Consider the following 56,302-nt stretch of genomic DNA (forward strand, 5'->3'; position numbering starts at 1 on the left):
CGGATGCCGGTGCGGTTCATCTTGTCGGCGTAGGTCGGGCCGATGCCGCGCCCGGTGGTGCCGATCTTGCGCTTGCCCAGGAAGCGCTCCCCCACCTTGTCCAGCACCGTGTTGTACGGCGGGATGACGTGGGCGTTGGCGCTCACCCGCAGCTTGCTCGTGTCGACCCCGCGGGACTCGAGTGCCTCGATCTCCTCGAACAGCACGGCGAGGTCGACCACCACGCCGTTGCCGATGATCGGGGTGACGCCGGGGGTGAGGATGCCGCTGGGCAGCAGGTGCAGCGCGTACTTCTCGTCGCCGATGACCACGGTGTGGCCGGCGTTGTTGCCCCCGTTGAACTTGACCACCTGGTCGACGCGGTCGCCGAGCTGGTCGGTGGCCTTGCCCTTGCCCTCGTCGCCCCACTGGGCGCCCACGATCACGATCGCCGGCATGCCGGCTCCCTTCACCCTGTGCTGGTTCGAGTCCCCGGACGGTGCTTCCCGCCGGCGTACCGGCCGGCCTCGCCGCTGGCGCTGCCGCACGGGGGCCGGTACCGGGGGAGTCTACCGGCCCCACCCCGACGGAGGGGATCCTCAGGCGGTCGGCACCACCAGCACCGCCCACGCCAGCAGCGGCGCCACGACGACGATGGTCATGCCCCACCGCATGAGCCTGCCGAAGACGCCCTCGCGGTCCTCCGGCTCGGAGTTCGCCACCACCAGCGCACCGTTGGTGGAGAAGGGGCTGCAGTCCACCACCGAGCTGGAGATGGCCAGCGCCGTGATGAGGCCGATGGCCGACACCTGGTCGGTGAGCAGGAAGGGCACGGCCAGCGGGATGAGCGCACCGATGATGCCGGTGGTCGAGGCGAAGGCCGAGACGACCGCGCCGATCAGGCAGATGAGCAGAGCGGCCAGCAGCGGGTTGCCCACGTTGGCCACGCCCTCGCCCAGCCAGTCGACGACGCCCTGGTTCTGCAGGAGCGTCACGTAGGTGACGATGCCGCCGATGAGCAGCACGGTGCCCCAGCTGATCTGCTCCACCGCGCCCTTGGCGGACTCGGGGAAGACCAGGGTCAGCGCGACGGCGATCGTCAGGGCCGTGAACCCGACGTCGAGGTCGAAGCCCAGGGCACCGATCATCAGGGCAGCCATGCCCACGAGGGTCAGGATGCGCTGCGGGTCGAGTCGGGTGGCGGCCTCGACCTCGGCGCGCTCCGTCGAGCGGCGCGCCTCGACCGCCGAGTGCGGGGTCCCACGGGGGTCGTCGTGCCAGGAGGCGGGCTCGCCGCCCTCACCGATGCCGGCGATGGCCAGCGGCTCCCGCCCGCGGGCCAGCAGCGCACGGCCACCGAACGCGACGTACGCCAGCGCGGCGATCGCGGCCGAGGCGAGGAAGGTGGCGACGAACAGGACCACCTGGTTGCCGGGGATGTCGTTGCTCTCCACCACGCCGTTGGTGATGGAGCCGAAGATGCCGATGGGCGAGAAGCTGCCGGCCGTGGCGCCCTGCACCACCATCATGCCCATCATCATCGGGCTGATGCCGTAGCGGAGCGCGAAGCCCATGGCCACCGGCGCCACGATCGCGACGGCCGCGGGGCTGACCGCGCCCATGGCGGTGACCAGCGCACAGACGAGGAACATCGCCCACGGCACCAGCGCCACGCGGCCGCCGACGGCCCGGACGGCCGAGTGGACGATCCAGTCCACCGTGCCGTTGTTCTTGGCCAGGGCGAACAGGTAGGTGACGCCCACGAGGATGACGAACAGGTCGGCGGGGAAGCCCGAGAGCACCTCGTCGACGTCCACCCCGTAGACCGTCAGGCCGACGATGAACGAGGCGACGAGCGCCAGGGCGCCCATGTTGACGCCCCTGATCGTCGCGATGAGGAACACGACGGCGAGGACCGCCAGCGCGATCAGCTCGTGCGACATGAGGCCTCCTGCAGGTGTGTGATCCAGGTCATGATCTGCGCGAGTCTGCCAGTGGACTGGCCACCTGACAACCAGTCCACCGGCGCCGGGAAGTGACTAGGGTGCCGACCATGGCCGGCCCGCACCCCCACTCCCCGCCCCCTCTGCGCCGAGAGCGCCTGCACGACAGGCTGGCCAGCCACATCACGGACTTCATCGAGGCCCAGGGCCTGTCGGCCGGCGACCGACTGCCCTCGGAGCGTCAGCTGGCCGCCGACCTGGGCGTCAGCCGCGCGACCCTCTCCCGTGCGCTGGCCGCGTTGGAGAGCCGCGGCCGCATCGAGGTGCGACACGGCATCGGGGCGCTCGTGCGGGACCCCGGCGGCGCCCCCGACACGGCCACGCTCGCCACCACCCTGACCAGCAGCGCGCCGGACGAGGTCGTCACCGCGCGCGAGGCGGTGCTCTCCGGGCTGGCCCGGGCCGCGGCCACCCACCCGAGCGACTCCCTGCGCGCCGCGATGCTGGCCGGGGACGGCACGCGGCGGACGTTCACGGACACCTGGCGCTGCCTGCACCACCTCGCGGCGTCCGAGCTGCTGGCCGACCTCGACGCGCTGCTGGCCGCCAGCGCCCCGGACCCGGTGGACGGGCCGGGCACCGAGGCGGCGCTGGAGCCCCTCGCGCGCGCCGTGGTCCGCGGCGACCCCGTCGAGGCCGCGACGGCCTGCATCGGCCTGCTGGGGGCCGCGGATCAGCCGGCCGATCCCGCCTGAGGGCGCGCGGCCAGTCGGTGGACGACCTCGGCCACCACGGACCGCGCCAGATCGGCCTCGTCCAGCCCCTGCTCGGGGATCACACCGTGCACGATGCCGGCCCGCGCCATCGCCCCGGCACCCACCTGCTGCGAGCGCGCCAGGTCGGCGGCGTGGTCGACGTCCCCGTGCACGATGAGGCTGGCGCCCTCCGGCGGCAGGGGCGAGAGCCAGGCGTTCTCCAGCGCCAGCACCTCGTCGGCCGCGAGCAGGGCGAGCGCCCCACCGCCACACCCCTGCCCGAGGATCACCGCGACCGAGGGGACGGTCAACGTGGCCAGCCGCCCGATGCAGCGCGCGATCTCCCCACCCATGGCGCGTTCCTCGGCCTCCTGCGAGAGCTCGGCGCCGGGGGTGTCGATGACGGTGACCACCGGCAGGCGCAGCTCCTCGGCCAGCCGCATGGCCCGGCGAGCCTGACGCAGGGCCGCCGGCCCCATCGGGGAGGCCTCGGACTGCCGGGTGCGGTCCTGGCCGATGAGCACGCACGAGGTGCCGTCCAGTCGGGTGAGGGCGACCAGGACCGAGTCGTCGAGCTCACCGGTCTCGGTGCCGCGCAGGGTGATGGTGCCCTCGGCCCCGTGCTGCAGCAGGTCCCGCACCCCGATGCGCTCCGGCACCCGGGTGCGCTCGACGGCCTCCCAGCCGTCCTGCGGCGGGTGCGCGGGGCCCTGCGGCCGGGGCAGCCTCGGCGCCGCCGGGGGCTCGGCCAGCACCGGCAGGGCGAGGGAGACCAGGTGGCGCAGGTCCTCGGTGCGCACGACCCGGTCGATCACCCCCAGGCGAGCGAGGTTCTCCGAGACCTGCACCCCCTCGGGGAAGGGCTCACCGCGCAGCCCCTCGTAGACCGCCGGACCGAGGAAGCCGACGAGGGCACCGGGCTCGGCGACGGTGACGTGCCCGAGGGAGCCCCAGGAGGCGAACACCCCGCCGGTGGTCGGGTGGCGCAGGTGCACCAGGTAGGGCAGCCCCTGCGCCCGGTGCTCCATGATCGCCCGGGAGATCGACACCATCTCGACGAAGGCGGGGGTCCCCTCCTGCATGCGGGTGCCGCCGGAGGCGGTGCTGGCCAGCAGCGGGAGACCCTCGGCGGTGGCGCGCCGCACCGCGGAGGTGATGCGGCGGGCCGCCACCCGACCGATCGAGCCGCCGAGGAAGCGGAACTCGCTGACCATCACCGCCACGGGTCGCCCCTCCACGGTGCCGCGGCCGGTCAGCACGGACTCGTCCGTGCCGGCCTTCTCCCGGGCACGGCGCAGCGAGTCGGCGTAGGCGGCATCGACCTCACCGTGGTCGACCGGCTCGTCCCAGCTCTCGAAGGAGCCGGCGTCGAGCACCATCTCCAGGAGCTCGGTGGCTCCCACGCGGCGGGCCGGGGAGACGTTCGCGGACGGGTCGGGCGACATGGGGGACTCCGTGCTCTCGAGGGCGGGGCCCCATCGTGGCCCAGTGGCCAGTCCACTGGCAAGGGTGCGAGCATGGCCTGACGTTTCCCAGCCCGAGGAGGACCATGACGCTCACCAACGCGCTCGTCGTGGTGGGCGCCGGCATCCTGGCGGGCGGTCTGACGTCCACCGTCGGCGTGGCCTCGTTGGTCAGCTTCCCCACCCTGCTGGCCCTCGGGCTGCCCCCGGTGACCGCGAACATGACCAACGCGGTCGGCCTGGTGCCCTCGGGCCTCGGCAGCGGGCTGGGCTTCCGCGAGGAGATCCGCCGCCACCCCCGGCTCAACCTGCTGGTGCTCGGCCTCACCGGGGTGGCCGGCATCATCGGCGCGGCCCTCCTGCTGGCCCTTCCCCCGGGCGTCTTCGAGGCAGTCACTCCATGGCTCATCCTGTTCACCTGCGCCCTGGTGGCCGTGCAGCCGCGGCTCTCGGCCTGGCTCAAGCGCCGGCGGCAGGAGCAGGGCGTGGACCGGCACCGCACGAGGCTCTCGCCGGTGGGCGTCGTCCTGACACTGCTCATCGGGCTCTACGGCGGGTACTTCGGCGCCGGCGCGGGCGTCATGATGCTGGCGCTGCTGGCCCTCTCGCTGGACCTCGAGCTCAAGGACCTCAACGCCACCCGCAGCCTCTCCATGCTGGCCTCGAAGCTGACCGCCGCCGCGGTGTTCATGGTCGTGGCCGACATCGACTGGGCCGTGGCCGGTCTCCTGGCCGCGGGCTCGCTGGTGGGCGGTTACTTGGGGGCCCGCATCGCGCGGCGCCTACCGGACGCGGTGCTGCGCGTGGCCGTGGTCCTCGGGGGCACCGTGGCGGCCGTGAACATGATGGCGACCTGACGACCGGCCACGAGGGCCTGACCGCTCAGCGGTCGACGTCCTCCTCATCAGCCGCGCGGCGCAGGCGCACGAGGGCCTCGTCGTCCGCGCGGCGCTCGGACCGGGTGCGCCAGACGTAGACGACCGCCATGCCGCACAGCGCCCCGACCACCGTCTCCAGCGCGCGGGCGCTGAGCAGCTCCGAGCCGTCCGTGGGCATGGCCAGCTGGCTCATGAGCAGCGCCAGCGGGGTGACGAAGAGCAGGGCCACCGAGTAGTTGCGGCCGATGAACATCTCGGCTAGCCACTGGAAGAGCACCACGAAGACCACCAGGTGCCAGGTCTGCAGGTGCATCGAGAGCACGAAGGCGGTGACGCCCACCCCACCCAGTGTGCCGACCATGCGGTGGAGCCCCCGCTGCAGACGGGCCCGGTGCGTCGGCGCGGCGATCGGCGCGGCCGCGGCGACCTGCGCCCAGTAGGTGTGGCTGGCACCCACCACCGAGCCGGCGACGCCCGCGACGGCGGTCGCCACCAGGAAGCGCCCGCCGTGGCCGGCGAGCTGCTGGCGCGGCAGGGTCGCCGCGGGGCGCGTCGGGCCGGCGTCCCCCAGGGGCCCCTCCCCCAGGTACCGCCACACCAGGCCCAGCAGCACCGACAGGCAGATGGACGACAGCGTCACCAGGAGGGCCGTGCCCAGGGGCGCCACGGCATCGGGCCCGAGGCTGCCGATGGCTCCGGAGGCGAAGATGAAGAACAGGGAGCCGGCCGGCGTGAGTCGCCAGGCGGCGGCCAGGACGGCCCCGACGGAGGCGACCAGGGCCGTCGCGCCGAGCACGACCGGCTGCGGGGCCGCCAGCGTGGAGAGCAGGGCCCCCAGCATCACGGCCACCAGGAGGATGACCCCGGCCCGGAGCTGGACCGACAGACGCTGGCGCGTGGGCAGGTGCCGCCCGTAGATGCTGGTGAAGGCCCCGAAGCAGGCGTAGATCGTCAGGTCCTCGCGCCCCATCGCCACGAGCACCACCAGGGGGACGGCCACCGACAGCGCGATGCGCACTGCGGGGACGTGGTCACGCTGTCCGGGAGCGACGTGGAGCATCTCGCGGACGGCATGGGGCACGTGGGGACCTCTCGTCGGGTGGGGCGGGGACGGCTTGATGGTAGTGAGCGGACGCACCGGAGGCGCCCCGCAGGTGCGGGACGCCTCCGGTGCAGTGCTCAGCCGGGCTCAGACCGCCGGGCGCTCGATGCCGAGCTCGGTGGCCGCCGTGGCCGAGGAGTCGACCAAGAAGGAGGCGCAGCGGCGCTCCTCGTCGGTCTCGCCGATCTCCCCGGCGGCCTTGCTCAGCGTCGCGAGGCAGCGCAGGAAGCCGCGGTTGGGGGCGTGCTCCCACGGCACCGGCCCCTGCCCCTTCCACCCGCTGCGGCGCAGAGCGTCCAGGCCCCGGTGGTAGCCGGTGCGGGCGAAGGCGTACGCCTCCACCGTCAGCCCGTCCTCCAGGGCGGCCTCGGCGAGCTCGGCCCATGCCGCGGAGGAGGTGGGGCGGGCCGCCGCGACCGTGCGCGCGTCCTGACCCTGCTCCAGGGCAGCGGTGGCCGGGTCCTCCGGCAGCTCGGTGACGGGGATGCCCAGCAGGTTCTCGCCGGCCATCAGCGGTGCGTCCCGGCCGAACGCAGGTTCTCGCAGGCCAGCGCCACGCGCTCGGCCATCGACTGCTCGGCCACCTTGCCCCAGGCGCGCGGGTCGTACTGCTTCTTGTTGCCCACCTCGCCGTCGATCTTCAGCACGCCGGAGTAGTTCTCCAGCATGTAGCCGGCCACCGGGCGGGTGAAGGCGTACTGGGTGTCGGTGTCCACGTTCATCTTCACGACGCCGTAGTCGACGGCGTCGGAGATCTCCTGCTCGGTGGAACCGGAGCCGCCGTGGAAGACCAGGTCGAAGGGCTTGTCGGCCACCGAGGAGTGCTTGCTCGGGCCGAACTTCTCGACCACGGCGCTCTGGGCCTGCTCGAGGATCTCCGGGCGCAGCTTGACGTTGCCGGGCTTGTACACACCGTGGACGTTGCCGAAGGTCAGGGCGGCCATGTAGCGGCCCTTCTCGCCCATGCCCAGGGCCTCGACGGTGGCGATGGCATCCTCGGCGGAGGTGTACAGCTGGTCGTTGATCTCATTGGCGACGCCGTCCTCCTCGCCGCCGACCACGCCGATCTCGACCTCGAGGATGATGTCCAGCGCCTTGCAGCGCTCCAGCAGCTCCTGCGCGATCTGCAGGTTCTCGTCCAGCGGCACCGCCGAGCCGTCCCACATGTGCGACTGGAACAGCGGGGTGCCGTGGGCCTTGTACTCCTCCTCGGAGGCGTCCAGCAGCGGGCGCACGAAGCCGTCCAACTTGTCCTTCGGGCAGTGGTCGGTGTGCAGCGCGATGTTCACGTCGTAGTTCTTGGCGACCTCCCGGGCGAAGGTCGCGAACGCGCGCGCACCGGTGACCATGTCCTTGATGGTGGGGCCGGAGAAGTACTCCGAGCCGCCGGTGGACACCTGGATGATGCCGTCGGAACCGGCCTCGGCGAATCCGCGGATGGCGGCGTTCAGCGTCTGCGACGAGGTGACGTTGATGGCCGGGTAGGCGAACTTCTCCGCCTTGGCCCGGTCGAGCATGTCGCGGTAGACCTCGGGGGTTGCGATGGGCATGTGGTTCTCCTCGTCGAGTGCTTCCGGGCGGACCGTCGGCACCGGCGAGCCGTCACGGGGTCCCGATGCCTTGCGCCGGCCATCCTGTCAGACCGGTCGCCGAGGACGAGTCCGGTCGGCGCCTTGCGGACGACCCCACGCAACCGGTTGCCCACCCAGCCGTGGGGCACCTCGGACAAGGCCGGGCCGCGGGGCACTCAGGCCGGCAGGCCGTGCACGTGCTGCCGCACCCACGCGTGCATCGCGACGGCCGCCGCCGCCCCGGCGTTGATGGACCGCGTGGAACCGAACTGCTCGATGTGGAGCACCACCTCGCAGTGCTCCTGCACCTCCGGCGTCAGCCCGGGGCCCTCCTGTCCGAGGACCATGACGCACTCGCCCGGCAGCCCGTACCCCTCCAGCGGCACCGACCCGGGCACGTTGTCGATGCCCACCAGCGGCAGCCCCGTGCCCCCGTCACGTCGTGGTGCTGCCGCCGCCCAGGCCGCCAGCGCCGCGGCATCGGCGTGGTGGTGCTCGTGCTGGTAGCGGTCGGTCACCATGGCGCCTCGCCGGTTCCACCGCCTCCGCCCCACGATGTGGAAGGCGGCCACGTTGAACGCGTTGGCGGTGCGAATAACCGAGCCGATGTTGAAGTCGTGCCCCCAGTTCTCCACCGCCACGTGCAGTCCCGTGCGGCGCGTGTCCAGGTCCGCCACGATCGCCTCGTGCCGCCAGTAGCGGTAGGCGTCCACCACGTTGCGGCGGTCGCCCTCGCGCAGCAGCTCGGGGTCCAGGTGGGCCGGCAGCGCACCGGTGCGGTCGACCGGCCACTCCCCCTCCCAGGGGCCCACGCCGACCTCGCGGGTGGGCTCGGCAGCGGAGGGACGGGCAGGGAGGTCTGGCACCCCCTCAGCCTGCCACCGCCGCGCGCGCGGGTGCGGGAGCGGCCTCCTCCTGGGCCATCCGCCGGGCGATGCCGGGCAGGCGCCAGCCCGTCAGCACGATGGCCAGCAGGGAGGCCGCGCCGAGCAGCAGGAACGCGAGACGCGGGTCGACCACACCACCGATCACCGCGCCCAGCGAGAGCGCGCACACCGTGCCGAGCTTGAGCAGGCCGCTGAAGGCCGCCATCACGGCACCGCGGCGCTTGTCGGGGGTGCTGGTGACCACGACGGTGATCGCGCTGGCCACGACGAGTGCCTGCATGACCCCCAGGGCCACCTGGCCGGCGACGTAGAACCAGAAGTGCGGGGCGACGGCGATGCCCAGCAGCGCCAGCCCACCGATCACGAGCCCGGCCACCAGCGACCACACCCGCTGCGACGGCGCGACGATGCGGGCGGTGACCCACGCCCCGAACACGCCACCCACCGCGGCGAACGCCTCGCTCATGCCGTACTGGGCCTCGGTGGCCTCGAGCGGGCCGCGCACGAGGAAGACCTCGATGACGTTGGACGCGCCCTGGAAGATCATGAAGCAGAACATCACCAGCACGACGGCCGCGGCGGCCGGCACGCTGCGCACCGCAGCCACGCTCCGCGAGACCTGGCCGAACGGCGTGCGGCGCCAGAAGCGCGACCACGCGGAGCTCTCGGCCGCCTGCCGGCGCGCCTCCTCGCGCGCGCCCCGCAGCAGCTCGTCCCCCGGCCCACCGCGTCGGGTGGCCACCAACAGGGAGGGCACCATCACCAGGGCGGCCAGGGCAGCGGTCAGCAGGAGTGCCGCGGTGCTCGAGATCCACCCGACGATCACCCCGCCGACGGCTGCTCCGAGCGGCCCCGCGATGCTCGTGACGCCCTGCTGCCAGGAGGCGACGGCACCGACCCGCCCGTCCCCCACGATGCGGGGGACGAGGGCCTCCCAGACCGGTGCGTTGAAAGTGACCCCGGTCTGGAAGACGAACGCGAGCACCACCACCAGCGGCACCACCAGCGCCCGGGGCGACCAGGCCACGGCCGCAGCCACCCCCAGCGCCCCGAGGGTCTGCACGAGCACCCCGACGGTCAGGGTGCGGCGGGAGTCGTACTGGTCGGCCACCTCACCGGCGGTCCCCATGAAGAACAGGGCCGGCAGGGCGACGGCCAGCATCACGGCGGCCATGGCGTAGGAGCCGAGCCCTGCGGACTGCACCCACAGCATCAGCACGACCATGAGCATGCGGGAGGAGGCGGTCACGAGCCCACGACCACCGATCACCCACGGGACGTCCGGTACCCGCCAGACGGGGTCCGGCTCCGTCGGCGGCTCGGCGAAGTGGGCTGTGGCTGGCACGTGCCGACCATATGTCGCCTCACGTGCCGAATTAGCGGTTCTGCATAACGATTCGGTTCGGATGCACCGATCCGGTGCCCCTGGCGGCCTGGTTCACCCTTGGCGAAGGGGCGCGGACCGGTCAGGCCAGGCCGATCTGCCCGAGCCCCAGGGCCGCCCGGTACTCCACCCCGGCTCCCTCGATGACCTCGCGGGCACCGCTGGACCGGTCGACGATGACGGCCACGGCGACCACCTCGGCCCCGGCCTCGCGGACCGCCTCCACGGCGGTGAGCGGGGAGTTGCCGGTCGTGGAGGTGTCCTCGACGACAAGCACCCGCCGCCCTTCGATGGAGGGACCCTCGATGCGCTGCTGCAGGCCGTGGGCCTTGCCCGCCTTGCGCACCACGAACGCGTCCAGGTCGCGACCGGCACGTGCCGCGGCGTGCAGCATGGCCGTCGCCACGGGGTCGGCGCCCATGGTCAACCCACCCACGGCGTCGAACTCCAGGTCGGCGGTGAGGTCGAGCATCACCTGGCCCACCACCGGGGCGGCGGTGCCGCTGAGGGTCACCCGGCGCAGGTCGACGTAGTAGTCGGCCTCCTTGCCGGAGGAGAGGGTCACCCGACCGTGCACGACCGCCTCGGAGGCGATGGTGTCGGCGAGCTGCTGCTGGAGGGACTGGGCGCTGGTCATGCGTCGGAGGGTACCGAGTTCGCGGGCCCCGACCCGGGTGCGGCAGGGCGCCCGACGGCGACGGCCTCCCCGGTGGAGGAGACGACACGGCGGGAGGAGCGCTGGTCGCGCTCGTGCTCGTCGAACCGGGCGGAGAGGGCGGCCACCAGCCGGTGCGGCAGCCGCGGCAGCACCAGCGCGGCGGCCTTGTAGGCGAGCCCCGGCACGCAGTGGACCTCGCCCGAGCCGATGGCGGCGAGGGACTCCCGCACCACCTGCTCCGGGCGGAGCCAGAGCCGGTCCGGGAACGCCGCGAAGTGCTCCCCCATGCGGTCGTGGAACTCGGTGTGCGTCAGCCCCGGCAGGAGCGCCTGCACGTGCACGTCGGTGTCGCGCAGCTCGTGCGCGAGGCCCTCGGTGAAGCTGCGCACCCAGGCCTTGGCCGCGCCGTAGGTGCCGTAGGGCAGCCAGCTGGCGATGGAGGAGACGTTGACGACGGCGCCGTGGCCGCGCTCCCGCATGCTCTGGACGGCGGCCTGGCTGAGCACCATGACCGCACGCACCATCACCGCCAGCGCATCCTCCTCGTCCTCGATCTCGGACTCCAGGAAGGCCGTGCCCAGCCCGTAGCCGGCGTTGTTCACCAGCAGCTCGACGGGGTCCTCCTGCTGCTGCAGGCGACGCACCACGAGCTCCATCTGCTGGCGCTGCGAGAGGTCGGCGACGAGCACCTCGGTCGGCACGCCGAAGTGCGTGCCCAGGTGCACCGCGAGCGCCTCCAGACGTGCCCGGTCGCGCGCCACCAGCACGAGGCCGTGCCCCTTGGCGGCCAGCTGGTGGGCGAACTCCTTGCCGATCCCCGACGAGGCGCCGGTGACCAGCGCCATCGGGTGCGACCCGGGGGCGGGTGTGGTCTCCATGGAGGACACTCTGTCAGGACCGGGGCGCCGGTCGCCGCCTCGTCCCGCGCCGCGCCACCACGCGCAGGGCACCGCACGCCACGACCAGGCACGCGAGGAGGCCGGCGACCACGAAGGTGCCCCGGGGCCCGAGCGCCGCCCCCGCGACGCCGCCTCGCCCCAGCCGTACTCGGTGGCCGTGGCCCCGAGCTCCTGCCGGGCCAGGAGGACCTCGACCACGGGGAGGACGCCGGAGGAGTCCAGCAGCGCCGAGCCCAGCAGGGCCCCGGACGGTGTGGCCACCACCCGGAGGCCCTGGTGCCACGCCATGGCCTCCCCGATCCGGTCGTCCCCCACCACCTGTGCCAGCAGGGCCGGCCAGGCCGCGGCCACCGCGCCGCGGTGACGTGCGGCACAGACCGGCACCGGGCTCTCCTACAGTGGCCCCGTGCGCATCGCTACCTGGAACGTGAACTCCCTCCGAGCCCGGATAGACCGGGTCGCGGACTTCCTCGAACGTCACGACGTGGACGTCCTGGCCATCCAGGAGACCAAGGTCAAGGACGAGAAGTTCCCCCGCGAGCGCTTCGACGAGATCGGGTACGAGATCGCGTTCCACGGCATCAACCAGTGGAACGGCGTGGCCATCGCCTCCCGCGTGGGGCTGGAGGACGTGACCATCACCTTCCCGGAGCAGCCGACCTGGGGCGACGACGAGCCGGTGGTGGAGGCCCGTGCGCTTGGCGCCACGGTGGGCGGTGGCACCCGCCCCGACGGCACCGAGGTGCCCCGCATCCGGCTCTGGAGCCTCTACGTGCCCAACGGGCGCGAGATCGACCACCCGCACATGGACTACAAGCTGCGCTGGCTGCACACGCTCGCCGGCCACGCCGCGCAATGGGCCGCCGAGGAGACTCCGCTGGTGCTCATGGGCGACTTCAACGTGGCGCCGCTGGACACCGACGTCTGGGACATCGCGGAGTTCGAAGGCCGCACCCACGTGACGGAGCCCGAGCGGGAAGCGTTCGAGGCCGTGCTGGGCGCCGGGCTGGCGGACGTGGTGCGTCCCCACACCGAGACGGACACGTACACCTACTGGGACTACCAGCAGCTGCGCTTCCCCAAGCGCCAGGGCATGCGCATCGACTTCGCCCTCGGGTCGCCGTCCTTCGCCGAGCAGGTGACCGGTGCGTTCGTGGACCGTGAGGAGCGCAAGGGCAAGGGCGCCAGCGACCACGCGCCGGTCGTGGTCGACCTCGCCTCCAAGGAGCACTCGGAGCCCCCCGCATGACCCGACACACGGTGGCCGTGGTGGGGGCCGGTCTCGGCGGGGTGGCCGTGGTGGACGCCCTCGCGCGAGCAGGCGTCGAGGACGTGGTGGTCGTCGACGACCGGGGCGCGGTCGGGGGGCGCTGGCTGGACCGGAAGGACCCGGGCGCCCGCAGCCGCGGGTCGGTCAGCGAGGCCAGCCTGCCGCACCGGCCCCGCACACCCGCGGAGTCCGCCCCCTTCGCCCCCGAGACGCTCGCCTACCTGCAGCGCGTCGGCGCCTGGGCCGGTGTGGGGCGCAACCTCGTGCACGGCCGGGTGACCGCGGCCGCCCAGGACACCGACGGCACGTGGACGCTGGCGCTGGCCGACGGGCAGGAGCTGCAGGCACGGTTCCTCGTGCTGGCCACCGGCCTGGAGGGTGATCCGGCGATCCCCGAGATCCGCGGGCTGGACACCTTCGAGGGGCCGCTCCTCCACACCCACGTCTGGCAGACGGGCCCGGAGCTCGCCGGTCGACGGGTGGCGGTCATCGCCGGCACGGGCACCGGCCACCTGGCCGCCCTCGAGCACGTGCACACGGCCGCGGCCCTGGCCGAGGAGGGGGCGCACGTCACCGTCTTCGCGCAGGAGCAGCCGTGGATCCTGCCCGAGCGCCCGCGGACCGATGCCGCGGACCTGTGGAGGAGCAACCCCCGTGTGGACGCCGCCGGTGAGTGGCTGCACGAGGCCAGTCGCGTGGTCCGCGGAGGCCTGCCCGGCCCCGCCCGCCTGCCCTGGGCCGTCGCCGAGCAGGTGCACGACTCGACCCCGATGCCCTGGCAGCACGCGGCCCACGACTCGGCGGCCCTGACCCAGCAGTGGCTCGGGCCGGAGGCGGCCGAGCACCACCACGCCTCCACCCGCCTGTGCGGCGGCACCGTCCGCTGCGAGGCGTGGTTCCGGGAGGTCACCGCCGGCCGCCTGGAGCTGCTGCGCACCGGCATCCACCGCATCGGCCCTGACGCGGTCGTGGACGTCCAGGGCACCCGGCACCGCACGGACGCGGTCGTGCTGGCCACCGGTGCCGAGCCGACCGTCATCGGCGCCGGCATCGAGGGGCTCGACCCGTGCACCGGCGGGCTGCTCGCGGACTGGTCCCCGCTGGTGGGGACGATCGGCCGCATCGGCAACCTCATGGTCACCGGTGGCCCCCTCTCCGACTTGCCCGTCGGCGGGGACGCCGCGGTCCACGCGGCCCGGGCAGGGCTCATCGCCCGGCTCGTGACGGTGGCCCTCGCGGATGACGGGCGGACCATCCGGGCCACCCCGGAGGCAGTCGGTCGCTGGGAGCGCCACCTCACCCGCCTGCAGCGACGGGCCGGACTGCTCGCCGACCCGCAGGCCGTCATGTGGCCCGGACTGCGCCGGGACCTCGTGCGCCGGCTGCGGGGCGAACCGGGCGACTTCGTGCGCTGCTGAAGGGACCGTGGCCGGAGTCGACGTCCCCCGGCCACGGCGACAGGTGGAACGATCGCCCCCGTGCGTTCCCTCCTCCGCATCCTCACGTCCACCCGCGAGCTCACGCCGTACTACATCGGCATCGTCGTCAGCTCCCTGCTCATCACGCTGATGACGCTGCTGGCCCCCTTCATCATCAAGACCGCGACCGACCGCGTCGTGGCGGTGGTGCAGGCCGGCGGGCACACCTCGGCGGACGTGCGCGCCATCGTGCTGCTGGCCCTCGCCCTGCTGGCCGCGGACCTGGCCAACACGCTCATCTCCAACCTGGGCGGCTACTGGGGCGACATGACGGCGGTGCGGATGCGGCGCATCCTGTCCACCCGCTACTACGAGAAGCTGCTCTCGCTGCCGCAGCGGTACTTCGACCGCGAGCTCACCGGCACGATCATCAACCGGCTCTCGCGCAACATCTCCGAGACCACCCAGTTCCTGAACGGGTTCGCCAACAACTTCCTGCCCATGCTGCTCACGACCGCGGCGGTGCTGGTGGTCTCCGCCTGGTACTCGTGGTGGCTGGCCGTCCTGCTGCTCACCGTGTTCCCGCTGTACGTGTGGCTCACGGCGCTCACGTCCAAGCGCTGGCAGCGGCTGGAGGGAGAGAAGAACGAGCAGTTCGACATCGCCGGTGGTCGCTTCGCCGAGGTCGTCGGGCAGATCCGGGTGGTGAAGTCCTTCGGGCGGGAGCGCAGCGAGCTCACGGACTTCGACGAGCACTACGGCCGCACGGTGACCACCACCCACGCCCAGTCGCGCTACTGGCACGGCATGGACGCCCTGCGCCGCGGTGCGCTGAACGTCATCTTCTTCGGCATCTACACGATCGTCTTCGTGCAGACGGTGCGCGGGCACTTCAGCGTCGGCGAGATGGTGCTGCTCATCCAGCTGGTGAACCTCGCCCGGCAGCCGGTCATGATGATGAGCTATCTCATCGACTCCGCGCAGCGCGCGATCGCCGGCAGCCGGGACTACTGGAAGGTCATGGCCGAGACGCCCGAGGCCGAGGAGCTGCCGCAGCCGGCGGCAGGGGCGGCACCTCGAGGAGACGGCCCGGACCGGACGGCGGGCGCGGCACCCAGCCACGGCGCCACCGACACGGCAGCGGCCGGCAGCACCCGCCCGGACTCCCCCGCGATCGAGTTCGTCGAGGCCCGGTTCGGGTACGAGGACGACCCGGACGTGCTGCACGACATCACGCTCTCCGTCGCCCGCGGCGAGCGCGTCGCGTTCGTCGGGGAGTCCGGCGGCGGCAAGACGACGCTCGTCTCGCTCCTGCTGGGGCTCTACCGCCTGCGTTCCGGGTCACTGCACGTGCTCGGCCAGGACGCCTCGACCCTGCCGATGGAGGAGCTGCGTCGCTCCTTCGGGGTCGTGTTCCAGGACGCCTCGCTGTTCAGCGGCACCATCGCGGAGAACATCGCGTACGGCCGACCCGACGCGACGCGCAAGGAGATCGAGACCGCGGCCCGCCGCGCCAACGCCCACACCTTCGTGGCGCGCTTCGACGACGGGTACGACACGGTCATCGGCGAGCGGGGCATGAAGCTCTCCGGCGGGCAGCGACAGCGCATCGCCATCGCCCGGGCGCTGCTCAAGGACGCACCGGTGCTGGTGCTCGACGAGGCGACCAGCGCGCTGGACACCCGCAGCGAGCGACAGGTGCAGGCCGGCCTCGAGGAGCTGATGGCCGGGCGGACCTCGCTGATCATCGCCCACCGCCTCTCGACGGTGAGCAGCGTGGACCGGATCGTGACCCTGCGCGACGGCCGGATCGACGAGGTCGGCACCCCGGACGAGCTCGCCCGCTCCGGCGGTCTGTACGCCGAGCTGCTGGCGATGCAGCACTCGACCTCCGCGGCCGACCGCCGGCGGCTGCGGCAGTACGACCTCACGGGCTGAGCCCCCCCCCCGCCCAGGCCCGGCTGCGTTGCGCGAGAGGAGACCTCAGACTGGAGACATGACCGAGCAGACGAACACGACCCGCACCACCCGCGTCGACCCCGTCACTCGTTTCCCGCGCATCACCCCCACCCAGCAGGACCAGGACTTCCCCGGCCTCGACGTCCACCTCGACCCGACCCCGGATCTGGGGCAGGACTCCTACCGGGGGTCCGGGCGGCTGGCCGGCATGCGCGCCCTGGTCACCGGTGGCGACTCCGGCATCGGTGCCGCGGTCGCCGTCGCCTACGCCCGGGAGGGCGCGGACGTGGCGATCAACCACCTGCCGTCCGAGCAGGAGGACGCCGACCGCATCATCGAGCTCGTCGAGGCCGAGGGACGCCGGGCCGTCTCCGTGCCGGCCGACCTGACCACGCGCGAGGCCTGCGACGAGGTCGTCGAGCGCACCATGCAGGAGCTCGGCGGGTTGGACGTCTGGTGAGCAACGCCGGCAAGCAGGTGTCGAAGCCGGGCATCGCGGACACCACCGACGAGCAGTTCGACCCCACCATGAAGACGAACGTCTACGCGATGTTCTGGTTGAGCCGGGCCGCGGTGCCGCACATGGAGCCGGGCTCGAGCATCATCATCACCACCTCGGTGCAGGCCTACTCCCCCCAGCGACCACCTGCTCGACTACGCCACCACGAAGGCCGCCGAGAACGGCTTCGGCAAGGCGCTGTCCAAGCAGCTGGCACCGAAGGGGATCCGCGTGAACCTGGTGGCGCCCGGGCCCATCTGGACCGTGCTGCAGGCCGTCGAGGGACAGCCCAAGGAGAAGCTGCCGGAGTTCGGCCACAACCAGCCGCTGGGCCGCGCCGGGATGCCGGCCGAGCTCGCCGGGGCGTACGTCTTCCTGGCCAGCGACGACGCGAGCTACGTGGTCGGCGAGACGCTCAACGTCAACGGCGGTGCCGACAGCCCGTGAGCCGCGCGGCCGAGCTCCGCACCGGTGCTGCATTCGACCTGACACGCCCCGCGAGAACCGCACCGGTGCTGCATTCCGCCTGACACCACCGCCCAACACCGCACCGGTGCTGAACTCGACTGTCGAGTTCAGCACCGGTGCGGTTCTCGCGAGAGGCCCGGGCGACGGGACGCGGGCAGCCGTCGTCCACACCACCGGTGAGACCTGCCCCTCATGCTCCACTCCTCCACAGGCACGACGCGACCTCCGGCACACTGACGCCCACTCGCGAGACGGTGCGGCCATGCAGGAGGGCAGCACCTGGTTCCGAACCACGCGGGGGCGCCGTGTGGAGACGGCTCACGGCAGCACGACGCGGGACGCGCTCCACCTCCGCGGCGCCTGGAGCCCGACCCAAGGGGTCATGGTCACGGCAGACACTCAGGGGGCGGAGGCCACCCGTGCCGTGCTGGCGGTCCTGCCCGGGCATCTCGCGGCGAGCCACATCACGGCGGCACGCTTCCACGGCATCCCGCTGCCGACCGAGTGGACCCGTGACGAGCCGGTCCACGTCTCAACACGGCCACCGCGCCGAGCTCCCCAGCGTCGCGGCGTGCGCGGCCACCAGGACGCCAGGTTGGACGTGGTCGAGGTCGGCGGGGTGCGCTGCGCATCACTCACCTCCACCTGGAGGGGCCTCACGTCGTTGCTCCAGGCCCACGACCTGACGGCCGCGGCCGACTGGCTGATCGGGCGGACGTGTCCCCTGGCCGGCAGACTCACCGCAGCGGACCTGGCCCAGTGCCTCTCTCCCGGGGCCCGCGGCACCTCCCGGGGCCGAGCCTCCCTCGTCGTGGCCGATGGGGCCGCCAGGTCCCCGAAGGAATCGCACCTGCGTCACCTCGTGTTGTCGTGGGGCCTTCCCACACCAGAGGTGAACGCCGACGTGCACGACGAGGAAGGGCAGTGGCTCGGGTGCAGTGACCTGGTGTGGCGCTCCCGCAAGGTGGTGGCGGAGTACGAGGGGGACCATCACCGCACGGACCGGCGGCAGTGGCAGCACGACATCGAACGCATTCGGCTCTACGAGGCAGCCGGGTGGAAGGTGGTCCGCGCCACGAGCCGCGACCTGACCCGGCCGGCCCGCCTCCGCGAGGCCCTGGAGCGGGCACTGGCGGGCCACCCGGCACCCGGTGGCTGATACCGCCAGCCGAGATCCGCACCGGTGCTGAACTCGATTGTCGAGTTCAGCACCGGTGCGGATCTCGGCTGGGCAGCATCACCCAGGGATCACTCCGCCGGAACCACCCGCAGCCCGGTCTCCCGACCGGCCCCGTCGTCCGTGGCCCCGTCGTGGTCCACGTCGATCGTGACCTCCTGCCCGTCACGCACGGTCCCGGCCAGCAGCGACCGCGCCAGCGTGTCCCCCACGGCGGTCTGCACCAGCCGGCGCAGCGGCCGCGCACCGAACGCGGGGTCGTACCCCTGCTCGGCCAGCCACGAGCGCGCGTCGTCGGTGACCTCCAGCGTGATCCGCCGGTCCGCGAGCCGCCGCGCCAGGGCGTCGACCTGCAGGTCCACGATGCGTGCCAGCTCGTCGCGCGACAGCGGCTCGAACACCACCATGTCGTCCAGCCGGTTCAGGAACTCCGGCTTGAAGTGCGCCCGCACCGCGGCCATCACCGACTCCCGCCGGGCCGAACCGTCCAACGTCGGGTCCACCAGGAACTGCGAACCAAGGTTCGAGGTCATGATGAGGATGGTGTTGCGGAAGTCCACCGTCCGCCCCTGACCGTCGGTCAGCCGACCGTCGTCCAGCACCTGCAGCAGGATGTCGAAGGTCTCCGGGTGGGCCTTCTCCACCTCGTCCAGCAGCACCACCGAGTACGGACGCCGCCGCACGGCCTCCGTGAGCTGCCCGCCCTCGTCGTGACCGACGTAGCCGGGAGGTGCCCCAACCAGCCGCGCCACCGCGTGGCGCTCGGAGTACTCCGACATGTCGATGCGGACCATCGCCCGCTCGTCGTCGAACAGGAAGTCGGCCAGCGCCTTCGCCAACTCCGTCTTGCCGACACCCGTCGGGCCCAGGAACAGGAACGAGCCGGTCGGCCGGTCCGGGTCCGCGATGCCGGCGCGCGAACGCCGCACCGCGTCGGACACCGTCCGCACCGCCTCGGTCTGCCCGATCAGCCGCTCCCCGAGGAAGTCCTCCATGCGCAGCAGCTTCTCGGTCTCGCCCTCGAGCAGTCGCCCGGCGGGGATCCCAGTCCAGCTGGCGATCACCTCGGCGATGTCGTCGGCGGTCACCGCGTCGGACACCATCGGCACCTCCTCACCAGGGACCCGGGCGGACTCCGCCTCGCGCCCCTCGGCCTCGGCCAGCTCCTGCTGCAGCGCGGGGACGTCCCCGTAGAGCAGCTTCGAGGCCCCGGCGTAGTCGCCCTCGCGCTGCAGCCGGTCCGCCTGGGTGCGGGCCTCGTCAAGCCGCGCCTTGAGGTCGCCGACGCGGTTCAGCCCCTGCTTCTCGGCCTCCCACCGGGCGGTCAGGCTGGAGAGCTCCTCCCGGTTGGCGGCGAGTTCCTCCCGCAGGGCAGCCAGCCGCTCGGCCGATGCCTCGTCGGTCTCGGCGGCCAGGTGCATCTCCTCCATCGACAGCCGGTCCACGGCGCGACGCAGGGTGTCGATCTCCACCGGGGAGGAGTCGATCTCCATGCGCAGCCGGCTGGCGGCCTCGTCGATGAGGTCGATCGCCTTGTCCGGCAGCTGCCGGTGGGTGATGTAGCGGTCGCTCAGGCTGGCCGCGGAGACCAGGGCCGAGTCCTCGATGGTCACCTTGTGATGCGCCTCGTAGCGCTCCTTCAGACCACGCAGGATGGCGATGGTGTCGACCACCGACGGCTCGCCGACGAACACCTGCTGGAAGCGACGCTCCAGCGCGGCGTCCTTCTCGATGTTCTCCCGGTATTCGTCCAAGGTCGTCGCCCCCACCAGGCGCAGCTCACCACGGGCCAGCATCGGCTTGAGCATGTTGCCGGCGTCCATGGAGCCGTCCCCGGTGCCGCCGGCGCCGACCACGGTGTGCAGCTCGTCGATGAAGGTGACGATCTGCCCGTTGCTGGCCTTGATCTCCTCCAGGACGGCCTTCAGTCGCTCCTCGAACTCGCCGCGGTACTTGGCACCGGCCACCATCGCACCCAGGTCCAGGCTGATGAGCCGCTTGCCGCGCAGGGACTCCGGCACGTCCCCGTCGACCATCCGTTGGGCCAGCCCCTCCACGACGGCGGTCTTGCCTACGCCGGGCTCACCGATGAGCACGGGGTTGTTCTTCGTGCGGCGCGAGAGCACCTGCACCACGCGGCGGATCTCGGAGTCGCGCCCGATTACGGGGTCCAGCCGCCCCTCGCGGGCCACGGCCGTCAGGTCGGTGCCGTACTCCTCCAGCGCCTCGGACCCGCCCTGCGGGTTCTCGCTGGTCACGTTCTGCCCCTCGCGAAGGGTGTCGAGCTCGGTGGCGACGGCCTTCGCGTCGCCGGTGATCGTGCCGGTCTCCACCAGGGCCAGCGTCAGCACGTCGACCGCGAGGTGGGTGTCACCGCGCGCAGTCATGATGGTGCGTGCCTGCTGCAGGGCGCGAAGGGCCTGCTGCCTGAACTGTGGCGTCTGTCCGGTAGCCGTGGGCAGCTTGGCGAGGGCGGAGCGCGCTGCGGCGTCGACGGCCTCGGGGCTGGTGCCGGCGGCCTGGAGCAGCGCGGTCACCGCTGCGTCGCCGACCGCCACCAGCGCGGAGGCAATGTGCTCGGGGGTGATCTCGGCGTGTCCGGCACTCTGGGCGTCGCGCTGGGCGACGGCCAGCACCTCGGACACCAGGTGGGTGGGCTGAAGGTCCATGGAACTCCTCGGATTCGGCGGCGGACCGCGGGTGTGCGCCCCGGAGCATGTCCGGCAGCGCCTGTCATCTGCTGTCGTCAACACTCTCAGAGTTGAGTCCATTCCGCTCAACCCACTGTCGGACCCCTCTGTCGACACCCGATCGTCCGAGCCGACAGGGCAGCGGCACCACAGCAGCGAGAATCGTTCACTCCGCGTTCACCCAGGACTTTGCGGTGAATTTCGCCACCCGCTACGGTGTTCGAACGGGCCGGGGGTAGACCATCCTCCGTCGACCTTCCCCTGCACCGCGGTGCCGGCGGAGAGGTCGCCCGTCACGACACACGAATGGGGAAAACGCTGTGATGAACTCTGCATCTCGTCGCACTCTGGGCGCCTTCGGCGTCCTGGGCCTGTCGCTGGGCATGGTCCCGGCCGCCACCGCCGCCGACATGGTGACCGCCGAGCAGGACACCACCAAGACCGCCAGCCAGGGCGAGACCGGTGAGTACATCGTGCTGCTCGACCAGCCCGCCAAGGTCGCCGCCGCCGGCGGCCTGGACTCCACGGCCGGCAAGAAGGCCGCCCAGGCCCACACCACCAAGGCCGTCCAGGCCTACAAGGCCCAGGGCATCAAGGTCACCTCCACCTACGAGACCCTCGGCGGCTTCACGGCCAAGCTCACCCCCGCCCAGGCCGAGCAGCTCAAGGCCGACCCGACCATCGCCCAGGTCGCCGAGAGCCAGAAGATCAAGCCCGCCGCCACTCAGGCGAACCCGCCCTCGTGGGGGCTGGACCGCATCGACCAGCAGGACCTCCCGCTGGACAAGTCCTACGCCTACCCGACCACCGGCAACGGCGTCACGGCCTACGTCATGGACACCGGCATCCTGCCCACCCACCAGGAGTTCGGTGGTCGGGTCAAGCCCGGCCACGACGTGACGGGTGAGACCGCTGACGGCTTCAAGGACTGCAACGGTCACGGCACCCACGTGGCCGGCACCGTCGCCGGCACCGGCACCGGCGTGGCCAAGGACGTCAGTGTCGTGCCCGTGCGCGTCTTGGACTGCGCGGGCAGCGGCGACTCCGGCATGTTCATGGAGGGCGTGGAGTGGATCACCGCCAACGCCAAGGGCCCCTCCGTCGTGAACATGAGCCTGGGCGGTGTCGAGCCGGGCAGCCAGCCGGCCCTGGACGAGGCTCTGCTCCGCATGGAGGACGCCGGCGTCTCCGCCGTGCTGGCCGCGGGCAACGACAACGACGACGCGTGCAACTGGTGGCCCGGCAACGGCAAGGCCGGCATGAACGTCGCCGCTTCGGACGAGAACGACGCCCTGGTCGACACCCCGGAGTGGGGCACCAACTATGGCTCCTGCATCGACATGACCGCGCCCGGTAACCAGATCTACTCCGCGTTCCCCGAGGCGAACGACACCTACGCCGAGATGGGTGGCACGTCGATGGCTGCCCCGCACGTGACCGGCGCCGCAGCGCTGTACCTCGAGGCCAACCCCGACGCTGCGCCGGCCGAGGTCTACCAGGCCATCCAGGACGCCGCTGCGGTCGACAAGCTGTCGAACACGCAGGGGTCGCCCAACCTGCTCCTGAACGTCGAGAACCTGGTCGGTGACGAGGAGCCGGACCCCGACCGCAGCCTGACCCGTCTCTCGGGCGCTGACCGCTACGCCACCGCGGCCCGCCTCACCGAGGGCGCCCAGATCGACACCGTGTACCTGGCCTCCGGCGAGGACTACCCCGACGCCCTGACCGGCAGCACCGCCGCCGCCTCCGGCGTGAAGTCCGCCTCGGGCAACACCCAGTCCATGCCCGAGGACCTTCCGATCCTGCTGACCCGCCAGGACAGCCTGCCGAAGGTGACCCGCGAGGCCCTGCAGAACACCGGCGCCAAGAAGGTCGTCGTGGTCGGCGGCAAGAACGCCGTCTCCGCCGGCGTCGAGGCCGAGCTCAAGGCCATGGGCATCACCGTCGAGCGCATCGGCGGTGAGGACCGCTACGAGACCAGCGCCAACGTCGCCAAGTCGTTCGGCACCGGCATCGACACCCTCTACGTCGCCTCCGGTGAGGACCGCGCCTACGCCGACGCCCTGGCCGGCTCGGCCCTGGCCGGCTCCCAGGACGTCCCGGTCCTGCTGACCGACCCGAACAACCCCTCGGCCACCACCATCGAGGCCGCCCAGGCCGTCGGCGCCAAGAAGGTCGTCGTCCTCGGCGGCAAGAACGCCGTCTCCGAGGCCGCCGCCCAGAAGCTCGGCGCCACCGAGCGCGTCTCCGGTGCCGACCGCTACGCCACCAGCGTCGCGATCGCCAGCCAGTTCGGCGACCACGAGACCACCTACTTCGCCACCGGCGAGGACTACCCCGACTCCCTGACCGGTGGCGCGGTCGCCGCCGCGTGGGACAGCCCCCTGCTGCTGACCCGCCAGGCCAGCCTCCCGGGCACCGTGGCCGAGTACGTCAAGAACAACCCCACCGACCACAACACCATCTTCGGTGGCACCGCCGCCGTGTCGACCAACGTCGAGAACCAGCTCAAGACCATCCTCGGCATCAACTGACACACCCGGTGCGGGCCCACAGCCCACACCACCCCGAAGGGCCCCGACCACACCCAGTGGCCGGGGCCCTTCCCCTTTCCACCCCCACCGGGCACACTGACCGTGAGGGGGCTCGCCGGGGCACCGGCTCCGGGTCGCTGCACCCCGCAGAACGGAGAGCACCGTGCACGCCATCCTCCGCCAGCTCCTGGCCCTGATCAGTCTTCTCGCCGCCCTCTTCTGGGGAGGCTTCACGTATAACCCCGGACGTCCCGACGACCCCACTGACCCGCCGCCTGCCGAGGAGCAGGAGCGCGACGACTACCTCGTGGTGCTCGAGCAGCCGCAGAGCGTCGAGGAGGCCGGTGGCATGAGCACCGAAGCCGGCAAGAAGGCCGCCCGCGAGCACACCGAGAAGACCGTCGAGCGCTTCCGCGATCAGGGCGTGAAGGTGAAGTCCACCTACTCCACCATCGGGGGCTTCTCGGCCGAGCTCACGCCCGAGCAGGTCCAGCAGCTCAAGGACGACCCGGCGGTGAAGAACGTCAGCAAGGACACCGTGGTCCGCGGCTACGAGAACTGATGTCTCCTCCCCCCGGAGGGGGATTGCAGTGGGTCACATCACATGCCTATCTTGCACTCACCCGGTTGTGGATTCACCCGGGTGAGTGCTCTCGCGCGGCCTTCCGGGACGCCCGGAGCACTCATGGTCATGACACACGAATGGGGAAAACGCTGTGATGAACTCTGCATCTCGTCGCACTCTGGGCGCCTTCGGCGTCCTGGGCCTGTCGCTGGGCATGGTCCCGGCCGCCACCGCCGCCGACATGGTGACCGCCGAGCAGGACACCACCAAGACCGCCAGCCAGGGCGAGACCGGTGAGTACATCGTGCTGCTCGACCAGCCCGCCAAGGTCGCCGCCGCCGGCGGCCTGGACTCCACGGCCGGCAAGAAGGCCGCCCAGGCCCACACCACCAAGGCCGTCCAGGCCTACAAGGCCCAGGGCATCAAGGTCACCTCCACCTACGAGACCCTCGGCGGCTTCACGGCCAAGCTCACCCCCGCCCAGGCCGAGCAGCTCAAGGCCGACCCGACCATCGCTGCCGTCGGCAAGAACGGCCAGAAGAAGCTCCTGGAGCAGCAGGACTCCCCCCAGTCGTGGGGTCTGGACCGCATCGACCAGACCGACCTCCCCCTGGACGACACCTTCACGTACCAGGCCACCGGCGAGGGGACCACCGCCTACGTCATCGACTCCGGCATCAACCGCGAGCACCAGGACTTCACCGGCCGCGTCGGAGAGGGCTTCACCCCCCAGGACGACGGTCAGGGCACCACGGACTGCGGCGGTCACGGCACCCACGTGGCCGGCACCGTCACCGGCACCGAGTCCGGTGTCGCCAAGGGCGCCAAGATCGAGCCCCTGAAGGTGTTCTACTGCGACGGTTCCGGCGGCTGGGACGAGGACATCCTCGGCAGCATGGACTGGGTCCTGCAGAACGCCTCTGGCCCGTCCGTCATCAACATGAGCCTGGGCGGCCCGAGCGTCCCCGAGGTCGACGCGCTGTACGACACGTCGATCGGCCGCCTGAAGGACGCCGGCATCGTGACCGTCGTGGCGGCGGGCAACGACGCCGAGGACGCCTGCAACCACTCCCCGGCCAACTCCCCCGAGGCGATCACCGTCGGTGCCACCAACGAGGACGACTCCTTCGCGGACTACTCGAACTACGGCTCCTGCGTGGACGTGCTGGCCCCCGGCTCGGGCATCGTCTCCGCCGACGCCTTCACCAACGACGGCTTCGTCCCCATGGACGGCACGTCGATGGCTGCCCCGCACGTGGCGGGCGCCGTCTCGCTGTTCCTGGAGAAGAACCCCGACGCCACCGTCGAGGAAGTCACCGAGGCCATCACCTCGACCGCCACCCAGGACAAGATCACCGGCAACCTCAACGGCTCGCCGAACCTGCTGCTCAACACCACCGAGCTCCTCGGCGGCGAGGAGCCGGACCCCGACCGCAGCCTGACCCGTCTCTCGGGCGCTGACCGCTACGCCACCGCGGCCCGCCTCACCGAGGGCGCCCAGATCGACACCGTGTACCTGGCCTCCGGCGAGGACTACCCCGACGCCCTGACCGGCAGCACCGCCGCCGCCTCCGGCGTGAAGTCCGCCTCGGGCAACACCCAGTCCATGCCCGAGGACCTTCCGATCCTGCTGACCCGCCAGGACAGCCTGCCGAAGGTGACCCGCGAGGCCCTGCAGAACACCGGCGCCAAGAAGGTCGTCGTGGTCGGCGGCAAGAACGCCGTCTCCGCCGGCGTCGAGGCCGAGCTCAAGGCCATGGGCATCACCGTCGAGCGCATCGGCGGTGAGGACCGCTACGAGACCAGCGCCAACGTCGCCAAGTCGTTCGGCACCGGCATCGACACCCTCTACGTCGCCTCCGGTGAGGACCGCGCCTACGCCGACGCCCTGGCCGGCTCGGCCCTGGCCGGCTCCCAGGACGTCCCGGTCCTGCTGACCGACCCGAACAACCCCTCGGCCACCACCATCGAGGCCGCCCAGGCCGTCGGCGCCAAGAAGGTCGTCGTCCTCGGCGGCAAGAACGCCGTCTCCGAGGCCGCCGCCCAGAAGCTCGGCGCCACCGAGCGCGTCTCCGGTGCCGACCGCTACGCCACCAGCGTCGCGATCGCCAGCCAGTTCGGCGACCACGAGACCACCTACTTCGCCACCGGCGAGGACTACCCCGACTCCCTGACCGGTGGCGCGGTCGCCGCCGCGTGGGACAGCCCCCTGCTGCTGACCCGCCAGGCCAGCCTCCCGGGCACCGTGGCCGAGTACGTCAAGAACAACCCCACCGACCACAACACCATCTTCGGTGGCACCGCCGCCGTGTCGACCAACGTCGAGAACCAGCTCAAGACCATCCTCGGCATCAACTGACACACCCGGTGCGGGCCCACAGCCCACACCACCCCGAAGGGCCCCGACCACACCCAGTGGCCGGGGCCTTCCCCGTGCCCGGTCACAACGCGAATGTCAGACTGCTGTCGCTGCGGAACCGGCCTCTCCCGGTTCACCCTCTCGTCACCCCAACCTCACGCCCCCCACGTAGCCTGCTCGGACGGGCCGGGGGGGACCGCCCTCTGATGACCGGGCCGGCACACACGTCGCCGGTGGTGAAGGTCGTGCCCGCACGACACACATGGGGAGAAGAACAATGCTGAACACTGCATCCCGCCGCACCCTGAGCGCCCTTGGCGTGATGGGCCTGTCGCTGGGCATGGTCCCGACCGCCACCGGCGCCGACGCACCGGCACCGGCACCGGAGACCACCACCAAGAAGGACGCCGCGCCCACCACCAAGGACGGGGCAGAGCGCTACATCGTCACCATGCAGGCCCCCTCGGTCGTCGAGCAGCAGGGCACGGCGTACGCGGCCGGCTCCTCCGCTGCCAAGACCATGGAGCAGTCGGTGCTAGCCTCGCAGGAGGGGGCCATCGCCGCGGTCGCGGCCGATCCCACATACCAGTACGCGACGGTGCTCAACGGGTTCTCCGCGTCCCTGACCCAGGACCAGGTCGAGACCCTCCGCGCCCGCGGTGACGTCGCCAGCGTGACGCAGGCGGGCGTCCGGGAGCTGGCCGACGCCGCTCCGCAGAACCCGTTCAAGCTCGCCTCGGGCAAGGTCCGTCCTTCGACCCACGAGTCGGTCGACGTCCTCGACATGCGCGGCGAAGGCGGCCTCTGGGAGCAGGTCGGGGGCCCCATGAACGCTGGCAAGGGCGTCGTCGTCGGCGTCATCGACACCGGCATCACCCCCAAGAACGACTCCTTCTCGGGCGAGGGCATGCCCGACGCCCCGTCCGGCTGGCAGGGTTCCTGCGACGAGGGCGCCGACGCCGCTCGGTGGAGTGCGGCAGACTGCTCGAACAAGGTCATCGGTGCCCGGGCCATGAACGCCGGCGTCAAGTCCGAGTTCCCTCTCGCCGAGTACGAGTCCGACAGCCCGTACGACGTCGACGGTCACGGATCCCACACGGGGAGCACGGCGGCCGGCCGCGAGGTCGCTCTCTCCAACGGCCAGGAGGACTTCGCGATCGCCGGTATGGCTCCCGGCGCCCATGTCTCGGCCTACAAGGCGTGCTGGCAGTACACGGGCTCCGACGGTGACACCGTCGGCTGCTTCGAGGAGGACCTGGTGGCCTCGATCGACGCCGCCGTGAAGGACGGCGTCGACGTCATCAACGCCTCTCTCGGGTCCGCCGACGACCCCGCCTACTCCAACACCCCCGGGGACGAGGCCTTCCGCCGTGCCGCCGACGCCGGCGTATTCGTGGCCGCGGCGGCGGGCAACGACGGGCCGGTGGCAGAGGAGCCGTACCCGGTGAGCAACGGCATGCCGTGGGCGGCCACGGTCGGTGCGGCCTCCCACCACGAGGAGGACACGGACGACGGCCCGGTGCCGTCGATCACCGGCTTCTCCCAGCGCGGCCCGGTCAACGTCGCCCCCGAGGAGCAGAACCTGCTCAAGCCCGACATCGGCGCCCCGGGTCTGAACGTGCTCGCGGCCGACGGTGACGACAGCTGGGGCTTCAACTCCGGCACCTCCATGGCCACCCCGCACGTGTCGGGTGTGGCAGCGGCAGTAGTCGGCGCCCGCCCGGACTGGTCGCCGATGGCCGTCCGATCCGCGCTCCAGACGACGACCACCCCCTACGCCGGCGAGGACAGCAACATCCCGTTCAACGGTGGCTCGGGCTTCCTGAACGGCAAGAACGTCCTGAACCCCGGTGTCGTGTTCGACTCCGGTGCAGCGGACTGGGACGCTTTCCTCGCCAACCCGGCCGAGGGCCACCAGATGAACAACGCCGCGGTCGTGATCGGTCAGCTCAAGGCCGACGCCCCTACCGCCGTCACCCGCAAGCTCACCGGCACCGCCGAGGGCGAGGTCACCTGGAAGGCCACCTACGAGGGCCCCGAGACCCTCAAGGTCGACGCCCCCGACGTCACCGTCGCCCAGGGCCAGACCGCCGAGACCGAGATCACCGTGGCCAACACCGGCGCCCCCGAGAACGAGTGGCAGCACGGCTGGATCACCTACTCCGCCGAGGGCCAGGCCGACGTCCGCGTCCCCGTCGTCGCTCGCGGCGCCGTCACCGAGGAGCCGGACCCCGACCGCAGCCTGACCCGTCTCTCGGGCGCTGACCGCTACGCCACCGCGGCCCGCCTCACCGAGGGCGCCCAGACCGACACCGTGTACCTGGCCTCCGGCGAGGACTACCCCGACGCCCTGACCGGCAGCACCGCCGCCGCCTCCGGCGTGAAGTCCGCCTCGGGCAACACCCAGTCCATGCCCGAGGACCTTCCGATCCTGCTGACCCGCCAGGACAGCCTGCCGAAGGTGACCCGCGAGGCCCTGCAGAACACCGGCGCCAAGAAGGTCGTCGTGGTCGGCGGCAAGAACGCCGTCTCCGCCGGCGTCGAGGCCGAGCTCAAGGCCATGGGCATCACCGTCGAGCGCATCGGCGGTGAGGACCGCTACGAGACCAGCGCCAACGTCGCCAAGTCGTTCGGCACCGGCATCGACACCCTCTACGTCGCCTCCGGTGAGGACCGCGCCTACGCCGACGCCCTGGCCGGCTCGGCCCTGGCCGGCTCCCAGGACGTCCCGGTCCTGCTGACCGACCCGAACAACCCCTCGGCCACCACCATCGAGGCCGCCCAGGCCGTCGGCGCCAAGAAGGTCGTCGTCCTCGGCGGCAAGAACGCCGTCTCCGAGGCCGCCGCCCAGAAGCTCGGCGCCACCGAGCGCGTCTCCGGTGCCGACCGCTACGCCACCAGCGTCGCGATCGCCAGCCAGTTCGGCGACCACGAGACCACCTACTTCGCCACCGGCGAGGACTACCCCGACTCCCTGACCGGTGGCGCGGTCGCCGCCGCGTGGGACAGCCCCCTGCTGCTGACCCGCCAGGCCAGCCTCCCGGGCACCGTGGCCGAGTACGTCAAGAACAACCCCACCGACCACAACACCATCTTCGGTGGCACCGCCGCCGTGTCGACCAACGTCGAGAACCAGCTCAAGACCATCCTCGGCATCAACTGACACACCCGGTGCGGGCCCACAGCCCACACCACCCCGAAGGGCCCCGACCACACCCAGTGGCCGGGGCCCTTCCCCGTTGTCGGACCGGACCGGCAGACTGACGCCACGCCGGTGCCCCGAGGCACCTGCGCCACCCCAGCGGACGGAGAACCGGGATGCAGCCCACGCCCCAGCAGGACGAGAACGCCACCTACGTGGTGATGCTCCACCAGTCACCCGAGGTGGAGGAGGCCGGCGGCCTGGGCACCGATGCCGGCAAGGCAGTTACCCGCGCGCACACCGAGCGCACCGTCGAGCGGATGTGTGCCGAGGGGGTGGAGGTCCGGAGCGTCTTCCAGACGATCGGCGGCTTCTCGGCCGACCTCACGCCGGAGCAGGTGGCCCGGCTGGAGGCCGACCCGGAGGTGTCCAGCGTGGGACGGAACCGCGAGGTACGCGCCTTCGGCATCTGAACGGGTTCAGCGGTCGCGCGGCGGGCGCCAGAGCGTGAGCTCGCGACTGGCGACCGGGCGTGTCGGCCTCCGGCCCTGCCGCACGGCCTCCGCACCACCCCGGCGGCCGGCGGCGAAGACCCGCTGCCCCGCCTCGAGCACCGCCCGGGCCTGCTGCAGCTCGGCCTCCATCTCGGCCAGCTGCGCGGCCATCTCCTCGTTCAGGCGGGTGAGCTCCATGATGCGGCGGATGCCCGCCAGCGAGACGCCCTCCTGGCTGGAGAGGCGCTGCACCTCGCGGAGCTGCTCCACGTCGGCCTCGGAGTAGCGCCGACCGCCGCCGGCTGCCCGCGAGGGCGAGACGAGCCCCATCCGGTCGTACTGCCGCAGCGTCTGGGCGTGCATGCCCGTCAGCTCGGCCGCCACGGAGATGACGTAGACCGGGCGCGTGTCGGGGGAACGGTCACGCCCGCCCCCTGCAGCCGCGCCCGGTCGACGGGTCATGACGCCGCGCGGGTCGCGAGGTCGGCCCGCGGGTCGGACTCGTCGGCCGCGCGAAGGGTCTCGACGGCCTCGCGCTGGGCGTCGGTCAGGTCGGTCGGGACCGTGACGTGCACCTCGGCCAGCAGGTCACCGGCACCGTTCTTGGTGGGCGCGCCCCGTCCGCGGAGGCGCAGGCGGCGGCCCGACGGCGTGCCGGGGGCGACCTTCACCTTGACCGCGTCACCGTCCCAGGTGGGCACGCTGACCACGGCGCCCAGGGCCGCCTCGGCGAAGGTGACCGGCAGGTCGAGCACGAGGTCGTCGCCCTCGCGCCGGTACACCTCGTGCGGCCGGACGTGCACGGTGATCATCAGGTCACCGGCCGGTCCGCCGTTGGGGCTGCGGTGGCCCCGGCCCTTGAGGCGGATCCTCTGCCCGTCCTTCACGCCCGCCGGCACCTTGATGGTGGTCGTCTGCCCGTCGGCCTGGCGCACGGTGGCCTTGTCGCCAGTCATCGCCTGGTGGAAGCCGACCGTCACCTGGGCGTCCAGGTTCTCGCCCCGCTGCGGGGGCGCCTGGCGGGGGCCGGGCCCACCCGGACCGAAACCGGGCTGACCACCGAAACCGCCCCCCGCACCACCGAAGCCGCCGCCACCACCGGCGGCGCCGAACATGCGCAGGATGTCCTCGAGGTCCTCGCCGCCCATCTGCTGGCCGCCGGGGCCACCGGTGCTGTAGCGCACCCGCTGCCCGCCGGGGCCGCCACCGCCGAAGGCGGAGAACAGGTCCTCGAACCCACCTGCGCCGCCACCGGGGCCGCCGGCACCCGCAGTGAAGCGGGCACCGCCGGCGGCCATCTGCCGGACGGCGTCGTACTCCTTGCGGCTCTCGGCGTCGGAGAGCACCTGGTAGGCCTCGCCGATGTCCTTGAACCGCTGCTCGGCCGCCTCGTCACCGGGGTGCTGGTCGGGGTGGTTGGCCCGTGCCAGCTTGCGGTAGGCCTTCTTGATCTCGGCGTCGTCGGCATCGGGCGAGACGCCCAGGGTCTTGTAGAAATCCTTCTCGAACCAGTCCTGGCTCGCCATCACGCCTCCTCGCGAGATCGGTTCTGGGGCCTGACCCCGGTGGGGATCAGGCCGGGTCGGCCACGGCGACGCGGGCGGCGCGCACGACGCGCTCGCCGACGGCGAAGCCAGGCTGCATCACCTGCACCACGGTGGTGGCGGTGGCGCCCTCCGGGAGCTCGGCCTCGGTGTGCATGAGGGCCTCATGCACGTTCGGGTCGAACTCCTCACCGGCCTCGCCCAGCTTGCGCACACCGAAACGCTCCAGCGTGGTCTCGAGCTTGGTGGCGATGGCGGCCATCGGGCCGTCCTCGAGCTCCCCGTGCTCACGCGCCATGTGCACGTCGTCGAGCACCGGGATGAGCGCCTCGACGACGCTGCCGATGGTCGCGTCCTTGTCCTTGGCGCGCTCCCGCTCCATGCGGTTGCGGTAGTTCACGTGGTCGGCCTGCGCACGGCGCAGGTCCTCCAGGCGCTGGGCGGCCAGCAGCGTGTCCGGGTGCGGCGCGTCGGCCTCCTCGGCCGGATGGTCGGTGGCGTCCTGCTCACCGGTGGCCGCGCCCTGCGGCTCGGCGGTCGTCTCGGTGACGGCCTGCTCGGCGTCCGCGGTGTCCTGCGGGGTCGGGGCGTCCTTCACCGATCCGGGCTGGGAGACGCCGTCGCGCTCGGGGGCGTCGGGGTTCTGGGGGTTCTTGTCCTGGTCGGCCATCGGCCACCTCCTGGGTCAGCGCCCTCGGGGGCGGGGATCCCGCCCCCGAGGGCTCACGGCATCAACCACGGCTCACCGCGGTGAGGCGGGTGGGGCGGACAGGCCGCCCCACCCGCGGTGGATCACTTGGACGAGTTGTCGTCGTCCTCGACGACCTCGGCGTCCACCACGTCGTCGTCGGCGGACCCGGCGTCACCGGCGGCCTGCTCGCCACCGGCCTGGGCGCCGGCGCCCTCACCCTCGGACTGGGCGTACATGGCCGCGCCCATCTTCTGGCTGGCCTCGGACACCTTGGAGGTGGCGGCCTTCAGATCCTCGACGTCGGCGTCCTCCTTGGCCAGCAGCTCCTTGAGCTGGGCCAGGGCGCTGTCCACCTCGCCCTTCTCGGACTCGGGCAGCTTGTCGCCGTTGTCGGAGATGAACTTCTCGGTGGAGTAGGAGACCTGCTCGGCCTGGTTGCGGGCCTCAGCGGCCTCGCGACGCTTGGCGTCCTCGGCGGCGTGCTCCTCGGCGTCCTTCACCATGCGCTCGATGTCGTCCTTGTCCAGGGCCGAGCCACCGGAGATGGTCATCGACTGCTCCTGGCCGGTGCCGCGGTCCTTGGCGGACACGTGCACGATGCCGTTGGCGTCGATGTCGAAGGTGACCTCGATCTGCGGCACGCCACGGGGGGCCGGGGCGATGCCGGTGAGCTCGAAGTTGCCCAGCGGCTTGTTGTCGCGGGCCAGCTCGCGCTCACCCTGGAACACCTGGATGCCGACGGCCGGCTGGTTGTCCTCGGCGGTGGTGAACACCTCGGAGCGCTTGGTCGGGATGGCCGTGTTGCGCTCGATGAGCTTGGTCATCAGGCCGCCCTTGGTCTCGATGCCCAGGGACAGCGGGGTGACGTCGATGAGCAGGACGTCCTTGCGGTCACCCTTCAGCACACCAGCCTGCACGGCGGCACCGGCGGCCACGACCTCGTCCGGGTTCACACCCTTGTTGGGCTCCTTGCCGGTGAGCTTCTTGACCAGCTCGGCGACGGCCGGCATGCGGGTGGAGCCACCCACGAGCACGACGTGGTCGATGTCGTCGACCTTGACGCCGGCGTCCTTCATGACGGCCTCGAAGGGCTGCTTGGTGCGGTCGAGCAGCTTGTCGGTCATCTGCTCGAACTGGGTGCGGCTCAGCGACTCGTCAAGGTGGATCGGGCCGTTCTCCCCCATCGACAGGTACTGCAGGTTGATGGAGGTGGAGGTGGAGCTGGAGAGCTCCTTCTTGGCCTGCTCGGCGGCGTCGCGCAGACGCTGCATGGCGATCTTGTCGTTCGCTAGGTCCACGCCGGTGTTGTTCTTCACGCTGGTGAGCAGGTGCTGGACGATCGCGTCGTCCCAGTCGTCACCACCGAGCTTGTTGTCACCGGAGGTGGCACGCACCTGGATGGTGGAGAAGCCGTCCTCGGGGTCCTTGCTCACCTCGAGCAGGGAGACGTCGAAGGTACCGCCACCGAGGTCGAAGACGAGAATGAGCTCGTCCTCCTTGCCCTTGTCCAGGCCGTAGGCCAGCGCGGCGGCGGTGGGCTCGTTGATGATGCGCTGCACGTTCAGACCGGCGATCTCACCGGCCTCCTTGGTGGACTGGCGCTCGGCGTCGTCGAAGTAGGCCGGCACGGTGATGACCGCGTCGGTCACCTCCTCGCCCAGGTAGGCCTCGGCGTCGCGCTTGAGCTTCATGAGCGTGCGGGCGCTGATCTCCTGCGCGGTGTACTTCTTGTCGTCGATCTCGGTGGTCCAGTCGGTGCCCATGTGGCGCTTCACCGAGCGGATGGTGCGGTCGACGTTGGTGACGGCCTGGCGCTTGGCCACCTCACCGACCAGGACCTCGCCGTTCTTGGAGAACGAGACGACCGACGGGGTGGTGCGGCCGCCCTCGGCGTTCGCGATGATCTCCGGCTCGCCACCGTCGAGGATGGCCATGGCGGAGTTGGTGGTACCGAGGTCGATGCCGATTGCGCGTCCCATGAGGGAACCTCCTGCGTGTCGCGGGTGATTGCTGCGGGCAACTCTGCGGAGCGCTCGACCAGGTGGTCAAAGTGGCGCTCACCAAAGTTGCGTCTGATGTGCTCAACCTGCGGAAGGCATGGTTCATTCCCCGGGGGGTGTGAGGTGGGGCACAGAGGGTGTCGTGTAGACACTCATCACCGGTGTCGGGGACTGCTGAAGGTTTGGTTGACAGCTGATCTGTGGGGACGTGGAGTCCCTGCTGGAAGGATGTCGACATGCCTGCACCCCATCCCAAGGAGTTCCGCGACGACGTCGTCGCGGTCGCCCGCCGTGGTGATGCTCCGATCGCGCAGATCGCAAGAGATTTTGGGATCTCCGAGTCGTGCCTGCGGAACTGGCTTCGCCGGGCCGGCGTCGAAGACGGCACCCGGCCCGGTGTGACAGCCGCCGAGAACGCCGAGCTGCGCGAGGCGAGGAGAAAGATCCGGTTGCTGGAACAGGAGAACGAGGTACTACGCCGCGCAGCGGCCTACCTGTCCCAGGCGAACCTGAAGCTGGGCCAGTGCCCAAAATGACCTACCCGCTGGTCGGTGACCTTGCCGCCGACGGGATCCCCGTCACGGTGACCTGCCGGGTGCTGGGGTTCTCCACTCAGGCCTTCTACGCCTGGTGCGCCAGCCCGGTCAGCGAACGGGGCCTGGTCGACGCCTACGCAATGAACGCCACCTACGAGATCCACGCCGACGACCCCGGGTTCGGGTACCGGTTCATCGCCGATGAGCTCGCCGAGGCCGGACACACCGTGTCCGAACGCCGCGTATGGAAAACCTGCTCCCAGGCCAAGATCGTGTCCGCCCACTCCCGCACCCGGGGGCGGTGGAAGAAGCCCGGCCCGCCGGTCCACGACGACCTGGTCGAACGAGACTTCACCGCAGCCGGCCCGAACTGAAGCGCCCTGGGTTTCGTTCCGGGGTCAGGACGCAACGGGCGCTACGTCGTGGCCATGAGTGTAGGCCGCCTCGACCTCGGTCGGGGTGGCGTAGCCGAGGGCCTCGTGGAGACGCTGCGTGTTCCACCAGTGGACCCACCCCATGGTGGCCAGCTCGACCGCCTCGGTCGACTCCCAGAGCCGCTTGGAGTGGATGAGTTCAGCCTTGTAGAGGCCGTTCACGGTCTCGGCGAGGGCGTTGTCGTAGGAGTCGCCCACGGTGCCCACCGACGCGCTCACCCCGGCTGTGATGAGCGCGTCGGAGTAGGCCAAGCTGACGTACTGAGAGCCCCTGTCGCTGTGGTGGATCAAGCCCTTCCGGCCCCGGCTTGCGCCGGTGCTCAGCAGCGCGTGCTCCAGGGCCAGGAGCGGCAACCCCGCAGTGTGGAGGCTCGACGAGACCGCCCACCCCACGATCTTTCGGGAGTACACGTCGGTGATGAACGCGACGTAGCAGAACCCGGTCGGGATCCGCACGTAGGTGATGTCAGCGACCCAGAGCTGGTTCGGCCTCTGTGCGGCGAAGCGACGTTCCACGAGGTCGGGGCGGGCATCCGACGCGGCGGCTGGCCGGGTGGTGATCGGCTTGCGTCCACGGCGGACACCTTCCAGCCCAGCGGTTTTCATGAGCCGGCCTGTCTGGTCCCGGCCGATGTCCCAGCCCGCCCTGGCCATCGCGTGGTGCATCTTGCGCACTCCGTACACGCTGTAGTTCTGCGCGTGGATCCGCCGGATCTCCTCGAGCAGGAGATCATCTCGCAGAGCCCGCGCGGACGCGGGCCGGGTCTTCGCGGCCCGGTAGCCACGGGAGGTGATGAACCCACACTTTGTCGCGCCGAGGATGCGGCAGATGGCCTCGACCCCGTACTGGTCGCGGTGCTCGTCGACGAACCTGATCATCTCGTCGTGGGGCGGTCGAGCTCCGCTGCGAAGAAAGCCGAGGCCTTACGCAGGATCTCGTTCGCACGTCGCAGCTCGAGGTTCTCCCTGCGCAGGTTGGTGATCTCCTCGGCCTCAGCGGTGCTCAACCCTGGAGCCTCGCCCTGGTCGATGCGGTCCTGCTTCCACCAGTTCCGCAGCGTGTGGGGTGAGATCCCGCCGAGAGCTTCGCCGACGGCGGTGCAGGCAACCCAGCCGGAGCACTGCTCGACACGGACGCGTTCTTCGATGAGCGTCAGGGCACGAGCCTTGAACTCGGGGCTGTACTTCTGGGGCATGATCCGATCCTCCTTGAGGAAGTAGGTCGGAACGAAACCCAGGACGCTTCAGGGTCCGGTGCCGTCGCGGACACCGGTGAGGTCGATGATCACGGTGACGTACTTGTCGCCCTTGCGGGTGTGGCGCCACACGTGCTCGTCGACCCCGACCACGGCCACGCCGTCCAGTCGGGTCGGGTCGTCGATGAGCAGCCGTTGTCCTTCGGCCAGGACGGCGTCGTTAGCGGTGTTCCACGACACCCCGAGTCCTTCGGCGATACGGGCCATGGACAGGTGGCCGATCACGATGCCGACCAGGCCCCACCGCAGCCCGGCGCGGGAGATCTTGGCGCGGGGCTGCGCCGCGGCGGTGGTGTCCTGACGCCACACGTGACCGCAGTCGTCGCACCGGTACCGGCGCACAGTGACCAGCAGCGTGGTGGGGCGCCACCCGAACGGTTCGTGCGCCAGCTCCCTGGTGACGGTGTCGCGAGGAGTGCCCTGGCAGCCGCACCGCCGGCACCAGTCATCCGGCTCGATCACCCGGCACGCGAGCACGGCACGATCAGATTCCAGGCGCTGGCCCGTGGCTTCCAGGCCAAGGGCGTCCAGGCCCGTGAAAGTGGTCAGGTCAGGGCGCGTGAAGGTAGCGTCAGACAACGTCGAGGTCTTTCGGATGGCTGCGTGTAGGAACCTCCATCTTCGGAAGACCTCGACGCCCACCCCCGCACCGACGCGCCAGCCCGCACTACACCCTCAACTGTGAAGAGCCCGTTTGTGGCGATGCACTCGGTCTTGTACAGGCCGATCGTGGACTCCATCAGGGAGTTGTCGTAGGCATCGGCCACGGTCCCGATCGAGGGGCGGATCCCCTCCAGGGCGAGGTGCTCGGTGAACCGGACGCTGGTGTACTGCGAGCCGGCGTCCGCGTGGCAGATGAGCTGACCGGGTGGGACGGGCGTGCCGGACCGGTCGCGCTCCCACAGCGCCATTCGCAGGGGTGTCAGGACCAGTGGGGTCGTCTTGGACGTCGAGGCGTTCCAGGCCACGATCGCCGCGGGCGAAGCAGTCCAGGACGAACGCGACGTAGACGAAGCCCGCCCGGGTGCGGACATAGGTGGGGGCACCTCCCGCTTGCGGGGGAAAGTCGCAGACCCACTTGGTGTCCGGGGCGGCCGCGGCGAAGTCCCGGTCCAACAGGTCCCCGGCGCGGATCCCGTCCTTGGCGGGAATCGTGGTGCGTACCGTGCGCCCGCGGCGGACCCCGTTCATGCCCGCGATGCCCATCAACCGGTGGACCCGGCCGTACCCGACGTCGTATCCCTGCCGGCGCAGGTAGGCCGTCATCTTCCGCCTGCCGTACAGGCCCTCGGGTGTGTCCTGCAGGTCGTGCAGGAGGTTGAGCAGCACCGCGTCCGCCACGTCCCCTGGCGCTCGGGGTGGTGCGGTGGCGCCAGGCCCGGTAGGTCCGCGCGGACACCGGGCACCCCTGGTGGGTGAGGACCCGGCAGACCGACACAGATCGCGTGACCCTCGGCGCGCATCTGGGTGATGAAGTCCATGATCATCGGCTGCGGGGGTCGAGCTCCCCCGCGAAGAGAATCGATGCCTTGCGCAGGATCTCGTTGTCCTCTCGGAGGCGTTTGACCTCGGTGCGCAGCCGACGGAGCTCCTCGAGATCCTGGGTGGTCGGACCGTCCTTCTGGCCGGTGTCGACCTGGTGCTGGGACACCCAGCGGCGCAGGGTCTCGGGGCTCACCCCCACCTGCGGGGCCACCAGCAGCACAGCCTTGCTGATGGATCCCTCCTGCGGCAGACGATCCAGCGTCATGCGGATCGCGCGGGCCTTGACCTCAGGGTCGAACTTCTTGGGCATGGGTGCATCCTTCCGGACTCAAACCGGAGCGGCATCCAACCCGGAACGCTTCCCCGAAGCCTCGTCATGGACGTCGCCCTGACGTGCCATGTCGTCCGCGGAGAGAAAGGCGCTCAGCACCTCGGGTGCGTCGTCGGATCGCAGAGGCCTGCGGGACGCATCCATGGGCTCAAGGTACGTGGCTGCCAGACCTGCGCCCCTCGCCATGGCCGTCACCGGGGATCGATCGTGAACAGCTCACCGGGAGTGCAGTCCAGGGCGTCGCAGATGGCGGTGAGGCTGGAGAAGCGCGCAGCCTTGGCCTTGTTGTTCTTCAGGATGGACAGATTGGCCATCGTGATCCCCGTCCGCCGGGACAGCTCGGTCAACGTCATGCCCTTGGCCTCCAGGAGCGGGCCGAGGTGGCAACGGACACGGTGGCCGGATTCCGATGAAGGGCTCACACGAGCCCCGCCGTCTCATCTTCCAGCTCCCGGGTCCGGGAGGCCTGCAGGCCGACCAGGATCAACACAGAGGCGGCGATGACCGGGATGAACGGTGACTGGACAAATGCATCGTAGCCGCTCCTCGCCAAACCAAGATCCTGGACGAGGTGGCTCTCCACCCAAGCGAACATCCAGCTCCCGGCAAGCACGGAGATGACTGCCACCAGCCCCGAGGCGGTGATGGCCAGGCTCCAACGACGGGAGACCGTCGCCTCCCGACCGGCGGCCAGAATAAAACTTGCGTATCCGACGACCAACGCTGCGATCCCCACCGCCAACAGAGTGGCACTGAGGGCGTACAGGGCCACCCATCCCGCACCGGTGCGCGCCGCATCAACCAGCGCGGTCAGCGATGCGTCCTGAATCGCCGCCTTCCCGTCGATCACTCCCCCGGATGCGGCGGGTCGCAACGTGATGGTCATGCGCTGCTCCTTGACCAGGGTCCACAGAGGCTTGAACCACTCGAGGGCTGCCAGCGCTGCGCCGGCACAGAAGATGCCACCCGTGAAGTTGGACAGCTGGGCCTTTGGAGCCTTCGCGAACATCATGCCTCCTTATCGATAGTCGATGTTATCGAAAAACGATAATACACGGCGTCCGTGCGGATCCGGTCACGAACCGGTGCGCTGGCGAGGGCAGTGAGGGTGGTCGGCGAACTCAGCAACGCGCACTCACGACGGCCACGACGCCTGCGCCGCAGACCTAGACGAGCATGGCCCCTCTGGTGACGGCTCCCTATCCAGCCACTTGCAAGCTAACTTGGAGGTGTGGACGAGCCCATCATCGCCCGCTCAGCGCTCAAGCACGGGCTCCACGAGGACGAGATCCTGCACGCCTATCGCAACCCCGATCCGCGCATGGGACCTCGGTGACGGCTTCACGATGATCATCGGCACCAACCGGGCCGCGATCATCCTCGATGTGAGCTACATCCAGGGGCAGCACCGCCGTCGTCATCGTCCACGCGATGCGCGCCCGCGAGAAGTTCCTGAGGTGATCACCATGCCCCGCTCCGTCGAGGAGATCCTGGCCCACGCGGACGAGCTCGCCGTCCGGTTCGAGGGGTACGAGCCCCGCCCGGGCGACGAGCTCGACGTCCAGGCCGTCACCGAATTGCGAAATGCCGTGGCCGAGCAGTCGGCGGCCGAGCGACACGTCATCGAGGCCGTCCGCACCGCCCGGCGAGCGGGGATGTCCTGGGCGAGCATCGGGACGTTCGTCGGCACCAGCGGCGAGGCCGCACGCCAGCGGTACACGCGGCTCGTCGCCTGAGCAGGACACCAGCCGCCTGATGGGCGCCGGGCTCCATCGAGGCATGAGCCCGTTCGCCGTCCTCGACCTCCACGGACGCTGGAGCCACCCAGCCGCAGGTCGCGGCAGATCAGGGCGCCGATCGGTTCCGGCGAAAACCGGAGGACAACCAGAGTCCGCTTCTCCTACGCTCGCTCCCATGTTCGTGCCGCGGCCCTAGAGGAACCCGCCCCGACCGACCCCGAGCGGGGTCGGGGTTCACCTCTGCCCGCACCGCGCTGCTGCGCGACGACACGAAAGTCACTCCCATGCCCGGCACCACCCGTGCCGGCAGCTACCGCACCCTGCTGTCCCGCCCCCACGTCCTGCGCCCCGTGCTGCTGGCCGCGGCGGGACGGCTGGGGTACGCGATGCTGCCGCTCCTGCTCCTGTTCACCGTCCGCGACGCCGCGGCATCGTTCACCACGGCCACCGCTGCCATGTCCGCGTTCGGACTGGCCGGCCTGCTCATGCCCGCCAAGGCGCGTGCGATCGACCGGTACGGCCAGGCCCGAGTGCTGCCCGTGCTCGGCCTAGCCACGTTGGTCGCCATCGGGGCCGTCGTCGCCCTCGCCGCGACGGGCACCGCCCTGCCCCACGCGGTCTGGATCGCCCTCGCCGGGGCGGCCGGTGTGGCCGCTCCACCTCTCGGGCCGTCGATGCGGGCGCTGTGGCGCACCATCTCCCCCGAGGACACCGATACCGCCTACACCCTCGACGGCACCATGGAGGAGGTCCTGTGGCTGGCCGGACCCGCGTTGTCCGGTGTGCTGCTCGCCTCCACCGGGCCCACCGCGGGGCTCGCCATCACACCGCTCCTGCTAGTGGTCGGATCCGTCGGTCTCGCGACCTCACCCTGGCGGCCCCGACCCCACGCGGCGGAGGACCGCTCCTCGACCCGCTCCGCCCTGCGCTCACGTGCCCTCTGGCCGGTCCTGGTCACCATGGCGCTCACCGGCGTCTCGACCGCCCTGGTGCTGACAGGGATCGCGGCAGCAGCCGATGCGGTCGGTCACCGGGGGCTCGCGGCCGTCGGGGAGGTCTCGCTCGGGATCGGAGCCGTCCTCGGCGGACTGTCGTGGGGGCACCGGCGGCCCGCCTGGAGCGCACGCCGCAGTGTGATCACGCTGGTGCTGTTCTGGTCAGCCACCGTGGCAGTGGTCCGGGTCCTCGGTATCAGCGCACTCTCCCTCCCCCTGCTCACCATGGCGGGAGCGGCCTCGGCACCCGTGTGGGTGCTGGCCTACGGGGCGGCGGACCGGGCGGTCGATGAGTCGGAGCGCACCGAGGCGAGCACCTGGGCGACCACCACCGCCAACCTCGGCTCCTCAGCGGGGACCGCGCTGACCGGCGGCTTCGTCGCCACGGCCGGAACCCTGAGCCCCCTGGCCGCGGCGGCAGCGGTCGCCGTCGCCACGGCCGGGGCCACGCTCACCTGGCCCCGCAGCAGGTGAGACCGACCTCCCCCGATTTGGCCTCGCCCGCATCGTCACGGGCCGGCGCGGCGGCCTGGTTCGGCCGCTCCCGCATCGTGGCGGTGCGCCCGGCGGGCGAGCACGGTCGTGTCATCCGACCCGAGGAGGAGACATGACCGCCATCCGCTGGGAGCGCACCCGCCCGTCCGACCCCACCCGTCAGCACCAGCCCGCCGAGGGTGCGCCGGCACACCACCAGGCCAGCAAGGCACCGGCGCAGCGCTCAGGCCAACCCGGGCGCCGAGCGCTGCAGCAGCACGTCCGCAAGCGTGGTGCGCCGGTAGAGCACGGCCCTCCCGTCGCGGCTGGACGTGACCAGGCCGGCCCGCCGTAGCAGCGCCAGGTGCTCGCTCACCGTCCCAGCGCTCAGCGAGAGCGTGCTCGCGAGCTCGGTGGTGGAGCGGGGAGTCCCGGTGGCACGCAGCAGCTGGGCCCGGGTGCGGCCGACCACGTCGTCCAACGCCTGCTCGGCCTCGATCTCGTCGGCGGCCCAGAGGTTGCCGGCCCCCAGCGCGGGGTAGATGACCGTCGGCGTGATGGGCTGCCGCAGCCCGATCACACCGCGCGGCATCGCGAAGATGCTCGGGTGCAGGAGCAACCCGCGGCCACCGGGGACGCGCTTCTGGTCCAGGCAGTTGCCCTCCACCTGGAGCACGGCGGACTCCCCGAGTGAGACCCGCGGGCTCAGCTCGGTGAGCAGCTGCGCGATGCCCACCCGTGCCAGGCGGGCGGACCGCTGGGCGATGTCCGCCAGCAGCAGCCGGATGTCCGGGTCCGGACGGGTGGCCAGGCGCTCGCGGGCCTGCCGGACCCAGGTGCGGTGCAGCCCGGTGGTGTCGTGGTGGAGGACGCGCACCGACATGGCCAGGTCCTGCACCCGGCTCGTCACGAAACGCACCTGCGCGAGATCGGTGCTGGTCAGCTCGAGTTCGGCCACGCCGCGGAGACTAGACCTCCGCCTCGGAGACGCCCACCATTCGGCGGCAGCCGCAGCCTCAACGGCTCAGCGCCAGCCGGGCCCCGAAGGCCACCAGCACCGTGCCGGTGACGCCGTCGACCGCCCGCTGGGCGGCCGGCTTCTGCAGCAGCCCGCGCACCGCGTGCGCCCCGACGATCACCAAGCCGAAGAAGAGTGACGTCTCGGCCACGTGCACCGAGGAGAGCAGCAGACCCATGAGCGCAGGTTCGACGCCATCCGCCATGAACTGCGGCAGGAGCGCGACGTAGAAGGCACCGATCTTGGGGTTGAGCAGGTTGGTCAGCAGCCCGCGCCGGAAGTGCTCGACGGCGCCGCCCCGGGTGCTCGGGACCGCGTCGAGGTCCACTGCGTGGTTGCCACGGAACACGCCCCACAACATCCGCAGGCCGAGGTAGACCATGTAGACCGCCCCGACCAGCTTCAGGACGGTGAAGGCCGTGGCCGATGCCGCCAGCAGCGCGCTCACCCCGACAGCGGCGGCCACCGCCCAGGCCAGGATGCCAGCACACACGCCCATCCCGGTCGCGGCGGCAGCCCGTCGTCCGTCACGCAGGGCGGCCCGCAGCACCAGCGCGAGGTCGAGCCCGGGCGTGACGGTGAGCACCGCGGCCACGAGGGCGAAGGAGACCAGGGCGTCGGTGAGGGTCACCGGCACATGATGCAGCCCGCCCGCCGATGCCGAAAGGTCTGCGCCGTGTGCCGCGCCTCACCCTCCATCTTCCGTCGGGTCCCGCCGGCCCCCACGCCACACTGGCCCCATGAGCACCTGGATCGGCTTCCTGCGCGCGGTGAACCTGGGGGCGCGACGGAAGTTCCCGATGAGCGACGTCGTCGCCTGCGTGGAGGGCCTGGGGTTCACCGACGTGGCCACCCACCTCAACACCGGCAACGTGCGGTTCTCCACCACGATGCGTTCCCGCGAGCGCATCACAGAGAGACTCGAGGTGGCGTTCGCAGCCGACCGTGGGTTCGACGTACCCGTGGTGCTCCTCACCCCGGCCGAGGTGCGGGAGGGGCTGGAGTTCCCGGGCGAGCGCGTGGTCGTCCACGGCCCGCAACCGCACCGTGCTGACCGCCATCTCCGAGAAGTGGCGCTGAAACCCCCGCCCACAGATGGATAGGGGGCTGCGGGGGTGATCTATCGGCTGATAGGTCGACCGAGGCGGCGCCGAGACGTCCTCACCCTGAGGACGGTGCCGTCGGTCCCCTCGGACGTCTGCAGCTGAGGCGGTGACACAGTGGGGCGATGCACACCCCCTCCCCTGACCTCTGGCCGCTGGTCCACGCCGAGCGCTGGGCCCTGATCGACGACCTGGCCGCCCTTGACGAGGCCGCGTGGGACACCCCGTCGCTCGCCGAGGACTGGAGCGTCCACGACGTCGCAGCGCACCTGGTGGACAACGCCCGCACCACCCCGTGGCGCCTGACCCGCGCGATGGTGGCCGCCCGCGGCAGCCTGGACCGGCAGAACCGGGCCGGCGTGGACGCCGAGCGACGCCCGACCCCGGCGGCCACGCTCCAGGCACTGCGCTCGGTGGCCGGCCGCACCAGCGGCCCGCCGACCTGGCTCGCACCGGTCGCGAGCCGGCTGGTGGAGGAGATCGCCCACGGGGAGGACATCCGCCGCCCGCTGGACATCCGGCACTTCTACCCGATCCCGACCGTGCAGCGGGCACTGGCGTACCAGCTGCGCACCCCGGCAGCCCTCGGCGGCGCCCCACGGGCGATGCAGCAGGTCACGCTGGTGGGCACCGACGCGGCGGTGACGATCGGCGAGGGGCCCGAGGTGCACGGCCGACTGCTGGAGCTGCTGATGGCCGCGACCGGTCGCCCGTGGCGCCCCGGCTCACTCACCGGTCCGGGCGTCGCGCTCCTCGAGGGCTGAGGACTCGCGTTCCTCCTGCCGGGCCAGACGCTCCTCCCACCGGTGCGCCACCGGCCCGGCGGGGTCCGCCTGACCGATGCGCAGCGCGGCCCGACCGGTCATCTGCGCCGCGACCGGCACCGTGACCAGGTGGAAGAGCACCAGCAGCAGGAGCATCCCGAGATCACCGGGGGCGTCCACGCGCAGCCCGATGCCGAGGGCCGCGAGCAGCACCCCGAGCACCTGCGGCTTGCTGCCGGCGTGCATGCGGGTGAACAGGTCGTGGAACCGCCAGAGGCCGAGGGCGGCCGAGAGGCAGAGCACCGCACCACCCAGCAGGCAGAGCAGCCCCACGACGTCGAGCACCTGGGTCATCGCGCCTCCTCCCGGTCGGTGGACGCGCTCCCGCTGATCTCCGGGATCACCGGGGCGTCCTGCGGGCGCACGAACCGGGCCACGCTCACCGTGGCCAGGAAGCCGATGACCGACAGCGAGATGAGCACCGGCAGCGTGGTCGTGTGGCGGTCCTCGGCGGCCTCGGTGCCCAGCGCGCAGATGAGCACACCGGTGAGCACCTCCATGGCCACGACGCGGTCCAGCATCGAGGGGCCGGTGACCACGCGGGCCAGGGCCAGCCCGGCGGCGACCGCCAGCAAGCCTCCGATCAGCCAGAACAGGACGAGCTCCACCATCAGGCACCTCCCTTGTCGCGTCGCGCACCCCAGAGGGTGGAACAGCCCTCCAGCGGGTCGCCGGGGCCACGGGCCAGCACCTTCTCGCAGTGCGGGTCCAGGGCGCGCAGCACCAGCTCCTCCTGTCGCCACACGCGGTGGCGGAAGGCCTGCTGCTCGGCCTCGGTGTGCACCCGGAAACCGTGGATGAGCAGGGTGCCCACCTCGCGGTCGACGTCCAGCACCACGCTGCCGGGCACGAGGGTGGTCATGCCGGCCGTGGTGGCGACGAAGAGCTCGTCGGTGGACCGCAGCGGCACCTCGAAGAGGGAGCCACCCGGCGACCGCCGACTGGTGAACACCGCCCAGGCCACCGATGCACTGGCCACGACGAGGTCAACCAGGAAGTGGCCGCCCAGCCGCAGCAGGGCCACCGGGCGGAAAGCCAGCGGCACCTGCAGGCGGGGCAGCGGGAAGAACAGGCACACCAGCACCGCCACCAGGACACCGCCCAGCAGGGTGATCCCGTCGGGAGTCCCCCAGAGCAGCACCCACACGGCGGTGAGCAGGACCACGGCCCTCAGGTCCACCCGGTCGCGCAGGGCCCGGCGCAGGTCGGCAGGCATCATCGCGGCATCCCCTCGGGGAAGACGGCCTGGTTGTAGACCACGGTGTCCAGCAGGTCGTGCGCAGCACGGTCGGTGAACCCGTAGACCGGGCCGGCGGCCACGGTCAGCGCCAGGCCCACCCCGATGAGCAGCACCGTCGGCACCACCACACCGGGCACGAGCGCCTCCGAGACGTCCCGGTCCTCCGCCCGGCGGGTCGGTACCTGACGACCGTCCTCGCTGAACGGCTCGCGCCAGAAGGCGCGGGCCCAGGTGCGCGCCAGCGCGTACAGCGTCAGCAGCGAGGTCACCAGGGAGGCCCCCACCAGCGTCAGCGGCAGCCACCCGCCGGCCACGATGCCGGCCTCCACGAGTCCGACCTTGGCCAGGAACCCGGAGAACGGCGGGATGCCGCCGAGGTTCAGGGCAGGCACCAGGAACAGCAGGCCCAGCAGCGGCGAGGTCTTGGCCAGCCGGTCCAGCCGCATGGACGAGGTGGTGCCGCCGCGCCGCTCCACGAGCCCCGCGACGAGGAAGAGCGAGGACTGGATGACGATGTGGTGGACCACGTAGAAGATCGCCGCCGAGAGGCCGAGCTCCCCGCCCAGCGCGATGCCGAAGACCATGAAGCCGATGTGGCTCACCAGGGTGAACGAGAGCATCCGCTTGATGTCGTCCTGGACCACCGCGCCGAGGATGCCCACCACCATCGTGAGGGCCGCGGCCACCAGCAGCATGGGGCTGACGCGGTCGTCGGGGAAGAGCAGCACCTCGGTGCGGATGATGGCGTAGACACCCACCTTGGTGAGCAGGCCGGCGAACACCGCGGTGACGGAGGCCGGTGCCGTCGGGTAGGAGTCCGGCAGCCAACCGGACATCGGGAAGATGGCCGCCTTGATGCCGAAGCCGAGCAGCAGCATGAGCTCCAGCGCCAGCTTGGTGTCGGCGTCGACGTCCGCCAGCCGGTAGGCCAGGTACGCCAGGTTCACCGTGCCGGCCGCCGCGTAGACCAGCGCGATGGCGGCCAGGAAGACCAGCGAGGAGACCAGGCTGACGGCCACGTAGTTGACGCCGGCGCGCACACGCTCGCGGGTGCCGCCCAGCGTGAGCAGGACGAAGCTGGCGGCCAGCAGCATCTCGAAGCCGACGTACAGGTGGAACAGATCCCCGGAGAGGAAGGTCGTCGACACTCCCGCGGAGAGCACCAGCAGCGTGGGGTGGAAGATCGGCATCGGCGCCTGGCCGTCGTTCTCCTCGTCGAAGGACGACCGCCCCTCCCCGATGGAGAAGAGCACCACCGCCAGGGTGACCACCACGCTGACCAGCAGCATGAGCGAGGCGAGGCGATCGGCCACCAGGACGATCCCCTCGGTCGGCGCCCAGCCACCGACCTGCACCACCTGCGGCCCCCGGGTGTCACTCAGGTGCACCAGGACGCAGGAGACGGCCAGGCTGATCACCAGCGCCGTGACCGTGATGAGGCGCTGCAGGCCGGTTCGGCGGGTGGCCACCAGCGTCATGCCGGCGGCCACCAGCGGCACCACCACCGGCAGCGGGACCAGGGCCTCGGGCGCGGGGATCATGCGTCCCCCCGCTCGCCGCGCCGCGTCCGCAGCGGGATGCCGTCCGTCGCGGCGGCCTCGATCTCGTCCTCCGCGTCCACGTTGGAGCCCTCGCCGAACACCTCGTCGGTGTAGCTGTTGGCCTCCGCACGACGGGAGATGCGCCGGCTCTCGGCGTCGGTCTGCACCACGTCGGTGTGGCTGAGCTGCCAGGAGCGGTGCGCCATGGCCATGACGAAGGCGCTCATGGCCAGCGAGATGACGATGGCGGTCAGCACCATCGCCTGCGGCAGCGGGTCGCTCATCAGGTCGGGGTCGTTCAGCCCCACGATCGGGGCCCGCCCCGGGCGTCCGCTGGCCACCAGGAAGAGCAGGTTGACCGCGTTGCCCATGAGGAGCATGCCGAACAGGATGCGCACCAGGCTCCGGGACAGGAACAGGTACACACCGCAGGCGGACAGCACGCCGATCAGCAGGCACAGGGTGAGGCTCGGGGTCATCGGTGGGCCTCCCGGTCGGGGTGGGACAGGGCGGTCGTGATCTCGTCGTGCTCGTCGGCGTCACGGTCCAGGGCGGAGCCCAGCGAGGTCAGGATGTCCAGCAGCAGCCCCACGACCACCAGGTAGACCCCGATGTCGAAGGCCGTCGAGCTGACCAGGTGGAGCTCGCCCAGCGGGCCCAGGTGCAGGTCCGTCGACCAGGTCTGCAGCACGTCCCCGCCGACCAGCAGCGACACGAGGCCGGTGCCGGCCGACAGGAACAGGCCGGTGCCCAGCAGCCAACCGGGCACCACCGGCAGCGCGGCCCCGAGCTCCGAGCGGCCACCGGCGAGGTAGCGCAGCAGCAGACCCAGCCCGGCCACGAGCCCGGCCGCGAACCCGCCGCCGGGGTGGTTGTGACCGGCCAGCAGCAGGTAGAGGGACCACACGATCACGATGTGGAAGACCAGCCGGGTCGCGACCTCCAGCATCAGCGAGCGGCCGCCCACGGGCAGGGCCCCGGCATCGGGGATCCAGCGGGCCGCACCGTCGTTGGCGGTGGCCAGGTCGCGGCGGCGGTCGCGGGCGTCGCGGACGCGGTCCCAGCGGGTGCTCGCGCGCTCGGAGTGCAGGAAGACCAGCGAGGCGACACCGGTGGCGGCCACGAGGACCACCGACAGCTCCCCCATCGTGTCCCAGGCACGGGTGTCCACGAGGATCACGTTCACGATGTTCGTGCCGCCGCCGTACTCCTTGGCGCGCTCGGCGAGCGCCCCGGGGTCGGTCGGGACGGTGCGCACGGCCGAGGCGGTCATGGCCAGCATCGTCATGACGGCGCCGACCGCGATGCCGAGGGCCCAGCGCAGGCGGCGGTCCAGCGCGGTGGAGAAGTCGCGGAACTTGACCGGCAGCCTCCGCAGCACGAGGACGAACACGGCGATCGAGACGGTCTCCACGAGCACCTGCGTCAGCGCGAGGTCCGGCGCACCGTGCAGCAGGAAGAGCATGGCCGCGCCGTACCCGGTGACGCCCACGAGGAAGACCCCGCGCAGACGGCGACGCGAACGGGCCGCCGTCACGGCCGCCAGGGCCACGATGACGGCGACCGCGACCTGCGCGGGCGAGTCCGCGAGGCGCACCTGCTCCGGCCAGGTGACCCCGGTGACCAGGGCGGCGCCGGGCAGGAGCACGAGCACCCCGAAGACGAGCGCCAGGTTGAGCTCGAGCGATCCGCGCTGGGTGAAACCGGTGAGTTCGTTGGCTCCCCGCTCCACCGCGCGCACGGTCAGGCGGTAGCCGGTCTGCGCCGAGAGCAGCGGCGGAGTCGCACGAGCCACCCGCAGCACGCTGGGCGCGGCCAGGACGAGCAGGACACCCAGCCCGACGATCACACCGGTGAGCGCCAGCGGGATGCCCACGTGCGGGACGAAGGCCAGGTGGATGGGCTCGACGGACTCCGGCCACCGTCCCGCCGCCGGGGTCAGCCAGTGCTCGAGCACCGGCGCCAGGGGGGCGAGCACGAGCCCGGCCAGCGCGAGCAGTGCCGGCACGGCCGTCGCCGCCAGCGGCTGGGACTCCACGGGGGTGGGCCGCTGCGGTGCAGGGGTGGTGTCCGTGCCCGGGGCGTCGTCACCGAGCCCCACCAGCAGGAAACGGGCGCTGTAGGCGAAGGTCAGGGCCGACCCGACGACGACCACCACCAGGCCCGTCAGCTGCAGGGCGCCACCGGGGGTCGCACCACCGTGCTGCAAGGCCCCCACCGCGGCCTCCTTGGCGACGAACCCGTAGAGCGGGGGCAGCCCCGCCATCGAGGCCAGGGCCAGCACGCAGGACCAGTAGGTCACGGGCATGGAACGACGCAGCCCGCTGAGCAGGCGGACGTCGCGGGTCCCGGTTGCGTGGTCGATGGCGCCGACGGCCAGGAACAGCGCGGACTTGAACAGGGCGTGCGCGACGAGCAGCGCGACCGCGGCCAGGGCGGCGTCACCGGTGCCGGCGCCGGCCAGCAGCCCGAGGAAGCCGAGCTGGCTGACCGTCCCGTGCGCGAGCAGCAGCTTGAGGTCGGTCTGCCGCAACGAGCGCCAGGCCCCCAGCAGCATGGCCGCACCGCCACCGACCAGCAGCGCCCACCGCCAGGTCGGCAGGTCGGCGTACCCCGGGGCGAGGCGGAGCAGCAGGTAGACGCCGGCCTTCACCATCGCGGCGGCGTGCAGGAAGGCGCTCACGGGGGTGGGCGCGGCCATCGCACCGGGCAGCCAGAAGTGGAAGGGCACGAGCGCGGACTTGGTGGCGACGCCGACCAGGATCAGGGCCACGGCGACGGACGTGGTCAGCGTGGCCGCCGGCGGGTGGGCGACCAGCTCGGACAGGCGGAGACTGCCCGCCTCCTGGGCCAGGGCGACAAGCCCGGCGAGCATCGCCAGTCCGCCGAAGGTGGTCACGATGAGCGCCTGCGAGGCGGCCACGCGGCTGGCACGCAGGTGGGAGCTGTGCCCGATGAGCAGGAAGGACAGGACGGTGGTGATCTCCCAGAAGATGTAGAGCACCAGCACGTCGTCGGTGGTCACCAGCCCGACCATCGCCCCGGCGAAGGCGACCATGCAGGCGGCGAAGCGGCCGAGCCCCTCGTCGTCGTCGGAGAAGTAGGCGCTGCAGTAGACGAGCACCAGGGCCCCGACCACGCCGACCACCAAGGTCAGCAGCCAGGACAGGGGGTCGAGGCGGAAGGCCAGGTCCATGCCCAGGCTGGGAACCCACTCGAAGGTCTCGCTCGGCGGGGACTCCCCCCGGGCGGCCACCGAGCGCGTGAACGCCCACACCGCCGTGCCGGCGGGGACGGCCGCCAGCGGCCAGAACGCGTGGCGCCCCAGACGGGCGACGAGGAACGGGGCCAGGAGGGCCGCGAGAGCATGCAGCGCAACAGCGACGATCATCTCCTGCGCTCCTCTCGGGTCGTCGTCGGACGGCGGCCACTCGGAGTGCGGGTCATGGCGAGGAAAAATCACCTAACCCGGCGTTATGCGTCTCCGTGGGGGGAGCACCAAGGATAAGGGGTGCGCACCGTCACGCACCTCCGCAGGGTCCAGCGCTGGCCGACCACCCGGAGCTCGGGTAGGCAGAAGGGCATGACGCAGACCCGAACGCACGAATTCGTCGGCGACTGGTCCGGTCAGCTCGTGGGCACCTCGATCCACGGCGGGCACGGACTGCGCCCGGAGACGCAGCAGGCGATGCAGCTCGACGAGAGGACCCGCTTCCGCGAGGAGGACCCCTCCACCGACCGGATCGCGGCGGCCAGCCCCGCCCGGGTGGTGGTGCACCACTCACGTTTCGAGGTGGACCTCAACCGCCCCCGCGAGGAGGCCGTCTACCGCCGCCCCGAGGACGCCTGGGGCCTGGAGATCTGGCACGACGGCGAGCTCGACGCGGACGTGACCGACCACAGCCTCGAGCAGTACGACCGCTTCTACGCCGAGCTCGGCGAGCGCCTGGACGAGGTGGCGGCGCGCGGCCCCTTCGTGGTCTACGACGTGCACTCCTACAACCACCGCCGCGACGGCGCGGAGTCCCCGCCGGCACCGGTCGAGGAGAACCCGGAGGTGAACCTGGGCACCGGCACCGTGGACGCACGCTGGCGTCCCGCGGTCGATGCCTTCACCCGCAGCCTGGAGTCGCAGGAGGTGGGCGGCCACCGGCTGGACGTCCGCGAGAACGTGAAGTTCGAGGGGCGGGCCCTGTCCTGGTTCGTCCACGAGCGCTACCCGGAGACGGGTCTGTGCCTGGCGCTGGAGTTCAAGAAGACCTTCATGGACGAGTGGACCGGTGAGCCCGACGAGGAGCGCCTGGCCGAGCTGGAGCGCGCGCTGGCCGCGACGCACGAGCCGGTGCTGACCGCGCTGCGCGAGGTGGGCAGCCGATGACGGCTGGCCCCGCCCCCCCGAACCGCGACACCGCCGGGGTGCTGGTGGAGGGCGACACCCTCCTCATCAGCGACCGCGCGAGCGTCCCCACCAACCGGGTGGACGCCCTCCTCCACCACGAGGTCGGCACGCACCTGGTGACACAGGTCAACGGCTCCGGGCAGCCGTTGAAGACGCTCGGCTCCGGCCTGGCCGGCTACGACGAGACGCAGGAGGGCCTGGCCGTCCTCGGCGAGATCGCCGTCGGCGGCCTGCCCCCCTTCCGTCTGCGGCAGCTCGCCGTGCGCGCCCTGACCGTAGACCGGATGCTGGAGGGCGCCACCTTCCGCGAGGCGTTCGACGCCCTCGTGGAGGCGGGTGTCCCCGCCCGTTCCTCCTACACGACCACCATGCGCGTGTTCCGCTCCGGCGGGCTGACGAAGGACGCGGTCTACCTCCGCGGCCTGCTGCACCCGGCCCGCATCACCTCCAACTGGCTGCTGGACGCGAGCGCCACCAAGCGCCTGCAGGCAGCCGTCGAGACCGCCGACCTCACCACCCTCACCCAGAAGACGGCATGAAGATCGCCGTCTCCGAGTTCGACGTGGTGATGCTGCGCGCCGACCCCGCCGACGAGGCCCGCATCGAGGAGTTCGTCAACGAGCTCGGCGGCAAGGCCGAGAAGGTGGAGATCACCCCGGAGATGCTGTCGCTGGTGGAGGCCGTGCGCCCCGAGCTGATCGCCGACGGCATGTTCCTGGTGGGCCTGGACATCGTGGGCGACAAGCTCATGGAGGTGAACGTGTTCAGCCCCGGTGGCCTCGGTTCGGCCCAGGAGCTCTACGGCGTGGACTTCGCGCCGGCCATCATCGAGAACCTCGAGCACAAGGTGACGATGCACGGCCACTACGGCCACCAGCTGCGCAACGCGGCCCTCGCCTCCATCTGGCCAGGAGGCCCCCGACCGGTGCGGGTGCGGTGCCCCCGTGCCCGCACTGGCGGGTCCCGCGCCCCGTGCTGTAGACAGGGCCGGCATGAGCACGTCGTCGACCGCGCGCCAGGGCGCGGGCACCGCCGGGTGGGAGACCCGGGACCTGGCCATCGAGCACAACCTCTCCCTGCTGTCGGACTCCCTGCAGTTCCTGCGCGAGGTCTCCCCCGACGACGCCGAGGAGAAGCGCGAGGCCTTTCTCGCCGGTGTGGGCGAGGAGCCCGAGTTCACTTACCGGGAGCCGCAGGTCGACCTGGAGGTGCTCTCCGAGCAGATCGACCTGGTGCCACTGGACGAGGTGACGGACCCGACACTGGCCGCGCTGCTGCGCCGCAGGATCCACGAGATGCGGGTGCAGGTGGAGATGCTGCGGATGCGGGGCACCTCGGTCTTCCGCGACTTCTCGGTGGAGCTCTACGGCGACGTCTCGGACGACTTGTACTCCTTCGCCCAGCACGTGGTGGACGACCTCGAGGTGCCTGATCCGCCTCAGGAGACCGTCGGGGCGGAGGCGCTGCGCGACGCCGCGGAGGCCGAGATCGCCCGCTACCGCGCGGTGGACCCACGGCTGCGCGTCCACACCGAGCTGCGCCCCGACTTCACCGGGGTGGCCCTGCTGGGTGACCGGCTGCTCATCAGCACCGCGGTGCGGGTGCAGCAGCACCGCCTCACCTCCCTGGTGCACCACGAGCTGAGCACCCACCTGGCGACTCAGGTCAACGCCGTCGGCCAGCCGCTGCGCACACTGCGCACCGGGTTGGCGCGCTTCGACGAGACGCACGAGGGACTGGCGGTCCTCGGGGAGCTCGCCGCGGGGGTGCTGACCCCCTTCCGGCTGCGGGAGCTGGCCGTGCGTGCCCTGACCGTGCACCGGATGCTGGAGGGGGCGACCTTCCGGGAGGCGTTCACCACCATGACCGACGTCGGCGTCCCCGAGGCCGCGGCGTACAACACCTGCGTGCGCGTCTACCGGTGCGGCGGCCTGACCAAGGACGCCGGCTACCTGCGCGGGGCACTGAACCTGCTGGAGCACGTCCGGTCCGGCGAGGGGATCGACCTGCTGCTGCTCGGCAAGTTCTCCCTGGACGACCTTCCGGCCGTGACCGACCTGCACCGCCGCGGCCTGCTGGGCCCGGTGAGGGCGACGCCTGACTGGATGGACCTGCCGGACTGGAGGGCCCGCGTGCGGGCTGCGGCGACCGCACCGGACCTGTGCTCCATGACTTCCCCGCCGCCGGGCGCGGTGGACTGACCGGTGGGCGACGGCCGGACCGAGGGGTTCCTTCCCGAGTGGCGCGAGCTGAGCGGGCGGCTCGTCACCTCCCTCGCACCGTCACCAGGCGTCGCTGTAGGTGCCCGCGGCGCCGCAAGCAGTGCACGCCCTCGTCAGCGACGTCACGCGGATGGGTGGGTGGAGCCCGACCTGCCGGGCGTGCCGCTGGACCGACCCGTCACGCCGCGGGGTCGGCGCGACCTTCGAGGGGGACAACGAGACGCCCTCGCGGCGGTGGACGACCGCGAGCACGGTCACCGTGGACGAGCCGGGCCGCTTCGAGTGGGAGGTCGGTGGCGGCTTCGTGAGGTGGGGCTTCCTCATCTCACGCGGGGCCGAGGGTGGGACGATCCTCACGCAGACCTGGCACTTCACCCGGGCGGGCCGCGCCTTCTTCGACGAGAAGTGGGGCGAGGACGCCCGGGCGCAGGCCGACCAGCGCGAACGGCAGGCCCGCGCCGACGTGCCGGTCACGCTGTTCCGCATCGCCACGACCCTCCAGGAGGACCGATGACCCGCACGACCGGTTGCTCGAACTGCCCCGGCTCGCACGACCCTGCGACCGGGCCCACCCGCCGCCAGGTGGTGACCGGGGCCGGTGCCGCCGCGGCATTCGGCGTCCCGGCTCTCTCGGCCTGTGGCGGTGGCGAGGGCGCCAAGAAGCCCGCCGCGGCGGACCTGACCGTGCCCTCCTCGGAGGTGCCGGTGGGCAGCGGCGTGATCAAGGACGGGTGGGTCGTCACCCAGCCCAGCGAGGGCGAGTTCAAGGCGTTCACGGACCAGTGCACGCACCAGGGCTGCGCGGTGACGCAGGTGGACGGCGAGAAGATCATCTGCACCTGCCACGGCAGCGAGTTCTCCATCGAGGACGGCTCCCCCACCGCGGGACCGGCCACCGAGCCGCTGGAGGCCGGCACGGTCGAGGAGTCCGGGGACGAGCTGAAGGTCGGGGCCAAGGACGCCTGAGGCCCCGCGCGCCCGCGCGGGGGCCTGCCGCATCCACCGCCTGCCGCACCCGCCGCCCCACCTTCCCGCGCCCGCCCCCACACATCTGGTCTCCTGAACGGGACGGCACGGGCCCCACGGCACCCGGCAGCCGTTCCCGCCGCCTGGAACTCACCGCTCGACGACCCCGCCCGGAAGCCGGTCCCGGCGCCCGGCGTGCGGGTCACTCCAGCAGCAGGGCCACCCCGAGGCCGACGAAGGCGATGGCCGCGACGGCGTCGATGGTGCGTCCGGCCCGCTCGTAGAGGCGCACGAGCGGGGGCCGACTGGCCGCCCAGGCCACCAGCAGGAACCAGGCGAGGGCGATGACCACCATCATCGCCAGCACCCCGCCGCGGGCGGCCCAGCTCATGTCCGGCGGCAGCAGGGTGGAGAACAGCGCGCCGAAGAAGACCAGCGCCTTCGGGTTGGCGACGTTGGTGGCCAGGCCCAGTCGGAAGGCAGCTCCCTGCGTCAGGCCGCGGGTGTCCGTTTGCGAGTCGGCGCAGTCGAGCGAGGTCGGCTCCGTGGTCCCCGTGGCCGTGTCGGCGGACTGGAGCGCGTCCGCCGAGTCGTCACCGCCCGGTTCGGACGCCGGGACGGCAGACTCGGCCTGCGCCCCGCGACTGCGCCACAGACCCCAGAGGATGTACAGCCCGAAGCCCACGAGGAAGACTGCACCGGCCACGCGCATGGCCACCGCGATCCAGGGCTCGGCCTGCACCAGGGCGGTGAACCCCACCAGCGCCAGCACGATCCACACCGCGATGCCGGTGACCACCCCCATCGCGGTGGAGGAGGCCGCCCGGTCCCCGTGGCGCATGGCGGTGCGGAGCACGGCCACGAAGTCCGGGCCGGGGCTCATGACGCCGAGGATCCACACGCCGGCCAGGGGCAGGTAGGTCTCCATGGGGAAAGCCTAGGAACCCAGCATCAGCCCTCCTCGCCGACCCGCCCGTCGACGAGTTCGCGCACCACGTCCAGGTGGCCAGCGTGCCGGGCGTACTCCTGCAGCACGTGCAGCAGGAGTACGTGCAGCTGCGGCGCCTCGTCCGCGTCCTGGAAGCGGCCACCCGTGCGGGCCACGTCATCGAGTCGGTGGGCCTCCACCACCTCCCGGGTGCGACGCCCACCGGCGTGCAGGCGCGCCACCAGCTCCGGTGCGGTGGCGTCCGGGTCCACCCAGCCACCCTCGGGCGCCGCGTCACCCCAAGGGGCGTCCACCGGCTCGGCGCAGAAGCCCCAGACGAACCACCGCTGCAGGTGGGGCGGGGCCCTTCCGTGCTCGCACTACCCTCGGGCCATGGAGCCCCTCGTCCACCCACCCAAGGCCGCCTCCGGTGACAAGGTCGCCGTCCTCTCCCCCAGCTGCGCGGCACCGGCGCTCTTCCC

The 56,302-nt window shown here is 71.7% G+C and carries 51 protein-coding genes, 4 pseudogenes and 1 other annotated feature (2 of these 56 only partly in view); of the genes and pseudogenes, 24 read left to right on the forward strand and 31 right to left on the reverse strand.

Annotation, left to right across the window (positions count from 1 at the left end; genetic code table 11):
- Positions 1-437, reverse strand: partial view of an adenylosuccinate synthase gene (locus ACY8FT_RS07305; protein ID WP_462418229.1) — the 5' portion only. Its footprint begins 910 nt before the window's first position; the window shows 437 of its 1,347 coding nt (coding positions 1-437); the start codon lies at positions 435-437; its stop codon lies off the left edge, out of view.
- 141 nt (positions 438-578) lie between these two features.
- Complete coding sequence (locus ACY8FT_RS07310) at positions 579-1,922, reverse strand: SLC13 family permease (protein WP_462418230.1); 1,344 nt, start codon at positions 1,920-1,922, stop codon at positions 579-581.
- Positions 1,923-2,032: 110 nt separating this feature from the next.
- Between ACY8FT_RS07310 and ACY8FT_RS07315 the strand changes: the two genes are divergently transcribed.
- Complete coding sequence (locus tag ACY8FT_RS07315) at positions 2,033-2,677, forward strand: FadR/GntR family transcriptional regulator (protein ID WP_462418231.1); 645 nt, start codon at positions 2,033-2,035, stop codon at positions 2,675-2,677.
- Here the strand turns inward: ACY8FT_RS07315 and ACY8FT_RS07320 are convergent.
- Positions 2,656-4,122 carry a carboxyl transferase domain-containing protein gene (locus ACY8FT_RS07320; RefSeq protein ID WP_462418232.1) on the reverse strand — a complete coding sequence of 489 codons (1,467 nt, stop codon included), beginning with the start codon at positions 4,120-4,122 and terminating at the stop codon, positions 2,656-2,658. The genes ACY8FT_RS07315 and ACY8FT_RS07320 overlap by 22 nt on opposite strands.
- Before the next feature lie 104 nt (positions 4,123-4,226).
- Between ACY8FT_RS07320 and ACY8FT_RS07325 the strand changes: the two genes are divergently transcribed.
- On the forward strand, positions 4,227-4,997 hold the full coding sequence (locus ACY8FT_RS07325; protein ID WP_462418233.1) for a sulfite exporter TauE/SafE family protein: 771 nt from the start codon (positions 4,227-4,229) through the stop codon (positions 4,995-4,997).
- Positions 4,998-5,022: 25 nt separating this feature from the next.
- Here ACY8FT_RS07325 and ACY8FT_RS07330 read toward each other — a convergent pair whose 3' ends face one another.
- From ACY8FT_RS07330 to ACY8FT_RS07360, 7 genes are all read right to left on the reverse strand, one after another.
- Positions 5,023-6,099, reverse strand: coding sequence for an FUSC family protein (locus tag ACY8FT_RS07330; RefSeq protein ID WP_462418234.1), 1,077 nt, complete (start codon positions 6,097-6,099; stop codon positions 5,023-5,025).
- A gap of 108 nt (positions 6,100-6,207) precedes the next feature.
- The gene (locus tag ACY8FT_RS07335; protein ID WP_462418235.1) at positions 6,208-6,630 is read right to left on the reverse strand and encodes a DUF3151 domain-containing protein; all 423 of its coding nucleotides are present in this window, start codon (positions 6,628-6,630) and stop codon (positions 6,208-6,210) included.
- Complete coding sequence (gene fbaA / locus ACY8FT_RS07340) at positions 6,630-7,670, reverse strand: class II fructose-bisphosphate aldolase (RefSeq protein ID WP_462418236.1); 1,041 nt, start codon at positions 7,668-7,670, stop codon at positions 6,630-6,632. Before fbaA ends, ACY8FT_RS07335 begins: the two co-directional genes overlap by 1 nt.
- Positions 7,671-7,867: 197 nt before the next feature.
- Positions 7,868-8,557 carry a TrmH family RNA methyltransferase gene (locus ACY8FT_RS07345; RefSeq protein WP_462418237.1) on the reverse strand — a complete coding sequence of 230 codons (690 nt, stop codon included), beginning with the start codon at positions 8,555-8,557 and terminating at the stop codon, positions 7,868-7,870.
- A 4-nt stretch (positions 8,558-8,561) separates the two neighbouring features.
- Entirely contained in the window at positions 8,562-9,923 is a 1,362-nt protein-coding gene (locus ACY8FT_RS07350) for an MFS transporter (RefSeq protein WP_462418238.1), read from the reverse strand.
- Positions 9,924-10,044: 121 nt separating this feature from the next.
- The gene (gene pyrE, locus ACY8FT_RS07355; protein WP_462418239.1) at positions 10,045-10,599 is read right to left on the reverse strand and encodes an orotate phosphoribosyltransferase; all 555 of its coding nucleotides are present in this window, start codon (positions 10,597-10,599) and stop codon (positions 10,045-10,047) included.
- Positions 10,596-11,903 (reverse strand): SDR family NAD(P)-dependent oxidoreductase, encoded by a 1,308-nt coding sequence (locus ACY8FT_RS07360; protein ID WP_462418240.1) that lies wholly within the window; start codon positions 11,901-11,903, stop codon positions 10,596-10,598. The genes pyrE and ACY8FT_RS07360 overlap by 4 nt, the downstream gene beginning before the upstream one ends.
- Positions 11,904-11,925: 22 nt before the next feature.
- Between ACY8FT_RS07360 and ACY8FT_RS07365 the strand changes: the two genes are divergently transcribed.
- The 5 genes and pseudogenes from ACY8FT_RS07365 (at position 11,926) to ACY8FT_RS07385 (ending at position 18,292) form a co-directional block, all read left to right on the forward strand.
- The gene (locus ACY8FT_RS07365) at positions 11,926-12,768 is read left to right on the forward strand and encodes an exodeoxyribonuclease III (RefSeq protein ID WP_462418241.1); all 843 of its coding nucleotides are present in this window, start codon (positions 11,926-11,928) and stop codon (positions 12,766-12,768) included.
- Positions 12,765-14,207 carry a flavin-containing monooxygenase gene (locus ACY8FT_RS07370; protein WP_462418242.1) on the forward strand — a complete coding sequence of 481 codons (1,443 nt, stop codon included), beginning with the start codon at positions 12,765-12,767 and terminating at the stop codon, positions 14,205-14,207. Before ACY8FT_RS07365 ends, ACY8FT_RS07370 begins: the two co-directional genes overlap by 4 nt.
- Positions 14,208-14,267: 60 nt before the next feature.
- Positions 14,268-16,145 (forward strand): ABC transporter ATP-binding protein, encoded by a 1,878-nt coding sequence (locus tag ACY8FT_RS07375; RefSeq protein WP_462418243.1) that lies wholly within the window; start codon positions 14,268-14,270, stop codon positions 16,143-16,145.
- Positions 16,146-16,203: 58 nt separating this feature from the next.
- Positions 16,204-17,112, forward strand: a pseudogene (locus tag ACY8FT_RS07380) (SDR family oxidoreductase).
- 403 nt (positions 17,113-17,515) lie between these two features.
- Entirely contained in the window at positions 17,516-18,292 is a 777-nt protein-coding gene (locus tag ACY8FT_RS07385; protein ID WP_462418244.1) for a hypothetical protein, read from the forward strand.
- An 89-nt stretch (positions 18,293-18,381) separates the two neighbouring features.
- On the opposite strand, the gene ACY8FT_RS07390 is transcribed toward ACY8FT_RS07385, so the two are convergent.
- Entirely contained in the window at positions 18,382-20,979 is a 2,598-nt protein-coding gene (locus ACY8FT_RS07390) for an ATP-dependent Clp protease ATP-binding subunit (protein ID WP_462418245.1), read from the reverse strand.
- Between the two features lie 344 nt (positions 20,980-21,323).
- Between ACY8FT_RS07390 and ACY8FT_RS07395 the strand changes: the two genes are divergently transcribed.
- From ACY8FT_RS07395 to ACY8FT_RS07415, 5 genes are all read left to right on the forward strand, one after another.
- On the forward strand, positions 21,324-23,534 hold the full coding sequence (locus tag ACY8FT_RS07395; protein WP_462418246.1) for a cell wall-binding repeat-containing protein: 2,211 nt from the start codon (positions 21,324-21,326) through the stop codon (positions 23,532-23,534).
- Positions 23,535-23,697: 163 nt separating this feature from the next.
- Positions 23,698-24,096 (forward strand): protease inhibitor I9 family protein, encoded by a 399-nt coding sequence (locus ACY8FT_RS07400; protein WP_462418247.1) that lies wholly within the window; start codon positions 23,698-23,700, stop codon positions 24,094-24,096.
- 157 nt (positions 24,097-24,253) lie between these two features.
- Positions 24,254-26,458, forward strand: coding sequence for a cell wall-binding repeat-containing protein (locus tag ACY8FT_RS07405; RefSeq protein ID WP_462418248.1), 2,205 nt, complete (start codon positions 24,254-24,256; stop codon positions 26,456-26,458).
- A gap of 277 nt (positions 26,459-26,735) precedes the next feature.
- On the forward strand, positions 26,736-29,621 hold the full coding sequence (locus ACY8FT_RS07410; protein WP_462418249.1) for a cell wall-binding repeat-containing protein: 2,886 nt from the start codon (positions 26,736-26,738) through the stop codon (positions 29,619-29,621).
- 155 nt (positions 29,622-29,776) lie between these two features.
- Entirely contained in the window at positions 29,777-30,073 is a 297-nt protein-coding gene (locus ACY8FT_RS07415) for a protease inhibitor I9 family protein (protein WP_462418250.1), read from the forward strand.
- 6 nt (positions 30,074-30,079) lie between these two features.
- Here ACY8FT_RS07415 and ACY8FT_RS07420 read toward each other — a convergent pair whose 3' ends face one another.
- The 4 genes from ACY8FT_RS07420 to dnaK all read right to left on the reverse strand — a co-directional run bounded on the left by ACY8FT_RS07420 (position 30,080) and on the right by dnaK (position 34,308).
- Positions 30,080-30,556, reverse strand: coding sequence for a heat shock protein transcriptional repressor HspR (locus ACY8FT_RS07420; RefSeq protein ID WP_462418251.1), 477 nt, complete (start codon positions 30,554-30,556; stop codon positions 30,080-30,082).
- The gene (locus ACY8FT_RS07425) at positions 30,553-31,620 is read right to left on the reverse strand and encodes a DnaJ C-terminal domain-containing protein (RefSeq protein WP_462418252.1); all 1,068 of its coding nucleotides are present in this window, start codon (positions 31,618-31,620) and stop codon (positions 30,553-30,555) included. Before ACY8FT_RS07425 ends, ACY8FT_RS07420 begins: the two co-directional genes overlap by 4 nt.
- Before the next feature lie 46 nt (positions 31,621-31,666).
- Positions 31,667-32,308 (reverse strand): nucleotide exchange factor GrpE, encoded by a 642-nt coding sequence (locus ACY8FT_RS07430; RefSeq protein WP_462418253.1) that lies wholly within the window; start codon positions 32,306-32,308, stop codon positions 31,667-31,669.
- Positions 32,309-32,430: 122 nt separating this feature from the next.
- Positions 32,431-34,308, reverse strand: a complete 1,878-nt coding sequence (gene dnaK, locus ACY8FT_RS07435) for a molecular chaperone DnaK (RefSeq protein ID WP_462418254.1) — start codon at positions 34,306-34,308, stop codon at positions 32,431-32,433.
- A gap of 257 nt (positions 34,309-34,565) precedes the next feature.
- Here dnaK and ACY8FT_RS07440 point away from each other — a divergent pair.
- Positions 34,566-35,236: pseudogene (locus ACY8FT_RS07440) on the forward strand (transposase); the annotation flags it as partial.
- Between the two features lie 27 nt (positions 35,237-35,263).
- Here the strand turns inward: ACY8FT_RS07440 and ACY8FT_RS07445 are convergent.
- From ACY8FT_RS07445 to ACY8FT_RS07470, 6 genes and pseudogenes are all read right to left on the reverse strand, one after another.
- A protein-coding gene (locus ACY8FT_RS07445) for an IS3 family transposase (protein ID WP_462418255.1) occupies positions 35,264-36,495 on the reverse strand; the annotation gives its coding sequence in 2 pieces (ribosomal slippage) (positions 35,264-36,207 and positions 36,207-36,495; 1,233 coding nt in all).
- Positions 36,115-36,217: a sequence feature (AL1L pseudoknot), on the reverse strand. Its footprint overlaps the gene before it by 103 nt.
- 51 nt (positions 36,496-36,546) lie before the next feature.
- Positions 36,547-37,134, reverse strand: a pseudogene (locus ACY8FT_RS07450) (transposase); the annotation flags it as partial.
- A 96-nt stretch (positions 37,135-37,230) separates the two neighbouring features.
- On the reverse strand, positions 37,231-37,896 hold the full coding sequence (locus tag ACY8FT_RS07455; RefSeq protein WP_462418256.1) for an IS3 family transposase: 666 nt from the start codon (positions 37,894-37,896) through the stop codon (positions 37,231-37,233).
- A gap of 142 nt (positions 37,897-38,038) precedes the next feature.
- The gene (locus ACY8FT_RS07460) at positions 38,039-38,350 is read right to left on the reverse strand and encodes a transposase (RefSeq protein ID WP_462418257.1); all 312 of its coding nucleotides are present in this window, start codon (positions 38,348-38,350) and stop codon (positions 38,039-38,041) included.
- Between the two features lie 212 nt (positions 38,351-38,562).
- Positions 38,563-38,793 carry a helix-turn-helix domain-containing protein gene (locus ACY8FT_RS07465; RefSeq protein ID WP_462418258.1) on the reverse strand — a complete coding sequence of 77 codons (231 nt, stop codon included), beginning with the start codon at positions 38,791-38,793 and terminating at the stop codon, positions 38,563-38,565.
- Positions 38,790-39,383 carry a hypothetical protein gene (locus tag ACY8FT_RS07470; RefSeq protein ID WP_462418259.1) on the reverse strand — a complete coding sequence of 198 codons (594 nt, stop codon included), beginning with the start codon at positions 39,381-39,383 and terminating at the stop codon, positions 38,790-38,792. Before ACY8FT_RS07470 ends, ACY8FT_RS07465 begins: the two co-directional genes overlap by 4 nt.
- 454 nt (positions 39,384-39,837) lie before the next feature.
- Here ACY8FT_RS07470 and ACY8FT_RS07475 point away from each other — a divergent pair, with 454 nt between their 5' ends.
- Together ACY8FT_RS07475 and ACY8FT_RS07480 are read left to right on the forward strand one after the other, a co-directional pair.
- On the forward strand, positions 39,838-40,107 hold the full coding sequence (locus ACY8FT_RS07475) for a hypothetical protein (protein ID WP_462418260.1): 270 nt from the start codon (positions 39,838-39,840) through the stop codon (positions 40,105-40,107).
- A gap of 287 nt (positions 40,108-40,394) precedes the next feature.
- Positions 40,395-41,579: an MFS transporter gene (locus ACY8FT_RS07480; protein ID WP_462418261.1), complete on the forward strand. Its 1,185-nt coding sequence runs from the start codon at positions 40,395-40,397 to the stop codon at positions 41,577-41,579.
- Positions 41,580-41,823: 244 nt separating this feature from the next.
- Here ACY8FT_RS07480 and ACY8FT_RS07485 read toward each other — a convergent pair whose 3' ends face one another.
- Together ACY8FT_RS07485 and ACY8FT_RS07490 are read right to left on the reverse strand one after the other, a co-directional pair.
- Positions 41,824-42,537, reverse strand: coding sequence for an ArsR/SmtB family transcription factor (locus ACY8FT_RS07485; RefSeq protein WP_462418262.1), 714 nt, complete (start codon positions 42,535-42,537; stop codon positions 41,824-41,826).
- A gap of 58 nt (positions 42,538-42,595) precedes the next feature.
- A complete protein-coding gene (locus ACY8FT_RS07490) occupies positions 42,596-43,228 on the reverse strand; it encodes a LysE family translocator (RefSeq protein WP_462418263.1) in 633 nt (210 codons plus the stop codon).
- 109 nt (positions 43,229-43,337) lie between these two features.
- On the opposite strand from ACY8FT_RS07490, the gene ACY8FT_RS07495 reads away from it, so the two are divergent.
- Together ACY8FT_RS07495 and ACY8FT_RS07500 are read left to right on the forward strand one after the other, a co-directional pair.
- Positions 43,338-43,700 (forward strand): DUF1697 domain-containing protein, encoded by a 363-nt coding sequence (locus ACY8FT_RS07495; RefSeq protein ID WP_462418264.1) that lies wholly within the window; start codon positions 43,338-43,340, stop codon positions 43,698-43,700.
- Between the two features lie 125 nt (positions 43,701-43,825).
- A complete protein-coding gene (locus ACY8FT_RS07500; protein ID WP_462418265.1) occupies positions 43,826-44,464 on the forward strand; it encodes a maleylpyruvate isomerase family mycothiol-dependent enzyme in 639 nt (212 codons plus the stop codon).
- On the opposite strand, the gene mnhG is transcribed toward ACY8FT_RS07500, so the two are convergent.
- The 6 genes from mnhG to ACY8FT_RS07530 are packed head-to-tail and all read right to left on the reverse strand — an operon-like array spanning position 44,426 to position 50,696.
- Positions 44,426-44,818, reverse strand: coding sequence for a monovalent cation/H(+) antiporter subunit G (gene mnhG / locus ACY8FT_RS07505; protein WP_462418266.1), 393 nt, complete (start codon positions 44,816-44,818; stop codon positions 44,426-44,428). The two genes, ACY8FT_RS07500 and mnhG, sit on opposite strands and share 39 nt — an antisense overlap.
- The gene (locus tag ACY8FT_RS07510; protein ID WP_462418267.1) at positions 44,815-45,135 is read right to left on the reverse strand and encodes a monovalent cation/H+ antiporter complex subunit F; all 321 of its coding nucleotides are present in this window, start codon (positions 45,133-45,135) and stop codon (positions 44,815-44,817) included. The genes mnhG and ACY8FT_RS07510 overlap by 4 nt, the downstream gene beginning before the upstream one ends.
- Complete coding sequence (locus ACY8FT_RS07515) at positions 45,135-45,743, reverse strand: Na+/H+ antiporter subunit E (RefSeq protein WP_462418268.1); 609 nt, start codon at positions 45,741-45,743, stop codon at positions 45,135-45,137. The genes ACY8FT_RS07510 and ACY8FT_RS07515 overlap by 1 nt, the downstream gene beginning before the upstream one ends.
- On the reverse strand, positions 45,740-47,305 hold the full coding sequence (locus ACY8FT_RS07520) for a Na+/H+ antiporter subunit D (protein WP_462418269.1): 1,566 nt from the start codon (positions 47,303-47,305) through the stop codon (positions 45,740-45,742). The genes ACY8FT_RS07515 and ACY8FT_RS07520 overlap by 4 nt, the downstream gene beginning before the upstream one ends.
- Positions 47,302-47,784: a Na(+)/H(+) antiporter subunit C gene (locus tag ACY8FT_RS07525; RefSeq protein ID WP_462418270.1), complete on the reverse strand. Its 483-nt coding sequence runs from the start codon at positions 47,782-47,784 to the stop codon at positions 47,302-47,304. The genes ACY8FT_RS07520 and ACY8FT_RS07525 overlap by 4 nt, the downstream gene beginning before the upstream one ends.
- Entirely contained in the window at positions 47,781-50,696 is a 2,916-nt protein-coding gene (locus tag ACY8FT_RS07530; protein ID WP_462418271.1) for a Na+/H+ antiporter subunit A, read from the reverse strand. Before ACY8FT_RS07530 ends, ACY8FT_RS07525 begins: the two co-directional genes overlap by 4 nt.
- 192 nt (positions 50,697-50,888) lie before the next feature.
- Here ACY8FT_RS07530 and ACY8FT_RS07535 point away from each other — a divergent pair, with 192 nt between their 5' ends.
- From ACY8FT_RS07535 to ACY8FT_RS07560, 6 genes and pseudogenes are all read left to right on the forward strand, one after another.
- Positions 50,889-51,683: an N-formylglutamate amidohydrolase gene (locus ACY8FT_RS07535; protein ID WP_462418272.1), complete on the forward strand. Its 795-nt coding sequence runs from the start codon at positions 50,889-50,891 to the stop codon at positions 51,681-51,683.
- Positions 51,680-52,243: a tyrosine/phenylalanine carboxypeptidase domain-containing protein gene (locus ACY8FT_RS07540; RefSeq protein WP_462418273.1), complete on the forward strand. Its 564-nt coding sequence runs from the start codon at positions 51,680-51,682 to the stop codon at positions 52,241-52,243. Before ACY8FT_RS07535 ends, ACY8FT_RS07540 begins: the two co-directional genes overlap by 4 nt.
- 122 nt (positions 52,244-52,365) lie before the next feature.
- Positions 52,366-52,440 (forward strand): annotated as a pseudogene (locus ACY8FT_RS07545) (hypothetical protein); the annotation flags it as partial.
- A gap of 256 nt (positions 52,441-52,696) precedes the next feature.
- On the forward strand, positions 52,697-53,905 hold the full coding sequence (locus ACY8FT_RS07550; RefSeq protein WP_462418274.1) for a tyrosine/phenylalanine carboxypeptidase domain-containing protein: 1,209 nt from the start codon (positions 52,697-52,699) through the stop codon (positions 53,903-53,905).
- A 100-nt stretch (positions 53,906-54,005) separates the two neighbouring features.
- Positions 54,006-54,440, forward strand: a complete 435-nt coding sequence (locus tag ACY8FT_RS07555) for an SRPBCC family protein (protein ID WP_462418275.1) — start codon at positions 54,006-54,008, stop codon at positions 54,438-54,440.
- Positions 54,437-54,892 (forward strand): QcrA and Rieske domain-containing protein, encoded by a 456-nt coding sequence (locus ACY8FT_RS07560; protein ID WP_462418276.1) that lies wholly within the window; start codon positions 54,437-54,439, stop codon positions 54,890-54,892. Before ACY8FT_RS07555 ends, ACY8FT_RS07560 begins: the two co-directional genes overlap by 4 nt.
- Before the next feature lie 202 nt (positions 54,893-55,094).
- Here ACY8FT_RS07560 and ACY8FT_RS07565 read toward each other — a convergent pair whose 3' ends face one another.
- Both ACY8FT_RS07565 and ACY8FT_RS07570 read right to left on the reverse strand, forming a co-directional pair.
- Positions 55,095-55,820 carry a LysE family translocator gene (locus ACY8FT_RS07565; RefSeq protein WP_462418277.1) on the reverse strand — a complete coding sequence of 242 codons (726 nt, stop codon included), beginning with the start codon at positions 55,818-55,820 and terminating at the stop codon, positions 55,095-55,097.
- A 23-nt stretch (positions 55,821-55,843) separates the two neighbouring features.
- Positions 55,844-56,173, reverse strand: coding sequence for a mycothiol transferase (locus ACY8FT_RS07570; RefSeq protein ID WP_462418414.1), 330 nt, complete (start codon positions 56,171-56,173; stop codon positions 55,844-55,846).
- A gap of 40 nt (positions 56,174-56,213) precedes the next feature.
- Between ACY8FT_RS07570 and ACY8FT_RS07575 the strand changes: the two genes are divergently transcribed.
- Positions 56,214-56,302: the 5' portion of a S66 family peptidase gene (locus ACY8FT_RS07575; protein WP_462418278.1), read on the forward strand. 958 nt of this gene lie beyond the right edge of the window; only the first 89 of its 1,047 coding nucleotides appear in the window; it begins with the start codon at positions 56,214-56,216; the stop codon falls past the right edge of the window.

This window comes from Kytococcus sp. Marseille-QA3725, from assembly GCF_054950055.1.

Excerpts from the sequence above, each read along its gene's own strand:
- ACY8FT_RS07310 (WP_462418230.1), bottom strand. The coding sequence starts at position 1,922 with ATGTCGCACGAGCTGATCGCGCTGGCGGTCCTCGCCGTCGTGTTCCTC.
- ACY8FT_RS07315 (WP_462418231.1), top strand. The coding sequence starts at position 2,033 with ATGGCCGGCCCGCACCCCCACTCCCCGCCCCCTCTGCGCCGAGAGCGC.
- ACY8FT_RS07320 (WP_462418232.1), bottom strand. The coding sequence starts at position 4,122 with ATGTCGCCCGACCCGTCCGCGAACGTCTCCCCGGCCCGCCGCGTGGGA.
- ACY8FT_RS07325 (WP_462418233.1), top strand. The coding sequence starts at position 4,227 with ATGACGCTCACCAACGCGCTCGTCGTGGTGGGCGCCGGCATCCTGGCG.
- ACY8FT_RS07335 (WP_462418235.1), bottom strand. The coding sequence starts at position 6,630 with ATGGCCGGCGAGAACCTGCTGGGCATCCCCGTCACCGAGCTGCCGGAG.
- fbaA (WP_462418236.1), bottom strand. The coding sequence starts at position 7,670 with ATGCCCATCGCAACCCCCGAGGTCTACCGCGACATGCTCGACCGGGCC.
- pyrE (WP_462418239.1), bottom strand. The coding sequence starts at position 10,599 with ATGACCAGCGCCCAGTCCCTCCAGCAGCAGCTCGCCGACACCATCGCC.
- ACY8FT_RS07370 (WP_462418242.1), top strand. The coding sequence starts at position 12,765 with ATGACCCGACACACGGTGGCCGTGGTGGGGGCCGGTCTCGGCGGGGTG.
- ACY8FT_RS07385 (WP_462418244.1), top strand. The coding sequence starts at position 17,516 with ATGGTCACGGCAGACACTCAGGGGGCGGAGGCCACCCGTGCCGTGCTG.
- ACY8FT_RS07390 (WP_462418245.1), bottom strand. The coding sequence starts at position 20,979 with ATGGACCTTCAGCCCACCCACCTGGTGTCCGAGGTGCTGGCCGTCGCC.
- ACY8FT_RS07395 (WP_462418246.1), top strand. The coding sequence starts at position 21,324 with ATGAACTCTGCATCTCGTCGCACTCTGGGCGCCTTCGGCGTCCTGGGC.
- ACY8FT_RS07405 (WP_462418248.1), top strand. The coding sequence starts at position 24,254 with ATGAACTCTGCATCTCGTCGCACTCTGGGCGCCTTCGGCGTCCTGGGC.
- ACY8FT_RS07410 (WP_462418249.1), top strand. The coding sequence starts at position 26,736 with ATGCTGAACACTGCATCCCGCCGCACCCTGAGCGCCCTTGGCGTGATG.
- ACY8FT_RS07415 (WP_462418250.1), top strand. The coding sequence starts at position 29,777 with ATGCAGCCCACGCCCCAGCAGGACGAGAACGCCACCTACGTGGTGATG.
- ACY8FT_RS07420 (WP_462418251.1), bottom strand. The coding sequence starts at position 30,556 with ATGACCCGTCGACCGGGCGCGGCTGCAGGGGGCGGGCGTGACCGTTCC.
- ACY8FT_RS07425 (WP_462418252.1), bottom strand. The coding sequence starts at position 31,620 with ATGGCGAGCCAGGACTGGTTCGAGAAGGATTTCTACAAGACCCTGGGC.
- ACY8FT_RS07430 (WP_462418253.1), bottom strand. The coding sequence starts at position 32,308 with ATGGCCGACCAGGACAAGAACCCCCAGAACCCCGACGCCCCCGAGCGC.
- dnaK (WP_462418254.1), bottom strand. The coding sequence starts at position 34,308 with ATGGGACGCGCAATCGGCATCGACCTCGGTACCACCAACTCCGCCATG.
- ACY8FT_RS07460 (WP_462418257.1), bottom strand. The coding sequence starts at position 38,350 with ATGCCCAAGAAGTTCGACCCTGAGGTCAAGGCCCGCGCGATCCGCATG.
- ACY8FT_RS07470 (WP_462418259.1), bottom strand. The coding sequence starts at position 39,383 with ATGATGTTCGCGAAGGCTCCAAAGGCCCAGCTGTCCAACTTCACGGGT.
- ACY8FT_RS07475 (WP_462418260.1), top strand. The coding sequence starts at position 39,838 with ATGCCCCGCTCCGTCGAGGAGATCCTGGCCCACGCGGACGAGCTCGCC.
- ACY8FT_RS07480 (WP_462418261.1), top strand. The coding sequence starts at position 40,395 with ATGCCCGGCACCACCCGTGCCGGCAGCTACCGCACCCTGCTGTCCCGC.
- ACY8FT_RS07495 (WP_462418264.1), top strand. The coding sequence starts at position 43,338 with ATGAGCACCTGGATCGGCTTCCTGCGCGCGGTGAACCTGGGGGCGCGA.
- ACY8FT_RS07500 (WP_462418265.1), top strand. The coding sequence starts at position 43,826 with ATGCACACCCCCTCCCCTGACCTCTGGCCGCTGGTCCACGCCGAGCGC.
- mnhG (WP_462418266.1), bottom strand. The coding sequence starts at position 44,818 with ATGACCCAGGTGCTCGACGTCGTGGGGCTGCTCTGCCTGCTGGGTGGT.
- ACY8FT_RS07510 (WP_462418267.1), bottom strand. The coding sequence starts at position 45,135 with ATGGTGGAGCTCGTCCTGTTCTGGCTGATCGGAGGCTTGCTGGCGGTC.
- ACY8FT_RS07515 (WP_462418268.1), bottom strand. The coding sequence starts at position 45,743 with ATGATGCCTGCCGACCTGCGCCGGGCCCTGCGCGACCGGGTGGACCTG.
- ACY8FT_RS07520 (WP_462418269.1), bottom strand. The coding sequence starts at position 47,305 with ATGATCCCCGCGCCCGAGGCCCTGGTCCCGCTGCCGGTGGTGGTGCCG.
- ACY8FT_RS07525 (WP_462418270.1), bottom strand. The coding sequence starts at position 47,784 with ATGACCCCGAGCCTCACCCTGTGCCTGCTGATCGGCGTGCTGTCCGCC.
- ACY8FT_RS07530 (WP_462418271.1), bottom strand. The coding sequence starts at position 50,696 with ATGATCGTCGCTGTTGCGCTGCATGCTCTCGCGGCCCTCCTGGCCCCG.
- ACY8FT_RS07535 (WP_462418272.1), top strand. The coding sequence starts at position 50,889 with ATGACGCAGACCCGAACGCACGAATTCGTCGGCGACTGGTCCGGTCAG.
- ACY8FT_RS07540 (WP_462418273.1), top strand. The coding sequence starts at position 51,680 with ATGACGGCTGGCCCCGCCCCCCCGAACCGCGACACCGCCGGGGTGCTG.
- ACY8FT_RS07550 (WP_462418274.1), top strand. The coding sequence starts at position 52,697 with ATGAGCACGTCGTCGACCGCGCGCCAGGGCGCGGGCACCGCCGGGTGG.
- ACY8FT_RS07560 (WP_462418276.1), top strand. The coding sequence starts at position 54,437 with ATGACCCGCACGACCGGTTGCTCGAACTGCCCCGGCTCGCACGACCCT.
- ACY8FT_RS07565 (WP_462418277.1), bottom strand. The coding sequence starts at position 55,820 with ATGGAGACCTACCTGCCCCTGGCCGGCGTGTGGATCCTCGGCGTCATG.